This is a genomic window from Nocardia sp. PLKS1-43 (assembly GCF_059510335.1).
Genome location: NZ_JCAJZQ010000003.1, coordinates 517,254 through 574,924, shown reverse-complemented (window position 1 = coordinate 574,924; position 57,671 = coordinate 517,254). Strand labels below are relative to the sequence as shown.

Sequence of the window (57,671 nt, the reverse complement as noted above, 5' to 3'; positions counted from 1 at the left end):
GGCCGCGGTCGGCTCGAATCCGCCGACGCCCGCGTTCACGCCCGAGAACGTGCGTTACGACGTGGCCAAGGATTCCCGGACCGCGCGGCTGCAGGACGCGCTCGGCGCGATGACGTGGACCGCGCTCAACCCGCAGCCGAATCGGCCCCGCTCACAACTGCTCGTGCCGCCGCAGCAGTGGGGCGCCAACCGCGACGAGGCCACCGCGCTGCTCACCCAGTTGCGGACGCTGATCCACAGCGGCCTGGCGACGGCGCGGTCGTTCCAGGATCTGCTCGCAGTACCAGCGGATTCGCATCCGTACGAGGTGATCCGTTCGGCCGGATCGGCCGCCGACGGTGTGCCCGGCGCGTTCGTCGCGCCGGTCCAGCAGCAGGCCGGCCGGATCACCGACCTGATGAACACCCTGGTCGATGTGCCCCAGCAGGAGCCGACGCCGAACAACTTCCTGACCCCGCTGCGCGACGATCTGGTGCGGACGTTGTCGCTGTCCGACCGGACCAGCACCGGTGCACAGGCCGACACCGCCGCGCAACGCCGTCTCGATCAGACCACCACCGCGCTGAACGGACTGTTCCGGTCGGTCAGCGTGCTGCCCCCCGGCGGGGTGTACACGCTGGCCTCCGAACAGAGTCCGCTACTGCTCGTCGCCCGGAACGAACTGCCCGTCGCGGCACGGATCAGGTTCAGGATCGGGGTTCCCTCGGGCACCGATATCACCGATATCGGCGAGCAGACCCTGCCCGCGGAGGGCACGCGGTCGTTCCAGATTCCGACGAAGGTCAGTGACAGCCGAAGCCTGACGATCCCGATCTCCATTACCACACCCGACGGGATCGCGCTGGGCAACGCCACCTCGGTCAAGGTACGGTCCAACGCATACGGTTCAGCGTTGGCGATAATTACCGCATGTGCCGGTGCACTGCTGTTCCTGTTGGCCGGTCGTCGCTTGTGGCGCCGCTTCCGGGGACAGCCCGATCCGGCCGACGAGGGGTTGGACCCGGGGAAGCGACGCAGGCTGAACAGGTATCTGCGCGCGCGGAAGCGGGTTCTGCAGCGACAGGAGACACCATGATCCAGTTCAGTGATCGGGCGGAGCGGGCCGGATACGGCACGCCCGCTCGGGGTGTCCCGTCGTGCCCGCGGGGGTTCGCCGACGCGTCCGGGCCCGTCCGCCCGGCGCCGGGGGTCCGATGAGTGAATACGACGACCCTCGCCGCATGGATCCGGCCGGAGACGATTCGCTCCGGCGGCGACCGCCTGCCGCTCCGTGGGAGCGCGGGAGCGCCGCACCGGACCAGTTCGGCGAGCCGGAGGCACCGACCCCACCGCAACCGCCGACCCCGCCGCTGCGGGTGCCGCTGACCGGACCCATTCCCCAGGTGTCGCAGGCCGGCCCGCGCGGGCCGGAACAACTGCCGCCCGCCGGAACCGTGCGACGCGTCCCGCCGGACCGTCGCCCCCCGGACCGGATGCCGCCGAGCGGTGCCATGCGCCGGACCCCGCCGAACGGTGCGGACCGCGGCGACGCGCCGGACGGTATGCCGCCCGGTCCGGACCAGCGCCCACCCAGCGGCACCATGCGCCGGGTCCCCCCGCGCGATCCGGAACGAATGCCCCCGGACGGGACACCGCGTCGAGTGCCCCCCGGCACTCCCGACCAGCGGCCACCCAGCGGAACATTGCGCCGGATGCCGCCGGGCGAGCCCGATCGGCTGCCGCCCAGCGGCATCCCCCGGCGGGTGCCCCCGTCCGGCCCGGACCAGCTGCCCCCGGAAGAAACCGCCGGGCGACCCCGCCGCGGCGGACCGGAGCAGCGGCCGCCCAGCGGAACCATGCGGCGAGCACCCCGGGGCGAACCCGAGCAGCTGCCGCCGGACGAGGCGGCGCGGCCACGCCGGGGGACGCCCGAGCAGCGGCCGCCGAGCGGAACCATGCGCCGGGTGCCTCCGGGCGTATCCGACCCGGCGCCCGCCGAGGAGACCCCCCGGCGAACCCGCCGCGGCGGACCGGACCAACGCCCGCCGAGCGGAACCATGCGGCGGGTGCCTCCGGGCGGCCCCGACCAGCTGCCCCCGGACGAGCCCGCCCGCCGGACTCGCAAGGCCGGACCGGACCAACGCCCGGCCACCGGGTCCACCCGGCAGGTGCCGCCGGACCGCCGGACCGGCGACGCCAGGCCGCCGACCGGGGCCATGCGCCGCGGACGGGGCGGACCGGTCCGCCGGACAGCACAGGAGCCGCCCCCGTCCGGCCCGATCGGACCCGATCAGCAGCCGCCCGCCGGCGCGCGTCGGCGGGTCCCGCCGCAGGGCAGGCCGCCCGCACCGGCGAGCGGACCGATCCGGCAGACGCCGCCCGGCGGATCCGAGGGCAGGGGACCGCGCTCCCAATCCGGACCGCAGGGCCGCCGGACCGCCTCCGGTCCCGAGTCCGCGCCCGGACAGCGGCCCAGGCGCCGCCCGGCGGCGGACTCGCGGCCGGGACCGCAACGGGTGCCGGCCCGCGGCGAGCGGTCCGGGACCACCGCGACCGCACAGCAGACCGCGGCCAAACCCGCGAGCGCGAATTCGCGACTGCTCAGTGCCAGCGGTTCGATCGCCATCGCCACGCTGATGAGCCGCATCACCGGGTTCGGCAAGCAGGCCATGGTGCTGATGGCGCTCGGCCCGGCGGTCGCCAGCGCGTACACCGTCTCCAGCCAGATCCCGACGATGATCGAGCAGCTGGTCCTGGGCGCCGTGCTGACCGCGTTCGTGGTGCCGACCCTGGTGCGCGCGCAGAAAGAGGATCCCGATCAGGGCGCGGCGTTCATCCGGCGACTGTTCACCACGGCCGCGGTGCTGCTCGGCGGTGCGGCGGTGGTGTGCACCGCGCTGGCCCCGATGCTGACCAGATACCTGTTCCTCACCCATGACGGCAAGGTCAGTACCGGGCTGACCACCGCGCTGGCCTATCTGCTGATCCCGGCCGTGCTGTTCTACGGCATGTCCTCGCTGTTGATGGCGGTGCTCAACACCCACGAGATCTTCAAACCGGGCGCCTGGGCCCCGGTGCTGAACAACGTCACGACGTTGCTGGTGCTGGGCCTGTACGTGCTGTTGCCCGGCGAGATCTCGCTGGACCCGGTCCGGATGGGCCAGCCCAAGCTGCTGCTGCTCGGCTGCGGTATCACCTTCGGCGTCTTCGTCCAGGTCGCGAGCATGGTCCCGGCGATCCGCCGAACCGGTATCGATCTGCGGCCGCTGTGGGGGATGGACGCCCGGCTCAAGCAGTTCGGCGGCATGGCCGCCGCCGTCGTGCTGTACGTGTTGATCAGCCAGGCCGGATTCGTCTTCGCCACCCGCGTCTCCTCGCACTGGGATGTGGCCGGCCCGGCGATCGTCAACCAGGCGTGGTTGCTGTTGCAGCTGCCCTACGGCGTCTTGGGCGTCACCGTGCTGACCGCGATCATGCCCCGGCTCAGCCGCAATGCCGCCGACGACGACACGCCCGCGGTGGTCGACGACCTCGGCGCGGCGACCCGTTTGACCATGATCGCCCTGGTCCCGGTCGTGCTGTTCCTGACCGTGGCCGGTCCGCAGGTCGGCGAGGTGCTGTACGGCTACGGCCATTTCGGTCACGACAACGCGCATCGGCTCGGCGAGGCGGTCAGCTGGTCCGCGTTCACCCTGATCCCGTACGCGCTGGTGCTGATCCATCTGCGCGTCTTCTATGCCCGTGAGCAGGCGTGGACCCCGACGTGGATCATCCTGGGCATCACCGCGGTGAAGATCCTGGTGTGCGTGATCGCGCCGTTCGTCGTCTCCCCGGAGCACGTCGTGTTGGCGCTGAGCATGGCCACCGGGCTCGGCTTCCTCACGGGCGCGGTGATCGGCGGCTGGCTGCTGCATCAGAGCCTGGGCGATCTACGGATGTCGAACGTCGGGCGAACGGTGACCCGCGTGGTGCTCGCCTCGGTCGCCGGCGCGGCGGTCACCCTGATCATCGACCAACTTCTCGGCCTGCCGCGGCTGCATCACGGCATCGGCGCACTGATCCGGGTCGGGATCGATGGAATCGTTATGTTCGGCGTCGCCTTCGGGTTGATGCGTCTGGTCGGCATTCCGGAAATCGTCGCCATCACGGTGGCGATCTCTCGCAAGCTCGGCTTCACTCCGCCCGCGCCCGACCTCGATTTCGACGGTCCCGCGGGCGACGAGCACGAGACCACCCTGCTGCCGAGGCCCGAACTCGCACAGCCGTACTACTACCGGTACGACCCCTATACCGATGCGCAGACCATGGTCCTACCGGTCATCCGGCCAGATGCGGTTGACCGTACCGGCGGGGGTGAGTTCCCGTACCCTGTTCGGCAGAGAAACGCAAATGCCGGTCCCGGCGATCGCGGAGATGTGAATACCGCATCTCCCGCGCCCTCCGGGCTCGGCCGGGTCGACGATGGGCCGGGTGGGTCGTCGGCATATGGGACTTCGACACACCAGGGCGAAGGAGGAACGAGGGTGAGCGACGATGCGGCGGGCGGCGTCCCTGCCGCGCAAGCCGATGCCACCGCAGCGAGCGCGGTGCGCACCGAGGACGTCGTGCCCGGTGAGGTTCCCCCGGATGATCCGGGTGAGCGGGCGGAATCGGCCGAGGCGCAGAACTTCAGCGAGACTGCTGCCGGCTCCGCGGACGACGGGCATGCGCGAGACGAACCGCCACACGATCCGACCTACGACACCGGCATGCTGCCGGTGGGCTCCCCCGAGATGCCGCCGATGCGCGTCGAATCGCCGGCCAAGCGGTCGCAGCGCGGTCCGAAGCTGATCCCGGGCGCCTCGGTGGCCGGCGGCCGCTACCGGCTGCTGGCCGACTGCGGCGGTGCCCGCGGTCTGCGGTTCTGGCAGGCCTTGGACGTCAAACTGGACCGCGAGGTCGCGCTGACCTTCGTGGACGCCGATCAGAAGGCCGCCGACAACTCCGGGCACGACGGCCCGCAGGCCATCCTGTCCCGCACCTTGCGACTCGGCCGGATCAACTCTCCGGGCCTGGCCCGCGTCCTGGACGTGGTGCGCGGCAGCTCGGGCGGCATCGTGGTGGCCGAGTGGACTCCCGGTCGGTCGTTGCGCGAGATGGCCGAGACCACGCCCTCGCCGATCGGCGCGGCACGTGCGGTCCGCGCCCTGGCGGCGGCGGCGGAACTGGCCCATCGCGGCGGCGGTTCGCTGTCCATCGATCATCCGGATCGGGTGCGGATCAGCGCGTCCGGCGATGCGGTACTGGCCTTCCCCGGCACGCTCGCCGACTCCGACGCGCAGTCCGACGTCCGCGGTCTCGGCGCGATGCTGTACGCGCTGATCACCGCACGGTGGCCGATCCGCGCCGGTGGGGTGAGCGGTACGGCCGCCACCGTGGGCGGGCTGCGGCTGGCCGACTCCGGTCCGGACGGCTCGCCCGTAGAGCCGCGGCAGATCCGCCCGGAAACCCCGTTCGAGATTTCCGCGGTGGCGGTGCGCTCGCTGGAGTCGAACAAGGGGGTGCGTACCGCGGCGACGGTTCAGCACGTGCTCGAGCAGGCCTCGGTGGTGGATCAGAAGACCGATTTCATCCCGGTACTGCGGCTCGGTCAGCGGGCACAGGCGCTGCCCGACGAATCACTGGCCGATCCGGAACTGCTCGCCGCGGAGAAGGAACGCTCGCAGCGGATGATGTGGATCCTGGTCGGGCTGGGTGTGCTCGCCGCGCTGGTGGTCGGCGTGATCATCTGGTGGCTGCTGAGCGTCTTCGCACCGCCTACTTCCAACGCACCCCTGGACGACCAGCGCAAGCTGGGCCTGACCACGGCCGCGGTGGCACCGGCTCCCGCCAACGCGGCCACCTCGGCACCGGCGAGCAGCGCTCCCGCCGGTGCCGAGGTGCCGGTGCCGCTCACCGCGGCCACGGTGTTCTCGCCCGAGGGCACCCCAGACGACCCGAGCCACGTCTCGGCGGTGCTGGACGGCAATCCGACCACGACCTGGCGCACCGACCAATACTTCCAGCAGTTCCCCTCGCTCAAGAAGGGCGTCGGCATCCTGACCACCCTGGGCAGCCCCAGCAAGCTGACCAAGGTGAACATCAATTCGCCGAGCGCGGGCACGGTCGTCGAGGTCCGCACCTCGCCGACCGCCTCGCCCACGCTCGATCAGACCCAGCTGATCGGCCAGGTCACGCTCGGCAACGGCACGACCAGCATCCCCGTGCGCAGCGATCAACCGGTCGGCTACGTACTCATCTGGATCACCTCGCTGGCCCACTCGGGCAACCAGTACCAGTCCCAGATCGCCGATATCCGCTACGAAGCCGCTCGCTGATCGCTCTGGTTGCCTGCCCTTCGAACCTGCCGATATGATTCTCAGCGCGCTCTCAGCAGGGGAGCTTCCCGGGATCTGACGTGACGGTCCCGGACGAGCGGTATGGGCGGATGTCCGAGACAGGGCATCCTGCCGTCGAGAGCGCTGTACCGAGGGGTATGTGTTGCCGTTTGAAGCGATCGGGCGATCCAGCGGGGGGACGTCGGAGGCGTCCGCTGTAGGCAGGCGCCCGTTCGATCCCGACACGGCCACCGATGTCGAACTCTTGGACGCCCATGTCGCGGGCGATCGTGACGCCTTCGGCGTACTGTTCCGCCGCCACTACAACCACCTGTGGCAATTGGCCCTGCGCACCTGCCGGATCCAGGAGGATGCGGCCGATTCGCTGCAGGATGCCCTGTGGTCCGCGCACCGCAATGCCGCACGGTTCCGGGGTGATGCGGAAGTGCGCAGCTGGCTGCATCGGATCGTGGTCAACGCCTGCCTGGATCGGATGCGGCGCAACAAGTCCCGCTACAGCGTGTCGCTGTCGGACGAGAGCGTCGCCGAACCCGTCGTGGAACGCGACGACATCGCCCGGCTCGAGGTATCGATGCTGGTCGACAGCGCACTGATGCGACTGCCCGACGATCAGCGGGCGGCCCTGGTCGTGATCGATATGGAAGGGTATACCGTGGCGGAAGCGGCGCAGTTGCTGGGCGTCGCCGAGGGGACGATCAAGAGCCGGTGCGCACGCGGCCGCAAGCGACTCCAACAGGAGTTGGAATTCCTGCGGAATCCTGGGAACCGGATGTAGTCGAGATGCGTCATTACTAGTGACGGGCAAAATTCCGTCATACTGGCAGGCTCCGTCGGTGACGGCGCGGCGAGTACCACATATCACACGGCCCACCCCGGAGAGGCGATGGATGACAAGGGCGAAGCCGCCGAGCATCGGCGCCGAGCCGGGGTGAGCGGTTCGGATGATCCAGGAGGTTCGATGGCGGCCCGCTCAGCTCCGCGACCTCCCTTCTCCACCGATTTGCTGGCCGATCTGCACGCCGACAACGTCGCCCCCGATCTTTCCGACGAGCTCTGGCCTCAGGTCCGGCACGATCCGGAAGCCCTGCGATTCCTGCGCTCACTCGACGACGTCACCACCGAATTACGGAACCTGGGCCAGGACCCCGCGATTCTGCATCCGATGCCCACCCAGGTCACCGCGCGCCTGGACGCACTGCTCGATCAGCTGTCCTGCGGTTCGGCCGAGGCGCCCGGCCCGGATCCCGACCCGGCCGACCATGTCGCCACCGTGCACCGCCTACCCGTGTCCCACTCGTCGCAGGGGCCGCCGAGAACGCACCCCCTGCCCGTCCTGGACGCCGAGCATCCGGCAGCCGACGACACCGCCCCCTTCGGCCTCGAGCCCGTCGTCAGCGATCCGATTCCGCTCCGCGCCGACCGGCCGCGCCGGCGCTGGCTCGCCGCGGCGGCCGCCGCCGTCGTCATCGTGGCCGGATCCCTGATCACGGTGGATTCCCTGCGGAGTCAACAGAACCCACCGTCCGCACTGCCCACCCAGCAGTCCGGGGACAACGTCGATATCTCCGACGATCTCCCGGTCTCCCAACTGCTCGGCGCCATGGGCCGCCAGGATCTGAGCGGTCCGCTCGCCGATCACGCCGCCCTGGTCGGCTGCGTCACCGCGGCCGGTCTGAACCGGTCGATACTCGGCGCGACGAATGCCACCTATCACGGTCAGTCCGCGGTATTGATACTGCTCACCGGTCCGAATTCGCCGAAGATCACCGCGCTCATCGTCGGCAGGGACTGCGGCCCGGGCAACCCGCACGTGCTGGTGACTCAGGACATCGGCTGAGCGGTTTCGGCCGAAACCGCGCGGTGCGGTCCGGCTCACACTCCGTGCGCTGGCCGTTCGGGGGCGGGAACAACAGCGTTTACCCTGTTGTTGACCGACACGCCTGTTGAAACTTTCTTCTCGGAAGGGCCTCATGAGCACTCGAGTACGCGACCTGATCATCGTCGGCTCCGGCCCCGCCGGCTACACCGCCGCCGTCTACGCCGCACGCGCCGAACTCGAGCCGTTGCTGTTCGAGGGCACCCAGTTCGGCGGCGCGCTGATGACGACGACCGAGGTGGAGAACTTCCCCGGCTTCCGCGAGGGCATCATGGGTCCGGACCTGATGGATGAGATGCGCGAGCAGGCCAAGCGTTTCGGCGCCGACATCCGCACCGAGGACGTCGAGGCGCTTGATCTGGCCGGCCCGATCAAGAAGGTCACCGTGGGCGGCGAGATCCACGAGGCCTACGCGGTCATCCTGGCCATGGGCTCGGCGGCGCGCTACCTCGGCGTTCCGGGCGAGCAGCAGTTGCTCGGCCGCGGCGTGAGCGCCTGCGCCACCTGTGACGGATTTTTCTTCAAGGGTCAGGACATCGTCGTGGTCGGCGGCGGCGACTCGGCCATGGAAGAGGCGACATTCCTCACGAAATTCGCCTCCAGCGTCACGATCGTGCACCGTCGCGAGGAGTTCCGCGCCTCGCGCATCATGCTCGAACGCGCCCGCGCGAACGAGAAGATCCGCTTCGTACTGAACTCCGAGGTCACGCAGGTGCACGGCGAGAACAGCGTCACCAGCCTGACCCTGCGCGACACGCGCACCGGTGAGACGTCCGAGTTGCCCGCGACCGGTCTGTTCGTCGCGATCGGCCACGACCCGCGCAGCGAACTGGTCCGCGGCCAGGTCGATCTCGACCCCGAAGGCTATGTGCTGGTCAACGACCCGAACACCGCTACCTCGCTGCCCGGTGTGTTCGCCGCGGGCGACCTGGTCGACCACACCTACCGCCAGGCCATCACCGCGGCCGGCACCGGCTGCCGCGCGGCGATCGACGCCGAGCGCTGGCTCGCCGAACAGGGCGATATCACCAGCAACACGCTCGACAACGCCGACCAGCCGGTCGAAGTCTCCGCCAACTGATTCACCGCTCGAGGAGTTCATCACGATGTCCGATTCCACGAAGACCGTCGTCGACGCCACCTTCGCTCAGGACGTGCTCGGCAGCAGCAAGCCCGTTCTGGTCGATTTCTGGGCGGACTGGTGCGGCCCGTGCAAGATGGTCGCCCCGGTGCTGGAGGAGATCGCGGCGGCGCACGGCGACAAGCTGACCATCGCCAAGGTCGACGCCGACGCCAACCCGACCACTTCGCGGGACTACGGAATCATGTCGCTGCCCACGATGATCCTGTTCTCCGAGGGTAAGGAGATCAAGCGGATCGTCGGCGCCAAGGGTAAGGCCGCGCTGCTGCGCGAACTCGACGGCGTCATCTGACAATCATTCGCCTCACAGCGGCGGCGGCGCGGGTTAGGATTTCGTCGCCGTCCGCTGGTGGTGTGTATTGTTCGCACGGCCAGCGAGACTCCGTGGTTACGCAAAGACGCGCCACCTCCGGGGTAGGATCTCTGCACTCGCCAGAATTGTAGAAATTCGGTCCGGGTCTGAGACAATCGACCGACGTTCCGGACGTGTGCCCCGCGGGGATCGCGCCCTGGCACACCCTCGAAAGAGCTTCGGGAGTGGACGGTCCCAGAAATGGGTACCCGGGTTGGCGGAAGGAAAGGGCTCTCACGCATGCACCGACTTCGTCACGGCGATACAGGTCCAGCCGTAACAGAGGTTCGGAGCACCCTCGCAAGTCTCGGTTTCCTGCATATGCATCCGCACGGAGCGGACCGTTCCGACGGCCATGGCGAATTCTGGAAAGAGACGGACGGCGTCTTCGACCACGATCTCGATTCCGCTGTGCGCGCCTTCCAGCAGCATCGCGGTCTGCTGGTCGACGGAGTCGTGGGTCCGGCCACCTACCGCGCGCTCAAGGAGGCGTCCTACCGTCTCGGCGCACGCACCCTCATCTATCAACTCTCCGCCCCGCTGTACGGCGACGATGTGGCCACACTGCAGCGTCGCCTGCAGGATCTGGGCTTCTACGTGCATCGTGTCGACGGCTATTTCGGCCCGCAGACGCATGATGCGCTGACCGCGTTCCAACGCGAGATCGGCCTTGCGGCCGATGGTATCTGCGGTCCGGACACGCTGCGCTCGCTGGATCTGCTGGGCGCCCGCGTCACCGGCGGTAATCCGCACCGGATCGCGGAGGAGGAGGTCGTGCACCGCGCCGGCCCCCAGCTGACCGGTAAGCGGATCGTCATCGACCCGGGGATGGGCGGTCCCGACAAGGGTGTCACCGTGCCCACCGAATTCGGTGACGTCTACGAGTCGGAGATCCTCTGGGACCTCGCAAGTCGACTCGAGGGTCGGATGGCCGCGACCGGTATGGAGACGTTCCTGTCCCGGCCGTGGGGCGCGAATCCGACCGACGCCGAACGTGCCGAGATCTCCAACACTTTCGACGCGGATCTGATGATCTCGTTGCGTTGCGCGACCAATCCCAGCTCCCTGGCCAGCGGTGTGGCCAGCTTCCACTTCGGCAATTCGCACGGTTCGGTATCGATGATCGGCCAGGTGCTGGCCGGCTTCATCCAGCGCGAAATCGTCGCTCGCACATCGCTGCAGGACTGCCGCACCCACTCACGCACCTGGGATCTGCTGCGCCTCACCAAGATGCCGACCGTTCAGGTCGACATCGGCTACCTCACCAACGATTACGACGCGTCGGTCCTGACCAATCCGCGGATGCGCGACGTGATCGCCGAGGCCATCCTCATCTCCGTCAAGCGCCTGTACCTGCTCGGTCAGGACGATCAGCCCACCGGGACCTACACTTTCGCCGAACTTCTCGCCGAGGAGTTGGCCGCGGCTGATTCCACATAAAGACGGCCTGGCCCCTCTTCCTGGACAACAGCGTGTCGTCGGATGCGAAGCGGCACTTGTGTTGGGTCGGCGTTTCGGCAACGAAGTGTTTCTGAGCGTCGCCATGTAGTCACCGATGTCCTCACGAAATCGGGCGTCGCGCGGACGTCGGCTCAGTCGGTGCCACTGAACGTCGCGTGGCATCGGTTCGACACGTCTTCCCGTCGGGGCATGCGCGCAACTCGCCGGTGTGTTCGCCTGATCCATTGCTGCCTGAGGGGGAGGCCCTGGGAAAACCGATACTTCCGACCTTCCCTGATTCGCCAATGTCCTATGGATGGATTCATCGCGCGGCTGCAGGACCTACGTGGCTGGCGGTATGGGTATGCTCCCGCATGACTCCCCGGACACGTATGAGCTTGTGGCCGTAAGCGTCCGGGGCTTTACTATCGGCAGCCGACTCGGGTGGGGGCCGGGGTCGCCGCCGCCGCTGCGGCCAGAAGTTGATCGAGTGCGCGCTCGACATCCTCTTTCCAGAGGTGGTCGCTGTCGAGTTCGAGACGCAGGCGCGGGAAGCGCTGGTGCGGGGCGATGACCGAGAATCCGACATCCTCCAGGAATTCGGCGTCGATCATGCAGCCCTCGGGGGAGCAGGCGCCGTTGGCCCGGGAGGCCGAGGGCGTTCCTGCCGAGGGGATTCCGGTCGCGGGAGTGTCGATCCGTTCCATCAGCAGCATCGAACTGATCGAGCGACTGGGCAGTACCGTGGCGGCCGGATCCTTCCGAATACCGAACGCCTCGATCGCGCGCACGCCTCGGCGCATCAGATCGGCCACCACGGCCTGCATGAGCCGGTGGGCCACTCCGGTGTCCTGGTAAGGGAATTCGGCGCGCAGCGTGGTCAGCAGGACCGCATCCGGGCTCACCGGCGAAGTGGGGAACAGGCCCGCCCGCGGCACCACGCTCGGCGGTGAGTACAGCGCGCATCCGGCGGGCTGACCGTCGACGAGCGCGACCTGTCCGCACGAACCCCATTCGAGCATGACCGTGGACAGCCATGCTTCCTTCTCGAAGACCGGATCGCTGAATTCGCGAGAGTCTTCGGCCACGGCGGGGTCGATTTCCCAGAACACACATCGGCGTGCGTGTGCCGGGAGTTTGTCGAGTCCGCCGAGGGTCAGTGCGGTCACGCTGGTCGACACCGCTCTGCTCAGCCTCCAGCTATCGGATTCGTCCACACTCACGTGGCATCAATATCTACTCGCCAGCAAGAATAAGCGATCAACACGAACCGCCTCATTTCCGTCGCCGCGCTCGATGGCATACGCCGTCACAGTGACGTTTCGGCGCAATGGCAATAGTCATCGGGTGCTCATGGACTTTCGCCCGTACTTTTACGGTGCCAGGACTACTGCTGTTGCTTTTCCATCAATGTCACGATGCGTTCGAGATCGGCGAGGTCACCGAACTCGACGGTGATCTTGCCCTTCTTCTTACCCATGCTCACAGTGACACGGGTATCGAACGAATCGGCCAAGCGCTCGGCCAGACGATCCAGGCCGGGGGCGTAGACGGGCTTGCGTTCGGGGGCGGGCTTGCGCTCCTGTTCCGGATACCGGTTCGCCAGCGTCACCGCCTCTTCGGTGACACGAACCGAAAGCCCTTCCGCGACGATCCGTTCCGCCAACTTCTCCTGCGCCTCGGCGCCCGCGTCCAGACCCAGCAAGGCGCGGGCGTGCCCTGCCGACAGAACTCCGGCCGCAACCCGCCGCTGCACCGGGATCGGCAGCTTGAGCAGACGGATCATATTCGTGACGACCGGTCGGGATCGGCCGATCCGATTCGCCAATTCCTCGTGGGTGACGTCGAATTCCTCGAGCAGCTGCTGATAGGCTGCCGCTTCTTCCAGAGGATTGAGCTGTACGCGGTGGATGTTCTCCAACAACGCGTCACGCAGCATGGCATCGTCGGAGGTTTCCCGGACGATCGCCGGAATCGTTGCCAGCCCGGCGTCCTGGCAGGCTCGCCAACGACGCTCACCCATGACGATCTGATAGCGAGCGGGGGAGCCCGACTCGGTCTTGGCCGGCTCGCTCAGTGCGCGCACCACGATCGGCTGCATCAGGCCGAATTCGCGGATCGAGTGGATCAGCTCGTCGAGTGCATCCTGTTCGAAGACCTGACGCGGCTGCTTCGGATTGGGCTGAATCTCTTCGGCCGGAATCTCGCGATAGACGGCCCCGGCATCGGAGTCGGCAGCCGGATCGGGGACCCGGTGCAGATAAGCCTCCGCAGGATGTGGTCCGATCGGATCGAGACCGATGACGGCGTTCGCCGCGGCACTCCCGAGTCCCTGTACCTCGGCGGGACCGGTCGGGATGAGCGCAGCCAGCCCGCGCCCTAATCCACCCTTCTTCGCCTGACTCATCGGCTTATCGGCCCCTTTCCTCATTCACATCGCCATCCTCGGCAACCGGTGTGGCCGCCACCAGACCCGGCGCATAGGTCGCACCAACGGCGCGAGCCGCCATCTCCCGACCCGCATCCAGGTAGCTCATGGCACCACGAGAACCGGGGTCGTAATCGAGAACCGTCATACCGTAGCCCGGCGCCTCCGAGACCTTCACACTGCGTGGAATGACCGATCGCAGCACCACATCACCGAAGTGCCCGCGGACCTCCTCCGCGACCTGATCGGCCAATTTGGTACGGCCGTCATACATTGTGAGGACCACGGTCGAGACGTGCAGTTCGGGATTGAGATGGGACTGAACCAGGCCGATATTGCGCAGCAGCTGTCCCACCCCTTCCAGGGCGTAGTACTCGCACTGGATCGGGATCAGGACCTCTTTCGCGGCCACCAGGGCGTTGACCGTCAGCAGGCCGAGCGAGGGCGGGCAGTCGATCATCACGTAGTCGATCTCGTAACCGGCCAGATTCGCCTCCTGGATCGCCGTCTTGAGACGGCCCTCCCGGGCAACCATGGAAACGAGTTCGATCTCGGCGCCGGCCAGGTCGATCGTGGCCGGAATGCACAGCAGGCGCTCGTTGTGTGGACTCTGCTGGATCGCATCCTGGACCGGAATCTCTCCGATGAGGAGTTCGTAGCTGGACGGAATGCCGGAATGATGATCGACCCCGAGGGCGGTGCTGGCATTGCCCTGCGGATCGAGATCGATGACGAGAACCGTCATCCCCTGCACTGCGAGAGCGGCGGCGAGGTTGACCGCCGTGGTGGTTTTACCGACGCCGCCCTTCTGATTGGCGATGGTGATGATGCGTTGCTCGCGCGGCTTCGGAATGTTCATCGAACCAGGGTGCAGGACCTGACTCGCACGTTGTGCCTCCGCCGCGATCGGCGTGTCCGCGGTGGAGATACTTCCGAAGGGCGTGCGACTGAAGTCCTCCGTGTCGAAGGCATTGCCTTCCAGCATTCCGGGGACCCGCGAGGTTGTTTCCCGTGAAACTTTTGCCGGACCGTTCGACATACAGGCTCCTAACCCCGAGAACTTCAGACACGTGCCGGCGTGGCTTCGGCGCCACGCGGCTCGAGTAGGCGGAGCGCCGCCTTGTTGCGAGACCGATAGCCATCCGGCGAGCTGCCGGGCACCGAGAGAATGCGCTCACACTCAACGCCACTTAGCTTGCCAGTACCGGAGGCAATACGGAAGTTGAACCGCGGCAATCCTTCTCCGACACGCTGAAAATCGGACAATTCCTCTGCGCAACTCGACCCCCGGCGCACACGGTCCGCGATGTTTCACATGAAACCACGCCGCCCTGAGGCGCAGATTCCGACGCTCAACCGCACCCCACCGTTGGACCTCTGCGCGCTTCCGACGCCACCGGCGAGGGGAGTGGTTTCATCTGTCAGCCAACAACACTGATCCACCGGCCGGCGGACACGTGATCCGCCAGACCATCAGACGTGTCCGCCACAGCCCCTGTCCGGCAGAATCACCAGTCCGCTCACCGCGCGGACCGAATTCCGCGTCAGCGGCCAGCTGTCCGCCCCGACCTGTCCGCCCGCGGACTGTCCCAGGACCACCTGAACCACCTGTCCGTCAACCACACTCAGTCCGCCTGCCGACCCTGTCATCGCTATCGCAGTCCGGCCTTCTCGCGGACCAGCGGCCCTCTTGCGAGTCCGCGCTTCTCGAGGCGTCCGGTGTTTTCGTACGCCTGTGTGTCCCTGCAGGTCCGGTGTCTGGGAGACCGGCGTCCGAGTGGTCTGGTATCCGTGTGGGTCAGATTTGGATCGGCAGATGCGTTCCGCCCTGCGCAAACTACTTCCGCCGCAGTCCCGGGTCCCGTGGGTCTGGTGCCACTCTGGGTCTGGTGTCCCTGTCGGCCCGATGTCCTCGTAGGTCTGGTGTCCCCGTAGGCCCGCTCTCCCCGTGGGCCCGATATCCCCATAGGTCTGGTGTCCCATAGGTCTGGTGTCCCCGTAGGCCCGCTCTCCCCGTGGGCCCGATATCCCCATAGGTCTGGTGTCCCATAGGTCTGGTGTCCCCGTAGGCCGCTCTCCCCGTGGGCGCGGTGTCCCCGTGGGCCCGGTGTCCCTGTGGGCCCGGTGTCCCTGTGGGCCCGGTGTCCCTGTAGGCCCGGTGTCCCTGTAGGCCCGGTGTCCCTGTAGGCCCGGTGTCCCTGTAGGCCCGGCGTTCCCGTAGGCCCGGTGCCCCGTGGATCCGATACCGCGTAGGGCCGTCTGCCTGTAGGCCGGGTGTCGTAGGCCTGTGTCACATAGACCCTGTGCATTTGGGGTCCTGGTCGCTGCGCGGGCTAGCCTCCTCGCAGCCTGATTCCCTTTCGGCCTGGTCTCCTTTGGGCCTCCTCGCGAGCCGGACTCCCCAGCGCCGAACCTCTTCGCAGTCCCGGTCTCATCGCTGGCCTGCCGTCCCGCCCGGCTTCATCCCAGTGGCAACTTTCTCGCAGGCCCAATCTCTCCACCGTCCTTATCTCGCCGCAGGGTCGGCGTCCCATGGGCTCGGTCTTCCCGCGGGCACGGTTGCCCTCTATGCCTTGCCCCTCGTGAGCCTTGGGCTCGCGGGCTCGGTTTCGCTGTGGTTCCAGCCTTCTCGTACAACTCTGGTTCAGGGGATTCGGCCTTCATGTGCGCCCGGGCTGTCCGAGCGTTCCGACCTCTCGCAGGTGCCTTCCTGAGGCAATGCTCTCGCGGATGCCATTCCTGGGTCGACCTTCCGTTCTGCCAACGCTTTACACGGTCCGCGCGCTCTGACACCGCACGCCGCAATAGATCCCGCAAGTGAATAGTCTCCGGGCCTCCGCTCAGTCCGGCTACGTCACGCGATGGTCCATCGCGCGGCGGGCATGGTAGCTTCCACAGCCGACCGCGGCCCAAGTCGACAGGCGGACAAGCCCCTCGACCGATACCACACTCGGCGTCGCTTCGTTCAGACCGACTGATCCTTCAGCCGGCAGCACGTCTCGAGCCAACCCTCAGCTCGCATGCCTCCCATCTACGGCGCTCTTTGATCCCGGCACTTCTCCGGTCCGAGGGAACTCTCGGCCCCGACGCATCTCAGCCAGCACGAGCCGCACCTGACGCCCCGCGTCCCGGTATCCCTTGCCCGTGCGTCCGCCCAAAGCGCTCCAGCCCAACACGTCTCAGCCAGCGCAGGCATCGCCCGACACTCCTCGCGTTTCGTACCCCTTGATCCCCCGGGACATCTGACGACCGGAGGCAGCCTCAGCGCCAACACATCTCGGTCGGCCAATGACCCACACGGCATCTCTCACCACCCCAACGCCCGTGCCCTTCATTCAGCCCATGCTGCCGGACAGTTTCCTCTCGCGTGGGGACCACACAGCCTCGGGCCAGGACGTCTCGGGAAGCGCATCGCATAGGTCAGGAGGCCGGGCGACCTACCCCATGCGGTCTTATCTTGATGCCGCACAACTGTCGATCATTTTGTTGGAGTCGCCCAGCTGTCGGTGCCGACCCACGCCTCGGGCCAAGGCGTCCTCGAGCGACGCGATCATCGGCACACGTGAATCATTCAGTCCGACACGTCAGCTTCTGCGGCACGGTGTGCGACCCGGCCCGACGCATTTCCCGGCGCCCACTCAGTCGGCTTGTCCGCGGCTCGAGGGACGGCTCGGCTCGACGCGTCTTCGAAGCGCCAGATTCCATCGCCGCACAGGTCCCTCGAGCCGACATCAGCCCGTGGGATGTATCTATCGGACCTGCATCTCCTGGCCTGCAAGCAATTCAGCCCAGTGCGTCACATCGCAGTCCTCGATGCATCCTCTCGACCCGCCCACCATTCGACGTTGCGAACCTCTCTGCCCGACAAGCGCCTCGGTTGCGGATTGCTTTCAGCCGACTCGTAACTCGCTCCGGCGGACTCACATTCAACGTGCGTCAGGATCCGGAGTGCTACTCGGTTCCGAGGAATGCTCGGTTGAAGCGTGTCCGATGCGAGGCGCTCATTCGACCAGCACACCCCCGTATCGCCGACGAGCCGGAACACGCATCGCGCGATCACGCACCTTCGAGCGATCCTGGGCCGCGCCAGGTTTCATGTGAAACATCTCGAAACGTTGCCGTGGTATCCCGTCTGTCAATGCGCTGCGAAACCGCACCCTCCCAGATGAGACTCGCTGCGGATGGATCGACTCACAGCATGATGACGATTGCGTTCGTCGCACGGTCGGCCGCATGCCGAGTCGTTCTGACAGCCCCCGCTCCGCCCCCAGACGCTAGGCGCACGCCAAAGCAGCCAATCTGTTCGCAGCGGATGAGGGGACCGCAGCGGATGATGCACGCACCGACCCCGAGACCAACCTTCGTCACGGTGACGGGAGGCCGAGTATCGGCCCGAACATCACAGTCGGCTGCCGCGAGGCGCTATCCCAGCGACAAGCCCGCCTCGACGGCCGCCTCGCTGTTTCACATGAAACATAGGGGAGACCCAGATTGAATGCGGATCTCCGGTCCCAACCTCCGCCCGGCCGAGGCCGCACCACCTCCCGGCAGCAGCTCGCCGACAGGTCCAACCACCAGTCCGCGTCGGGGCCTCGCCCGCCTGGCCGCCCCGGACCAGGCCACCGCAGCGAAGAACCGGTCGGAGTTGACTGCCGCTGCGCACCCCGTTTTTCACGCCGACCGCAGCTCCCCGTAGATGTGAGTCTCGGATCAACCGAATCATCGAGATGCTGCCGCCAATAAAGCGACTGGGCGCGACCCGCGTTCGAAAGGCAGGCGAGCCCGCTACTCGGACAGCAGGCGAGCGCAGCCGATGGCGTCCCACCTTCGCCCGAGATCGGCGCGAAGGAGCAGGCATCCGGGCGCGAGCTTCCTCGAGGCATCGAATGATTCACGTGAAACTGCGGAATCGCTTACGGGATCTCAGGACAATCCCGTCCAACAGTCAGCCACCCGGCCCGGAACGGCACACGTCCTCGCCTAGTCCCCTCAGCACCAATCACACCGCGACGAGCAACCCCTGGCATCGCTACCGCTTACGCCTCCGGCATTGATTGCGGTCCGCCCAGGCCGCTGAACCACCGCCACCAACTCACCCGCACCGTACGACCGCGCCGGCCCACACCCATCGCAGGCGCTTGCCAGCGTCTGGTGGTCCCAAGGCAAACCTCCAACCGCCACTGGAGCCTACGTACGAAGCTCTACATACCCGAGCGTGGCACCGACGCTCTCCCACCCGCATGGACTACGAACAGCGCCAGAATGTTTCACATGAAACCGTGACTCGGATCACCGCGACCGTCGCGCTCGAACCCCGCGTCGTCCCGGACGTTCGGAGCGCGGCAATCGCTCTACGCTCAGAACGACCGTCGGGGGAGTGATGATCCCGACGCCGCATTCGAGAACCTGCGCATTGCCGCCTCCGGCGCGCGTCAACTCCTCGCGGTCGCGCTCCAGTTCCTCCGCGACGCTCGATCCCTTCAGGGCGAGCATGCGGCCGTGCTCGTGCACCAACGGCAGCGACCATTGCGCGAGTTTGGCGAGCGGTGCGACCGCGCGAGAAGTAACGACATCGGCGCCGCCGGCCTCTTTTCGGACGCCTGGTTGTTCCGCGCGGCCGCGGACCACTGTCACATCCAGTCCGGCCTCCTCGATGAATTCCGCGAGGAAGATGGTCCGTCGCAGCAGTGGCTCGACAAGCGTGACACGAAGGTCGGGACGGGCTATCGCGAGTGGGATACCGGGGAGCCCGGCACCGCTGCCGACGTCAACGACCGTCGCACCTTCGGCGATGAGTTCGCCGAGCACGGCGCAATTCAGGATGTGTCGATCCCACAGCCGCGGTAGCTCTCGCGGTCCGATCAATCCTCGTTCCACCCCGGCGCCCGCCAGAGCCGCATAGTACTGCCGGGCGAGCGGTAGCCGATCTCCGAATACTTGCGCCGCCTCAGCGGGCGGCTCCTCCGCACCGGAAGCGGGGGAGGGGTTCGGTTCAACGCTGTCCGTGCCTCGTTCCACGTGAAACTTCCTTCCCGACCGATAGGAATAGATATCGGGCGCCCATCGATCGGTCCGCCCGCACTGCGGCTGCGTCCATACAAGGGTAGGGCCCCCGGTTCACCGAACCGGGGGCCCTACCCTCACACGACACTGCTACGACGGCACGACCACCACATGCCGATTGGGCTCCACACCCTCGCTCTCGCTCTCGACACCGTCGACAGCGGCCACGGCGTCGTGCACGATCTTCCGCTCGAACGGAGTCATTGCCGCGAGGGACTCGGGCTTACCGGAATCGAGCACACGCTGCGCCGCAGCGGTTCCCAACGCGCTCAACTCCTCACGGCGCTTGGCCCGCCATCCGGCAACATCGAGCATCAAGCGGCTGCGCACTCCGGTCGCCTGCTGCACGGCCAGACGGGTCAGCTCCTGCAGCGCGTCGAGCACCTCACCGCGACGGCCCACCAGTTTCGACAGGTCTCGTCCACCGTCGATGCTCACGATCGCCCGGTCACCCTCGACGTCCAGATCGATATCGCCGTCGAAATCGAGCACATCGAGCAACTGCTCGAGGTAGTCACCGGCGATCTCGCCCTCCTCGATCAACTCCTCTTCGGCATCGCCGGCATCGTCTGCGGCGGAATCGGATTCGTCGGTGGCACCGGAATCGACCGGACGCTGCTGCACATCATCGGACTCATGGGAGGCGGAGGTGTCCGCGGTGGCCTGCTCGATCGAGTCGTTCGCGCTCAGCGCCACGGTGGCGTCCCCTCCATCGGTCTCAACAGTCATTGTTGTGGTTTCCTTCACTCCTGCTGCGAGTTATCAGCGACGTCGCTTCTGATTCGGGCGGCCACGATTACCGGATCGCTTGCGATTCCCCTGTCCGGTCGACTTCCCCGAGGACGCCGTCGACTTACCGGACTTCGACGGCGTGGTTCCGTTCTTCGACTGTCCGGTGCCGTTCTTCGATACCGTCGAATCGTCAGTGACAGGGATATCGGAAGCATCCGCGGTCGCCTCGACCGGAGTATCGGTCACCGCGGGTCCGCGTTTCCGACGGTTATCAGGCTTGGCGCCCGGCTTGGGAGCATTCTGCGCGCGGCGCTCGAGCGCCTCCTGCTTCTTGTGTTCGTCTTCCTTCTCGATCTGTTTGAACACGATGTGCTGCTGACCGAAGGTCCAGATGTTGTTGGACACCCAGTAGAGCAAGATCGCGATCGGCAGGAACGGACCACCGACGATCACACCGAGCGGGAAGACGTACAGCGCCAGCTTGTTCATCAGCTCGGCCTGGTTCGGCCCCATCGGGCTCGGCGAACCGCCGCCGCCCATACCCGTCGGATCCACCGAGACGCCAGTCGCCCGCTGACGGGCCACCGATGCGCGCGCGTTGAAGTGAGTCGCCAGACCCGCGATCACCATCAGCGGGACGGCAACGGCGATCATGTGCGAGATCTCGGGAATGCCGCCGTAATCGGCGAACGCCTGCATCTGCGATTTGGGAGTGGTGATCGCCGCGGAGATCGGCGCCCCGAAGATCCGCGCTCGCAGGAACGACTGCACATCGTCGACACCGAACGCGTAGTTCGGGGTGTGTGCATTCGCGTACGCGGTCATGCCGCCACCGTGTCCGAAGCCGGGTAGACCACTGGTCACCCCGACCCGGTTGAACGAGCGCAGCACGTGGTACAGGCCGATGAATACCGGCACCTGGGCAAGCACGGGCAGGCAGCCCATGAGCGGGTTGAAACCGTGTTCCTTCTGCAGCTTCTGCATCTCGAGCGCCATCTTCTGGCGATCGTTCTTGTACTTCTTCTGCAGTTCCTTGATCTTCGGCTGCAGTTGCTGCATCTGGCGGGTGGTGCGTACCTGCTTCACGAACGGCCAGTACAGGACCAGACGGAGTGTGAACACCAGGAACACCACGGACAGCGCCCAGGCGAACCCGTTGTCATTGCCCAGTGCGAGCCCGAAGGCTTTGTGCCAGAACCATAAGATCCAGGACACTGGGTAATAGATGAAATTGAGCACGGCTCTAAGTACTCCCGTCGGTCGTGTCGCCGGTCACCGCGCGCGGCGACCCCTTCAAAGGCTTGTGTTCGGCCGCCGCGTCGGTCGCCTGGCTCGGCTCGGTCGCAGAGTTCTCGGGCGTTCCCGGATCGGCAGCAGCCCCTTTCCGCTTGCGCTCCGGAACGGGGTCCCACCCTCCAGGGTGCCAGGGCGCACATTTGGCCAAACGCACGGCCGTCAGTCCGAGACCGATGAACAGCCCTCGGGTGCGCAATGCTGTCACCGCGTATTCACTACAGGTGGGGGTGAATCGGCATACCGGCATCCGGGTGGGGGAAACATAGGTTCTGTACAGCTCGATGAAAAAGATCAGAACTTTCGCCGGTAGTGCGGCCAACGCCCGCAGCCGGTTCATGAGGACCTGCCGTATTCCGCAACACCTGTATCCGCGCAAGACTGCGGCGGAAGTAGTTTGCGCAGGGCGGAACGCACCTGCCGATCCAAATCGGCACTGTCGGCGTCGGCCGCCCCCGGCAGGGCGCGGATCACGACATCCGCCGCATCGGGCAGGGTATCGACCACGCCGGCGCAGATATGACGCAGGCGGCGGGCCACACGGTGACGTACCACCGCGGGACCCACCGCCTTGCTGACGATCAGACCGAACCTCGGCCCGCCGCGCCGTACGGACGGTGTGCTGCCGTCCGCCTGCTGTGCGGGTGTGAGGAATACGTGCACGACAAGATCATGTCTCCCGATTCGTCGGCCGTGCCGCACCGTCCGGGAGAATTCGGCACGATGATGCAGCCGATACGGCTCAGGCAACACCTGAGTGTCCGAGCACGTAACGGGTGGAAATGAGCGGACCGAACGGCGAACAGGGCATGACGCCGATACCGGTGCCGATGAATCAGGCCGTGAGCTTGGCGCGGCCCTTGCCGCGCCGCGCCGACACGATGGCGCGGCCCGCGCGGGTCCGCATCCGGAGACGGAACCCGTGGACCCGCGCCCGACGACGGTTGTTCGGCTGGAACGTCCGCTTGCCCTTGGCCACGGTCGACACTCCTCGAGTAGGTGGGCGCCCAGTGACGCCCGAAGCTGGTGGGTGAAACTCTTTCGCGCTCGCGACGGCGGACGATGTCCGTATCGGAGCAACTCCCATCGGGGTACACCAGCCACGCTACCCTGGGCAGCAGGCACTCAGCACCACGTCAATGGGTGACTGTACGAGGGTACTGATCAGCTCCGACAGGGTCAAACCCGGGTCCCTCGATGCGATCCACACCACTTCCGCTGGTCCCGGGCGCCCGCCGAGACCGGATCGTGCGCAACGCCCGAAGTGCCCCTTGCCGGAGGGTCACTGCAGCATATAGGGTGCGTAGCTAGCAGATTGCTATAGAAGCGCTGGTCCGGGCGCCACAGGGGGAATGTGTACAGCGCAAGCCATCCGGATAGGGTTGTCCACATCTGTGGATAATTGTGTGGAAAGACCCGTGGAGTGGCATATTCTTATGGCCCCCAGCCATCCAGGACGGCCACGTCGACGCTCATGCCACCGGGGGTTGCGGGCGATGCCGACCGTCGGCTCCTAGCGACCTGTATCGGGGAGGAAGTATACGTGGACGACGAGCAGAACGTGTTGACCGCCGTGTGGCCGGAGGTGGTCGCCGAGCTCACCACAGGATCCGGTGATGGTGCCATACCCCCGGTTTCCAATGCCCAGAAGGCGTGGTTGGGCCTGGTCAAACCGCTGACGGTGGCACAGGGATTCGCGCTGCTCTCGGTGCCGTCCTCACTCGCACAGGAGGCGATCGAGCGCGATCTGCGCGAGCCCATCCTCCGATCGCTGGCGCGGCGGCTCGGCCCGCAGGTGGAGGGACTCGGCGTGCGCATCGCGGCGCCGGCGGCCCCGCCGGCCGATCGTGCGAGCGGCCCGCCCCGGCACGCTCGGCTCACCTCGCGTCCGGATCGGCTGCGCGAACATCCGCGCGCTCCCCGCGAGCCTGTGAACTATCCCGCGCCGACCGACTACCAAGCGGCCCCCGACTACGCCGCACAGCGCTATCACACACCGCCCGAATATCCGGGTCACGACGATTATCCCCAGCCCGAATACGTCACCGCGCCGATGGCCGGAGAATTGCCGAGCATCCCCAACCACGGTCACGCAACCCCCCAACGACGTGATATCGATCTACCTCCGGTGCGGAACGTCCCCGTTCCGCCGGGACAGGAGTCGTTGTTCGCGCCCGATTCCGAGCCCGCACCGCAGCATCGTCCGGTGCCGGGCGAGCACGAGGACGACGAGCCGGTCGTCAACGCGCACAACTCGTGGCCGACCTACTTCGCCAAATCACCCGAACCGGCGGCCCCGGCGCCGTCCGCATCGGCTCCCTCCTCGGCGAGCCTGAACGCCAAGTACACCTTCGAGACATTCGTCATCGGTGCGTCCAACCGGTTCGCGCATGCGGCCGCGGTGGCGATCGCCGAGGCGCCGGCCCGCGCCTACAACCCGTTATTCGTTTGGGGCGCTTCGGGTTTGGGCAAGACGCACTTGCTGCACGCGGCCGGCCACTACGCCCAGCGACTGTTTCCGGGCATGCGGGTGAAGTACGTCTCGACCGAGGAATTCACCAACGACTTCATCAACAGCCTCCGCGACGACCGCAAAGTGGCGTTCAAGCGGCGCTACCGCGAGACCGACATCCTGCTGGTCGACGACATCCAGTTCATCGAGGGCAAGGAAGGCATCCAGGAGGAGTTCTTCCACACCTTCAACACCCTGCACAACGCGAACAAGCAGATCGTGGTGTCCTCGGACCGCCCGCCCAAACAGCTGGCCACCCTGGAAGAGCGGCTACGCACCCGGTTCGAATGGGGACTGATCACCGATGTGCAGCCGCCCGAACTCGAGACCCGCATCGCGATTCTGCGCAAGAAGGCGCGAATGGACCGGCTCGACGTCCCGCACGACGTGCTCGAACTGATCGCCAGCCGGGTCGAACGCAATATCCGCGAACTCGAGGGTGCGCTGATCCGGGTGACGGCGTTCGCTTCGCTCAACGGCCAGCCGCTGGATCTGTCACTGGCCGAAGTGGTGCTGCGCGATCTGATGCCCGACACCACCACCCTGGAGATCACCGCCTCGACGATCATGGCCGTGACCGCGGAGTACTTCAACACCACCTTGGAAGAGCTGACCGGCCCGGGTAAGGCGCGGCCGCTCGCACAGGCCCGGCAGATCGCGATGTATCTGTGCCGCGAACTCACCGATCTGTCGCTGCCCAAGATCGGCCAGGCATTCGGCCGCGATCACACCACGGTGATGTACGCGGAGAAGAAGGTCCGCAAGGAGATGACCGAGCGCCGCCGGGTGTACGACCAGGTGCAAGAACTAACAGCCCGAATCAAACAGCGCTCCCGCTGAACGGATCCACATCCCCTTCACCCGGTTGACCTGGGTGAAGGGGTTTTTTCGTATGTGGAGTCCTCGAGGAATTCTTGTGGAGTCCTCGAGGATTCCACCGGCTGTCCACGGAGTTGCGCACAGCTCTGGGGAGGAATCTGTGCATCGGCTACTCACAGCGGTTAGTACACAGAGTGCACACCCTGATTCATCCTCGAGGCCTGACCAGGCTCGATGGCCGATTCGGCTTGTGGATTCCTCGAGGACTCCTTGTCAGGTCCTCGAGGAATCCACCCGTTCTGCACGGGATGGTGCACATGTGTGCACAACAGGCGGATCGGCATGGAAGAACTCGAGGATGGCTCGAGGATGGACTTGGGACAGATCCGCGGAGTCCACAACGACTCGATGTTCATCCTCGAGTCACCCGCTCGACATCCCCATGCCGCCGCGCCCTCCCAACAGGGGATTCGCCGGGAGTCCACAGAATCCACAGCGCCTACTACTACTTCAGTTCTTCTTCTAGAGATCTCTCTTTTAAAACAGGCGGTGTGGAAAGTCGGATCGGCACGGATCGGCACGACGGAGCTTCGTCCCCAACCCGTATCGATTGGCAGGGAGCAAGACGGACACCCCTCGGGCGAACCCGATGCGGACCGGAACCGCGCCCGGTCGCGCATCCCGTATCCGACGCACCGGGAGGGGTGACGTAGTCGGTAGGCTCATCCGCGGGTACGGTTTGGTGTCGGTCGCCTGTGTCACACTCCGGTGGGACGAATGCTGGAGACCGATCGAGCACCTCCTGCAGCAACCCGCACTGCCGGGCCGAAAAGATCACGACCGATCGAGACTGGGAGAGGAAATACCGGGCGATGGAGCTTGCAAGCATGAAGTTTCGGGTCGCTCGCGAGGATTTCGCCGAATCCGTCGCCTGGGTGGCTCGGAGTCTGCCCTCGCGGCCGCCGGTTCCCGTGCTCGGTGGCGTCCTGCTCGTCGCGGGCGAGGACGGGCTCACGGTGTCGGGTTTCGACTACGAGGTCTCCGCGCAGATGCGAGTGGCCGCCGAGGTCGCCGGTCCGGGACAGGTCCTGGTCTCCGGCCGCCTGCTCGCCGACATCACCAAGGCCCTGTCCAACAAGCCCGTCGACGTCTCGGTCGACGGCACCCGCGTGCTGATCGCCTGCGGCAGCGCCAAGTTCTCCCTGCCGACCATGCCGGTCGAGGATTATCCACAGCTTCCCGAACTTCCTCCGCAGACCGGTCAACTCGGTGTGGATGTCTTCGGTTCGGCCGTCGGCCAGGTCGCCGTCGCCGCCGGCCGTGACGACACCCTCCCCATGCTCACCGGCATCCGGGTCGAGATCGAGGGCGACAAGATCGTCCTCGCGGCCACCGACCGGTTCCGGCTCGCGGTCCGCCACCTGGAATGGCAGCCCGGTCGGCCCGATGTGGAGACCGCGGTGCTGGTTCCGGCGCGCACCCTGTCCGAATCGGCCAAGACGCTCGGCGCTTCCGACGCACCGGTGCAACTCGCCTTCGGCACCGGCACCGACGGCCTGCTCGGCATCGTCAACGGCGGCCGCCGCACCACCACTCGGCTGCTGGATGCGGAATTCCCCAAGTTCCGCCAATTGCTCCCCAAGGAGCACACCTCCATCGCCACCCTCGAGGTCGCGGCACTGATCGAGGCCATCAAACGCGTCGCGCTGGTTGCCGAACGCGGTGCCCAGGTCCGGCTGGAATTCTCCGATCAGGGCCTGCAGCTCTCGGCCGGCGGCGACGACGCGGGCCGAGCCGAGGAGTGGCTCGAGGCCGAGTTCCGCGGTGAGCCGCTGACCATCGCCTTCAATCCCGGCTACCTCAACGACGGCCTGTCCGCACTGCATTCGGACCGGGTGACCTTCGGATTCACCACGCCGAGTCGTCCGGCGGTCCTCACCCCGACCGGCGAGGAGGAGCCGGAGGTGCTCGACTCGGGTTCGTTCGCCGCGTTGTCCACCGACTACATCTACTTGTTGATGCCGGTGCGTCTGCCGGGCTGAGTCCGCACCGGCGTTGTCCGGACAACTGTGGACAAATGTTGACGACCGGAGTGGTGGACTGAGCGATGTACGTGCGGACATTGACGCTGCGTGATTTTCGCTCCTGGGCCGAGGTCGATCTCGAATTATCCCCAGGCCGAACGCTTTTCCTGGGTGCCAATGGCAACGGCAAGACCAATCTGGTCGAGGCGGTCGGTTATCTGTCCACACTCGGCTCACATCGGGTGGCTTCGGACGCACCGCTGATTCGCCTGGGCGCGCAGCGATCTCGGCTCGGGGCGACGGTGGTGAACGCCGGCCGCGAGTTGCGCGTCGATGTGGAGTTGAATCAGGGTTCGGCCAATCGCGCACAGATCAACCGTTCTCCGGTCCGGCGCACCCGCGAGATCCTCGGCATTCTGCAGACGGTGTTGTTCGCTCCGGAGGATCTGGCCCTGGTCCGGGGCGACCCCTCCGAACGACGGCGCTTCCTCGACGAGTTGTGCACAGCCCGTCTGCCCAGGCTGGCCGGTGTGCGTTCGGACTACGACCGAGTACTGCGCCAGCGCTCGGCGCTATTGAAAACCGCTGGCAGACAGGCGCGTTCACGTTCGGGACCGGCTACGGAACTGAGCACCCTGGACGTCTGGGACGGACATCTGGCCACCCACGGCGCCGAACTACTGGCTCAGCGGCTGCGGCTGGTACACGACCTGTACCCCCATTTGGAACAGGCGTATCGCTCGATCGCCCCGGAATCGCGCACCGCGTCGATCCGCTATCGCAGCGGATATCTGCCCCCGGAATTGCTGGACCCGGCCCGCGATCCACAGCCCGAGGACGTCGAGGCTTTGGCGGCGCTCATGCTGAGTGAGCTGGCGCAGGCCCGGCCGAAAGAACTCGAGCGCGGGGTGTGCCTGGTCGGGCCGCACCGTGACGATCTGGAACTCATGCTGGGCTCGGCGCCTGCGAAAGGCTTTGCCAGCCATGGGGAATCGTGGTCGTTCGCGCTGGCGCTGCGGTTGTCGGCCTTCGAATTGCTGCGTGGAATGGGCACCGATCCGATCCTCATGCTCGACGATGTCTTCGCCGAACTGGACCGTCGTCGGCGCGCCGCCCTGGCCGCCGTCGCCGCGACCGCCGAACAGGTGCTGATCACCGCGGCAGTGCCCGAGGACGTCCCGGCCGAACTCGAGGCGACCCCGTTGCGAGTGGAAACCACCGGTGCGGCCGACGAGCGGACCTCGCATATCGCGAATCAGGTGTCGCCCACCACATCTTGACGTTCGCGGCTGTCACAACACGGTGGTGTGACACTCCCCGGTGTCGGGGCGTGTCTGCGCGCAGACCGACTAGCCTTCTTATCCACAGATCGACGACCGAGGATGGCGCCATGGATTCCGGACCCGACGAGGCCGCCGCATCGTCGTCCGGCGACTCCGGGCCGGAGTTGCGCGGAATAGATCTGGCCCGCCGCGCGCTCGAGGAGGCCCGCGCCGCGGCCAAGGCCAGCGGCAAGGCGGTAGGACAGGGGAGGGCCTCGCCGCGGAAGGGCGGGGTGCGGGCGCTGCGGCGCCGCGGCTGGTCGGGCGCTCGCCCCGATGAACGTGATCCGCAATTGCTCTCCACGGTCGCCGGTGCGTTGGCCAAGAGCCGTGGCTGGTCCGGGAAAGTCGCCGAGGGCATGGTTTTCGGCCGCTGGCCGAATGTGGTCGGTGAGGACATCGCGACCCACGCGACGCCCATCTCGCTCACCGACGGTGTGCTGAGTATTCAGGCCGAATCGACCGCCTGGGCCACCCAGTTGCGGATGTTGCAGGCTCAACTGCTGGCCAAGATCAACGCGGCCGTCGGGCAGGGCGTGGTCAAGACGCTCAAGATCAGCGGCCCCGCCGCGCCCAGCTGGCGCAAGGGCGCTCGCCACGTGAAGGGGCTGGGCCCGCGCGATACCTACGGCTGATCCGTTTCACGTGGAACCGGAAGGTCCGCGGGTAACGGCGAGTGCCGCAACCGATCCCGCGCCGGGATCGGGTATGCCGGGTCGGCGCAGTGGTCGCACAGCAGCCGATCGGCCACGGAGGCTTACGGGACATTCGGACCTACAACCGGACCCGATGCGGTTCGATTTATCTCACTCACGACGCTGTCAGGGGTGTCATAGGTGCATCCTGTGCCGGGCGTACCAGTAGGATGGTGAGGTAACTAGCGGCGATACCCTCGGCACGTTCCGTGCTGCCGCCCGCTGGGCCCATAATTCTCGAGCGGTTCGACATCTCGAGCAGAAACCATCTGGGGTCCGACGTGTGCGCCTCTGGCGTCGTGCCGAGGGATCAGCAAGTAAGGAGAGCTACCGAGCAGTGGCTGCCAACGACTCCAATGCAAGCGGCTCGACCAACCCCAAGTCAGGTAAGCAGACCTACGGTGCCGAATCCATCACCGTTCTCGAGGGACTCGAGGCGGTACGCAAGCGCCCCGGTATGTACATCGGTTCCACCGGCGAGCGCGGTCTGCACCACCTGATCTGGGAAGTTGTCGACAACTCCGTCGACGAGGCGATGGCAGGTTACGCCACCCGCGTCGATGTCACCCTGCTCGCCGATGGCGGTGTCGAGGTCGTCGACGACGGCCGCGGTATTCCGACCAGCATGCACGCCCAGGGCATCCCCACCATCGAGGTGGTCATGACCCAGCTGCACGCGGGCGGCAAGTTCGACTCCGAGTCCTATGCGGTGTCCGGCGGTCTGCACGGCGTCGGCATCTCGGTGGTGAACGCGCTGTCCACTCGCCTGCAGGCCGAGATCGACTACGACGGTCACCACTGGAGCCAGGAGTACAAGGATGCCAAGCCCGGCAAGCTGATCCAGGGCGAGTCGACCAAGCGCACCGGCACCACCATCCGGTTCTGGCCGGACCCGAACATCTTCGAGACCACGTTCTTCAACTTCGAGACCGTGTCCCGGCGTCTGCAGGAGATGGCCTTCCTCAACAAGGGCCTGACCATCACCCTGACCGATGAGCGGGTGGCCGAGTCGGAGGTCACCGAAGAGGTGGTGAGCGAGACCGCCGAGGCGCCCAAGCACGCCGATGAAGCCGCGGCGGCCGAGCACAAGGTCAAGACCCGCACGTATCACTACCCGGGTGGCCTCGAGGACTTCGTCAAGCACATCAACCGGACCAAGCAGCCGATCCACAACACCGTGGTGGCCTTCACCGGCAAGGGCCCGGGCCACGAGCTCGAGGTCGCGATGCAGTGGAATTCGGGTTATTCCGAGTCCGTGCACACCTTCGCGAACACCATCAACACCCATGAGGGCGGTACGCACGAGGAAGGTTTCCGTGCGGCCCTGACCACGGTGGTGAACAAGTACGCCAAGGACAAGAAACTTCTCAAGGAGAAGGACGGCAACCTCACCGGCGACGATATCCGCGAGGGCCTAGCCGCGATCGTCAGCGTGAAGGTCGGCGAGCCGCAGTTCGAGGGCCAGACCAAGACCAAACTCGGTAATACCGAGGTCAAATCCTTCGTGCAGCGCACCTGCAACGAGCATCTGGCGCACTGGTTCGAGGCCAATCCGGCCGATGCGAAAACCATTGTGAACAAGGCGGTTTCCTCCGCGCAGGCCCGCGTCGCCGCGCGTAAGGCTCGTGAGCTGGTGCGCCGCAAGAGCGCGACGGATCTGGGCGGGCTGCCCGGTAAGCTGGCCGACTGCCGCTCGAAGGATCCGACGAAGTCGGAGATCTACATCGTCGAGGGTGACTCCGCCGGCGGTTCGGCGAAGTCCGGCCGCGATTCGATGTACCAGGCGATCCTGCCGCTGCGCGGAAAGATCATCAACGTCGAGAAGGCCCGCATCGACCGCGTGCTGAAGAACAACGAGGTGCAGTCGATCATCACCGCCTTCGGCACCGGCATCCACGACGAGTTCGACATCGCCAAGCTGCGGTATCACAAGATCGTGCTGATGGCCGACGCCGACGTCGACGGTCAGCACATCTCGACCCTGCTGCTGACGCTGCTGTTCCGCTTCATGCGCCCGCTGGTCGAACACGGTCACGTATTCCTGGCCCAGCCGCCGCTGTACAAGCTCAAGTGGCAGCGTTCGGATCCGGAGTTCGCCTACTCCGACCGCGAGCGCGACGGTCTGCTCGAGGCGGGCCTGGCCGCGGGCAAGAAGATCAACAAGGACGACGGTGTCCAGCGCTACAAGGGTCTGGGCGAGATGAACGCCAAGGAGCTGTGGGAGACCACGATGGACCCGGCGGTGCGCGTGCTGCGCCTGGTCACCCTGGACGACGCCGCCGCTGCCGACGAGCTGTTCTCCGTTCTGATGGGCGAGGACGTCGAGGCCCGTCGCAGCTTCATCACCCGCAATGCCAAGGACGTTCGCTTCCTCGACGTGTAGTCCGGCGCGAATCACCGTGCCGCAGAACAGGACTACAAAGGAGACTTCATGACTGAGACGACACTGCCGCCCGGCGGTGGTGGCGACCGGATCGAACCGGTCGACATCCAGAACGAAATGCAGAGCAGCTACATCGATTACGCGATGAGCGTGATCGTCGGGCGCGCTCTGCCCGAGGTTCGCGACGGCCTCAAGCCGGTGCACCGCCGCGTGCTGTACGCGATGTACGACAACGGGTATCGCCCCGATCGCGGCTATGTGAAATCCGCGCGCCCGGTCGCCGAAACGATGGGTAACTACCACCCGCACGGCGACGCCTCGATCTACGACACCCTCGTCCGCATGGCGCAGCCCTGGTCGCTGCGGTATCCGCTGGTGGACGGCCAGGGCAACTTCGGTTCCCGCGGTAACGACGGCGCGGCCGCCATGCGTTACACCGAATGCCGCCTCACGCCGCTGGCCATGGAGCTGCTGCGCGAAATCGACCATGAGACAGTCGATTTCACGCCGAACTACGACGGTCGTTCGCAGGAACCGGTGGTTCTCCCCAGCCGGGTGCCGAACCTGTTGATGAACGGCAGCAACGGCATCGCGGTCGGAATGGCGACCAACATCCCGCCGCACAACCTGAACGAACTCGCCGAGGCGATCTACTGGGCGCTGGAGAATTACGACGCCGACGAGGAGGCCACCCTCGCCGCGTGCATGGAGCGGGTCAAGGGCCCGGACTTCCCGACGCACGGCCTGATCGTCGGCACGCAGGGCATCCACGACGCCTACACCACCGGGCGCGGTTCGATCCGCATGCGCGGTGTGGTGGAGATCGAGGAGGACAACCGCGGCCGCACCACGATCGTCATCACCGAGCTGCCGTACCAGGTCAACACGGACAACTTCATCAACGCGATCGCCGAGCAGGTCAAGGACGGCAAGATCGCGGGCATCTCCGATATCCACGACGAGTCCTCGGATCGCGCGGGTATGCGGATCGTGGTCACGGTCAAGCGCGACGCCGTGGCCAAGGTGGTGCTGAACAACCTCTACAAGCACACCCAGCTGCAGACCAGTTTCGGCGCGAACATGCTGTCCATCGTCGACGGCGTACCGCGCACGCTGCGCTTGGATCAGATGATCCGGCTCTACGTCGAGCACCAGTTGGACGTCATCGTCCGGCGCACCCGCTACCTGCTGCGCAAGGCCGAGGAACGCGCCCACATCCTGCGTGGACTGGTCAAGGCCCTGGACGCGCTGGACGAGGTCATCGCCCTGATCCGGCGTTCGGCCAATACCGACACCGCGCGCACCGGCCTGATGGAACTGCTGGACATCGATGAGATCCAGGCCACGGCCATCCTCGATATGCAGCTGCGCCGCCTGTCGGCCCTGGAACGGCAGAAGATCGTCGACGAGTTGGCCAAGATCGAGGCCGAGATCGCCGATTTGAAGGACATTCTGGACAAGCCGGAGCGGCAGCGCGCGATCGTGCGCGACGAGCTGAAGGAAATCGTCGACAAATACGGCGACGACCGGCGCACCCGGATCATCTCCGCCGACGGCGATGTCGCCGACGAGGATCTGATCGCCCGCGAGGACGTGGTCGTCACGATCACCGAAACCGGATATGCCAAGCGCACCAAGACCGATCTGTACCGCAGCCAGAAGCGCGGCGGTAAGGGTGTGCAGGGCGCCGGCCTCAAGCAGGACGACCTGGTCAAGCATTTCTTCGTCACGTCGACCCACGATTGGCTGCTGTTCTTCACGAACCTGGGCCGGGTGTACCGGACCAAGGCGTACGAGCTGCCCGAGGCGGCCCGCACCGCCCGCGGTCAGCACGTGGCGAATCTGCTGGCCTTCCAGCCGGAGGAGAAGATCGCCCAGGTCATCCAGATCAAGACCTACGAGGACGCGCCGTATCTGGTGCTGGCCACGCGCAATGGTCTGGTGAAGAAGTCCAAGCTGACCGATTTCGATTCCAACCGCACCGGCGGCATCGTCGCGGTGAATCTGCGCGACACCGACGAACTGGTCGGCGCGGCGCTGTGCTCGGCGGACGACGATCTGCTGCTGGTCTCCGCGCACGGGCAGTCGATCCGCTTCCCCGCGAACGACGAGGTGCTGCGTCCGATGGGCCGGGCCACCTCCGGCGTACAGGGCATGCGGTTCAACACCGATGACGAACTGTTGTCGCTCAACGTGGTTCGTGACGATACGTATCTGCTGGTCGCCACATCCGGCGGCTATTCCAAGCGGACCGCGATCGAGGAGTACACCGCACAGGGCCGAGGCGGAAAAGGCGTCCTGACTATTCAGTACGACCAGCGTCGTGGCAGTCTGGTGGGTGCGCTCATCGTCGACGATGAGGACGAGCTCTACGCGATCACTTCCGGTGGTGGTGTCATCCGGACCGCGGCGAAACAGGTTCGCAAGGCCGGGCGTCAGACCAAGGGCGTGCGATTGATGAATCTCGGTGAGGGAGATACGTTGCTTGCGATCGCTCGTAACGCGGACGAGCCCGACGAGGTTCCCGGCGAAGACGACACCAGTGGTTCCGAGAAGAAGTAGTTTTACCCGAGCAGCGGCGGCACAACGGATCTAAGGAATCCCCATTGACCACTCCGAACCAGCCGAACGACGAGCGGCCCCACGCCAACGGTGTGACCGAGCGGATAGCATCATCGCCGATTCCGCCGCGCCCCATTTCGCGGGCGACGTCCACGGATGACGGCGGGTCGGGCAGTACGCCCGAAAAGACCGATAAGTCAGCCGATTCCGCGAAGCCGGAGGAATCGGGCGAGTCGGCCAAGGCCGAGAGCGGCTCCCGGTTCGAGGAGGGGTGGTCACAGCTGCCGCAGCGCGAGCCGCAGTCGAACCTGAACCGTCCGGGCCAGGCGCCGGTGAAGGGTCGGCCGCAGTCGGTGGGTCTGGGTGGTTCGGGTAATGCCCGCACCACCGCGGACCTGGCCGCCAAGGCCGCGCGCAAGGAGGCGGCGATGGTGAAGTCCGTCGGCATCGACGGACCCACCCGCAGCATCGCGCGTCCGGAGCTGGTCAAGGACATGCCGGACCTGTCCGAGCTGCGTCATCCGCTGCCGCCCTCGGAGCATCACACGGCCACGCAGCAGCCCGTCTCGCCCGCGGTCCCGCAGGCCGTGGTCCAGGCCGCGTCCACCGGTCAGCCGCTGCGCGCGACCGTCCAGCTGCGGCACATCGATCCGTGGTCGACGCTGAAGATCTCGCTGGTGATCAGCGTGGCGATGTTCTTCGTCTGGATGCTGGCGGTCGGCTTCCTGTACATCGTGCTGTCCGGCATGGGTGTCTGGGACCGTCTGAACAGCACGTTCACCGATATGGTGTCCGACAACAACTCGAACTCCTCCGCGCTGATCGACGCGGGCACCGTTTTCGGCTACGCCGCGGTCATCGGCCTGATCAACGTCGTACTGATGACGGCCCTGTCCACGGTCGGTGTCTTCATCTACAACCAGTGCACCGACCTCGTCGGCGGTATCCAGGTAACCCTGGCCGACCCCGACTGACCCTGCTCCACCACGGCCGGACCTGCCCGCCGCAGGTCCGGCCGTTCTCGTCCGCACACCTCTCTACCAGCGGTTTTGGTTGTACCCCGGGTGGTCGGGTAATCTTTGCTCTCGGTTCGGGACAACAAAACCCCAGCCCACACGGGCCTATAGCTCAGGCGGTTAGAGCGCTTCGCTGATAACGAAGAGGTCGGAGGTTCAAGTCCTCCTAGGCCCACACTTCATGAAATGCCCTCGGTCGATGGTTTCGGTCGGGGGCATTCGTCATTTCGGTGCGTCGATGTGGTGATCAGGCCGCGCGGACCATGCGGTTGGCGAAGGTGGACATCGTGTAGGCGCCGATGCCCAGGACGATTTCCAGGGCGTTGCGGTGGGTGTAGCCGTGTGCGAGCAGGGCTGCGAGGGTGTCGTCGTCGATGGCGCCGGTGGTGGCCAGGACTGTCAGGGTGAAGACTCTGATGGCGTCGAGTCGCTTGTCGGACAACGGTTCTTGCGCCCGCAGGGCGGTGATCAGGCCGGTGTCACCGCCTGCCGCGCGGAGTCTGGCGGTGTGGATGCGGACGCAGACGTGACAGCCGTTGCGGACCGCGATGATCATGATGACCACCTCCCGGGCCAGCGGGTCGAGGGTGCAGTTGTCGAAGCTGCGGCTGAGGGCCAGGAATCCGTTCAGCAGCTCGGGCGCGCCGGCCAGCTTGGCCACGGCATCGGGCAGGTTGCCGCCCCATTCGGCGGTGACCATCCGCATCGCCTCCCGGGACGCTTCCGGGGCGGTGTCGACGGTGTGTGCGGTGAACATCGGGTCCTCCTAAGATGGACAACATGGTTGACGATCAAACGGTAAACCAGGTTGTCGATTTCGGCAAGAGCGCACCTCCGGGCTATGAGCTGCCGCTGCTGCTCTTCGCGGGATTCCGGACGGTGATCGACGAGCTGCACGCCGAGCTCGCCGAGCAGGGGCACCCGGATATGCGCCCGGCGCACGGGTTCGCCATGCAGGCGATCGGCCCGGAAGGCTCGACCGCCACCGAGGTCGCCCGCCGTCTCGGGGTCACCAAACAGGCCGCGGGCAAGACCGTCGACCGCCTCGTTGTCGTGGGGTATGCCGAACGGGCCACGGATCCCGCCGACGCCCGCCGCCGGATCGTGCGGCTGACCCCGCGAGGGTTCGACGCACTGGCCCGCTCGGCCGCGATCTTCGATCGGATTCGCGCCACCTGGAGTGAAGCGTTGGGGGACAGTCGCCTGCGAGCGATGGAGGACGCTCTGCGCACGGTCGTGGCGCCTACCGCGTTCCGGCTGGACGCGGCCGGGTGGCTGGGCACGAACTGATCGCGCTGACCGATCGGCACGGTTCGTTCGCATCCGCCGGGAAATGGCCTTGATCGCGAGATTCCAGAGTCTGCTCGACGAGTCACGGCCGAGAGCGAAGTGCTCTGCGCCGCAGTCGAATACGCCGGAAATGTGGCTCATGCTCGCGGGCCGGTGCTGGGTGATATCGAGTACCGGCGCTACGCGGCGGCGGTGACGCGATTGCGCACCGCGGTGGCCGGTTACCACAATGCGAGCGTCGCCCGCGAATGAATCTGTCGCACCGGACAATTCGCGCGGGTGTCAGCGGTCGTCGGGCTCGGCCGCGCGCTGACGGATCATGCCGACCAGCACGCGCTGTACGGTCTCCAGATCGCCGTTGACGACACCGGCGATATCCTCCGCGGAACAGGGGCGCCGACGCGGCGGCAGGCCCAGCAGCGAGCGCAGAACGGCCACATCGTCGGTACCCTCGGCGAGTTGTTCCAGGTCGGGCAGCATCTGCTCGAACGCGGCCGTCGTCGCGTTTCCCGGCTCGCGCACCGCGACCTCCAATCTCACCGTCTCGGCGAGATCGGCGGAGATCCCGGTCAGCCGCTCGAGCAACCGATGCCAGTCGTCGGGGTCCACGGGCTAAAGCTTCGCCCCGCGTGCGGGCTTTGTCCAGCGTCCTTCGAGCGCCATCGCGTGTCGCTACTTGCGGCGAAGGCGTGTCGGGTTCAGCGTTTGACGCCGACGCCGCCGAGCCAGTCCAGGTACCGGGTCTCCTGCGGCTCGTCCGAATCGGGCCGCCACAGCGGGACCTGGACGATACCGGGCTCGACGAGTTCGAATCCGTCGAACAGCGCGGCGATCTCGGCCGCCGAGCGCGGCCGGCCCGGTGTGGTCGTCGAGCGGGTCAGTTCGAGCAGTTCCTCGAGCCGCTCCTGGGACCAGCCCTCATTGGTGAAGTGCGAGATCGCCAGGTGACTGCCGGGGCGCAAAACATCGCGCAGCCGACCGAGCACACCGTGCGGATCCATCTCGTCGCCGACCACGTGCAGAATCGAAAGCACCAGTACGGCAACGGGTTTCGTGAAGTCGATATGTTGTTCGACCTCCGGCGAACGCACCAGCGTGTCCAGGTCGCGGAAGTCGCCGCGAATCGCCGTCGCCCACGGGATGCCGGCCAGGATCCGACGGCCCATCAGGAAGGCGACCGGATCGTTGTCCACGTACACGACCTGCCCGTTCACGCCCAGCTCGGTCAGGATCTCGTGGATATTGCCCGCGGTCGGGATGCCCGAGCCGATATCGAGGAACTGAGTGATACCCGCCTCGGCGCAATAGGTGATCACCCGGCGCAGGAAAGCGCGATTCGCCCACGTCGCCCGCGTGATGCCCGGCCACCGGCGTTCCAGATCGTCCGCCCACTCCCGGTCCACCGCGAAATTGTGCGATCCGCCGAGCAGATGATCGTAGATGCGCGCGATGCTCGGCACCCGTGGATCGATGTCGTCCTCTGCCCAATCGGGAAGCTTTGGCACAGTGGACATTTCAGCCTCGCTCCCTAACTCGCCGATCCGGAACCGAACGTTCCAGCGGACCCGTGACGCCCCTCGACGGTACCCCACCGCCGTCGCAGGGGGAGCACAATCCCGGCTGCCTGCGATGCGGCGAGCGCACGCTTTCGCGTGCGCGGGAATCCAGCTCCAGGGTCGGCGACAGCATCCCGTTCCGGAGATTACGCGCCGCCGCCGCGACCATTCGGTGGAGCCTGGGGGAGTCGAACCGCTAACCCCTGCCGTACGGCTGAAAGCCATTACTACGGCCAACTATTGACAGTCAAACCTAGTCGGAAATGGGTGTTGAGCAGTTGATATTGCAACGGTCGACAACTATTGGAAACCGAATATACGTTCGGCAGGTTCGAACGTGGAGTGATTTCGTTGTCGAATCTGGACGCGCCGAACGGAAAAGCGTGGTGGTGACCGGTCAGTTATCGGGTCGTGCGGCGGTCGTAGGCGTGATCGCGAGAGAGATTGTCACTTCTACCGGGTTGTGTATCGATGGACAAGTGTCTAGTCTTTTGTCTGGAATGCTGACTGTAAGCGCATCTGATCTGCGTGTCGTTGAAAGCGAGGCTCAATCATGACGAAGGTGCCCACTCGGGAGGCTCGACTGGCGCACGCCGCCCGGCATGCCGAATTATGGAACGCCGGCCGGAAGGAAGATTGGATCGCGTCCTGGCGCAGCATCGTTCCTGTCGGTGTGCGCATGTTCGACCCCGTTGGGACCGAGGAGAAGACCGGATTCGACACTGCCACGACGCACGCGTGGGACCTGTTCCAGAACTTGTTGCGGATCACGATGCTGACCGTTCAGGTCAACGGCGATGAGATGGCTTGGGTATGTGAGAACCGGTTCGGAACCGGCGATGACACGGTCATGGTCCACAGCATCGAGACCTTCGCGTGGGACAGCGCGGGCGATCTCTTGATCAAAACCTACTACCCCATGCCCGAGCAGGTCGGCGCCACCGACGACCCTTATGCACATATCCTCGAAGGGCGGGGCGGTCGCTGACTGGCGAACTGCACGACTTCGGCGCCGGAACCGGAATCATTGTCCTTGTGCTCCTGCGCCAACCACCGGTACAGGGCGTGACAGACTCTCATGGGACTGTGAGGTGGCCAGGCCCGGAGGGCGCGGCAGTACCTCTCGGTGGTGAAGCAGTGTAGGTGCGGCCGTTGCGGTTCGGTCCCGCCCACGTGGTGAGGGCGGAGAATCGCTCAGAAGCGAAGCTCGCGAACGGTGTCGAGGTTGGAAGATCGGCCGCTCTCCTCGCTCGTATCGGATGAGAAAAGCGGCTCTGACCTGCCGTTGGAGTGGAGCCTAGGGGAATCGAACCCCTAACCCCTGCCTTGCAAAGGCAGTGCTCTGCCAATTGAGCTAAGGCCCCAGAGGGTGGTGTCCGTGCGGACAACCTTGAAAACGGTACCCCTCGGTGGGTGGCGGGGTCAAAACGGGACCGTGGCGGCGGGGGCCGGCACGGTCCGCGTGACCACCTCGCGGATCGCGGCCGGGCTTACCGCGCTCGCCGGTGCAGCCCGAAACCTCGGGCGCCGGGGTGCTCCAGGCCGGGGCGCAGGCGCAGGGACGGCAGCTCGTAATCGCCGCCGTTCTGCGTGCGGTAGGGGATCGGGTCGGTGTCGGCGAGCGTGCGCAGACGTTGTTCCCAGGCCTTGGTGGCATCCGAGAAGTCTTCCGCGGAAACATGATTCGTGCTGTGCATGAGGAACGGGGGCAGGATGTCCATCCCCGTGTAGTACAGGATGCCGTGCTGGATCGGGAAGAGCAGATCCTCGATCGGTCCGTTGATCCCGCGCTCGCTGTAGTGCGATTCCTTGCCGCCGATCGTCACCGACAGCAGGGCCCGCTTGCCCGCGAGCGTTCCCTCCCCGTAGCGGTCGCCGTACCTGTGCTCGGTGTGTTCGCCTACGCCGTAACCGAATCCGGCGGTGAACACGCGGTCCACCCAGCCCTTCATGATCGCGGGCATCGAATACCACCAGAGCGGGAACTGCAGGATCACCGTATCGGCCCAGCGGAGTTTGTCCTGCTCGGCTCGGATGTCGGCGGACAGCGTCCCGGTTCGGTACGCGCTGCGGGAATCGCGCACCACCGCGAGCGGATGTGTTGCGGCGGAACCGAAGTCGTCCGCGTCGACGGTTGCCTTCCAGCCCATCGCGTACAGATCGCTGACGCGCACCTGATGTCCCGCACCGGTCAGCGTGGACACCGCGACCTCGGTCAACGCGCCGTTCAACGAGCCGGGTTCGGGATGTGCGTGAACGATGAACACCTTCATGACTGCCTCCTGGAAATTCGGTCGCTCTCGATGGTGGCGGCCCGGGTGTGCGGTGTTCAGGGCCGCTCGAACCGTCGGACCGGAGTTCCTGGTATCGGCAGGACCACCCGGGGACGTCCGCGGCGTGGTGATACTGGAGGTATGGACGATCTCGCCGACTTCCTGCGCACCCGCAGATCACGGATCGATCCGGCGTCGGTGGGAATCACACCCGATGCCCGTCGGCGGGTCACGGGGTTGCGCCGGGAGGAGATCGCGCATCTGTCCGGGGTGAGCGTGGATTATTACGTCCGGCTGGAGCAGGGACGCGCCCGGCAGCCGTCGGAGCAGATCCTCGACGCACTGGCCCGGGTCCTCGGTTTGAACCAGGTGGAACGCGCGCACCTGCATCGCCTGGCGCACCGTCCGCGGCGCGTGCCCGGCCGCGAGGCGGCCGTCGGCCCGGTTCGGCAGCGTCCGGAACTGTTGCGAGTGGTCGAGCTCATTCCGGACAGTCCCGCGTTCATCGCCGATCAGCACCTGGACGTGATGGCCGCCAACCGGCTCGCCGAACTGCTCTACGGCCGACGCCCGATGCGCGGGATGAATATCGCCCGGCACATCTTCCTGGAAGCCGATGCCCGCGAGCTCTACGCCGACTGGGAGACCTGTACCCGCGACACCGTGGGGCAGTTGCGCCTGGCCGCCGGCAAGGATCCGGACGACCCGCAGCTCACCGCCCTGATCGGTGAACTCGCCGTGCACAGCGAACGGTTTCGCAGACTGTGGGCCCAGGCGGATGTGCGCTGTCGCTCGCACGGCCGCAAACCCTTCGCGCACCCGCAGGTCGGCGACCTGGAGCTGCATCAGGAGAATTTCATGGTTCCCGGCGACAACGGCATCGAACTGGTCATCCTGTCGGCCCAGCCCGGCAGTAAGGCCCACGACGGTCTGCGACTACTTGCCAGCATCGGCGCCACCGACGATCGGGACGAGCCGATTCCACAGCCGCGGCCTACTGCCTAGGTGGTTCGTCCCCGCCGGGAAGGCTTGCGCCAGAGGAACTTCGGACCCTCCTGGGCGCGGTCCGGCGATGACAGTAGGGTGGTCTGCATGAAACTTCTTCTCACCCTGGGTGTCGTCGTCGGTGTCATCTTCGCCATCAACAAGTTCCGCCAGCGCGGCGATGCGGATCTGTGGCACGAGGTGACCACTCGCTGAGCGAATCCGCACAGCGTGCCGGTCGGGCGTGCGGTCTCGCGGGAGACCGCACCAACCCCCGACCGGCTGGAATGAGCCGGATTATTTGCGTTTGTCGGCGGTCAGTTCGCCGCTGACCGCCCAGCTGTCGGCCGGGACCTCGTGAATCCACACCTGTACCGCGTCGGCGGGAATCTGCAGGGCATCGACGAATGCGTCGGTGATCCGGCGCACCAGATCACGCTTGAGTTCGGTGGTGCGCGGGCCCTGCTGCACGGTCACGATGGGCATGATTGTCTCCTCGGGTGAAAATGTTTGCGTTACAAGCCTTTTCGACGTCCAGAGGCGTCTGTTCCGGGGTTCCGGCGGCCTGGGACAAGTTCACCGCGGCCGGCGCGGCGGACCAAGGGCCAGTCCGTGCGCACAGCGATAAGGGTTCGTTATCGATCCTGTTCGATGGTTGATTCGCCCTGTTCGAGCAGGCGTCGCAGGAGCGTCAGCTGGGGTGGCGCGGCGTCCGGGCGTACGGCCAGTCCGACGGGCAGGGTCAGCTCGTGCGCGAACGGCCGGAACGCCACCCGCGAATTGCGCACCTGACGGGCGTTGACCGCGTACACCACGGTCCACATCGGCGAACCGCTCCCGATCGCGGCCAGCGTGTCCTGCAGGGTGCTGGACGCCGGGGCCGGGACCGGGTCGAATCCGGCGTCTCGGCACGCGGCCAGAACCAGATCGACCAGGGCCGGATGATTGCGCCGCTCGGTCAGCCGCAGTGGCAGTTCGGCCAGGTCGGTCAGCGCGATGGTCTCCTGTTCGGCGAGCCGATGGCGGGCGGGGAGCGCGACCATCAGCGGGTCGTGCCAGGCCGGCAGGAATTCCAGGTCGGGACTCTCCCGGGGCACGGGTGCGCGTAGGAAGGCGGCGTCGAGCCGGCCGTCGGACACCTGGGCCAGCCGTTCTCGCACCGGCAGCGACACGAGTTCCACGCGCAGACCCGGCAACCGGTCGGCGAAACCGTCCAGGATGACGTCCAGGCGCTCCCCGAGACCGGTGATCGTGCCCAGCCGCAGCACCTCGGACCGGCCTCCGGCCAGATCGGCCACCACCGCGCGGGCCTGATCGGCGGCCGCGAGGACGTTGCGCGCGGCGGGCAGGAAACGCAGCCCGGCCTCGGTCAGCCGGACCCGGCGCGGCGTGCGGTCCAGCAGGTCCACCTTCAGCTCACGTTCCAGTCGCCGCACCTGCTGGCTGACCGCGGGTTGGGCGATGTGCAGCCGTTCGGCCGCGCGCCCGAAGTGCAACTCCTCGGCCACGGTCACGAAATAGCGCAGCTGGCGCAGTTCCACGCGCGACCTCCTCGATCCTGCGGTGACGACGGCATCATCCAACCACTTCCGGCGGGCGCGACCTGCTGAGACGTTGTGACACAGCACTATCGGGTGGGGCTCGGCGAGGTATCGCCGTATGGTCGTTGACCATGGACCGCGCGGAGTTGTCGACATTGGTGCAGTCGGTCGTGGAGCCGTATCTGCTGGACGGCCCGCGCCGCTACGACCGGGCCGAGGTGGTGCGCCGCTCCGGGGTCCCGCAGGAGCTGAGCGCGCGACTGTGGCTCGCGCTGGGGTTCGCCGCCGATCCGGACGGCACCGCGCTCGAGTACACCGACGCGGATGTGGCTGCGGCACGGGACTTTCGGAGTCTGGACGCGCTCAGCGCCGCCGATGTCCGGCGGCAGTCGGCGGCCGTGCGGACCATGGGGCAGTCGATGGCGCGATTGGCCGAATGGCAGGTCGATCTGGTCGTCGAGGAGATCATCAACCGGATCGCCTCGATCACCGCGCAGGATCCGGACCTTGACCCGCAGGCGGTCGCGAAGGAGGCGACCGAGGAGGTCGTCGGCACACTGCAGCGGTTGCAGGCGTACGCGTGGCGGCGGCATCTGGCCGCTGCCCTGGCCCGGTCGCTGGACGGCCACGGTGCCGGCGAGACCGTGCGCGACCTCGCGGTGGGATTCGCCGATATGGTCGGATACACCCGGTTGACGCGGCATCTGGATCACGACGAGCTGTCGGATCTGCTGGAGACGTTCGAGACCGTCACCACCGAGGCGATCACCGCCAACGGCGGATGGGTGATCAAGAACGTCGGCGACGAGGTGATGTTCGCCGCCGAGACGACCGCTGTCGGCGCGCGCATCGCACTGGATATCCAGGCCGCCGCGGCGGCCCGGACCCAGCGCGGGGAATCCGATGCCACCACCATGCCCGAACTGCGCGTCGGCCTGGCGTACGGGCAGGTGCTGCAGCGGTTCGGTGATCTGTACGGATCGACGGTGAACGTCGCCGCGCGGCTGACGGGCGTGGCCCGGCCGGGCACCGTGCTGATCGACGACGGTGCCGCCACCCAGTTGGCCGGAAGCCCCGAATTCGCGATGCGGCATCTGCGCAGCGTGCGGGTCCGGGGAATCAACCGGCTGCGCTCACATGTGTTGCGCCGCAACGGGCGTGGGTGAAACTCGCGCACTTCTTCGAGGCTGTGCACCGGGTGCGTCCCCGGGCTGCGGCGCTCCGCGCAACCACCTGGAAAATTAGGAGCGGGCCTCGGCGAAGGGGGGGAGTTTGCCGAGGCCCGCGTAGGGTCGGCCCGGGGGGGAGGGGCCGACGTGATTGATCCTACGCGACGATCGGCGATTGTGTGAGTATGAGGGCTGCCACTTTTCCAAAGTTTTTCCAGTGGGCGTGTCGATAGGTCTGCTGGACTGTCGCCGAAGAACCCTCCGTCCATCTCGGACGAATTGGAACCTGTTGCCGGGGAGATGTTTTCGGCTAAAACGGCAGGCGCCTGCCGGTTCGCTGGATAGTCGCTATCGACCGGTCGGTATGCGGATTCGCGACACGGTCGCAATTGAGAAGTACACATTCCGGGCGTGTCCGCGAGGAGCGGGCCGGGCGGTCGAGTAGCGGATTTCGCGGAGTCGGGTAGCCCGGTACTCGCGCATATCGGAAGGCCGGACGAGACGATGGCATCGGCCGCATCCCGCCGGCACCCCCGAGCACCCGCCGGACCCCCGGGATGCGGCCCCTGACTTTCGCCCGCATCGACCGGTCCGTCGAAGCATTCTCCCTGGCAGCGGCGATATCCGAAGAACTTGTCGGTGGTCTGGGCAATACTGGCCGCGAGATCCGCCGATATCCGGTCCCGGCCGGTGGGAACGTCAGGAGAGGTCATGGCCGATGCCATCATCGCCGAGGGCCTGGTCAAGAAGTACGGCCGCCTCGTCGCCCTGGACGGGCTGGACCTGCGCGTTCCCGAGGGCACGGTGACGGCGCTGCTCGGCCCCAACGGCGCCGGCAAGACCACCGCGGTCCGGGTGTTCACCACCCTGCTGACGCCCGATTCCGGTCGCGTCACGGTTGCCGGAATCGACGTCCTGCGCGAGCCGCGGCGACTGCGCTCCCGCATCGGGGCTTCGGGCCAGTACGCGGCCGTGGACGAATATCTCACCGGTTTCGAGAACCTCGAAATGGTCGGCCGGCTGTACCACCTCGGCGTGTCGCGCAGCCGGCAGCGGGCCCGCGAACTGCTGGAGCGGTTCGATCTCGCGGATGCGGCCGATCGCCCGGTCAAGGGCTACTCCGGCGGTATGCGGCGGCGTCTGGACCTGGCCGGGGCATTGGTCGCCAATCCGCCGGTGCTGTTCCTGGACGAGCCGACCACCGGCCTGGATCCGCGCGCCCGGCTGGATCTGTGGGATGTCATCGAGGAGCTGGTCGCCGCCGGTACCACCCTGCTGCTCACCACCCAGTACATGGAGGAGGCGGATCGGCTGGCCGATGCGATCGCGGTCATCGATCGCGGTTCGGTGATCGCCCGCGGTACCGCCGACGAGCTCAAGACCATGGTCGGCGGCGACCGCATCGAGCTGACCGTCGACCACGTCGACAGTCTGGCCGTCGCGCGGGAGGCGCTGGCCGGACTGGCGGTCGGGGAGATCCATGTCGAGCCGGGGCTGCGCCGGATCGCGGTGCCGGTCAGCGATGGTTCCCAGGCCCTGGTAGACGCGATCGGGCGGCTCACCGCTCGCGAGGTCAAGATTCACGACGTCGGGCTGCGCCGCCCCTCGCTGGACGACGTATTCCTCAGTCTCACCGGGCACGAGGCGCGGGAATCCGATGTGGGACAAGATATTTCGGCATCCCGGTCGGCCGGGGACAGTACGGAAGGATCCGCACGATGACCGCTGCGACAGCCGTTTCCGGGGATCCCTCGTCGTTCGAACGCGCGCGCATGCTGGTCAGCGACAGCCTGACGGTCACCAAGCGCAACGTCATCAAGATTCGGCGAGTGCCCGACGTGCTGATCTTCTCGACGCTCTCGCCGATCATGTTCGTCCTGCTGTTCGCGTACATCTTCGGCTCGGCGATCAAGGTCACCGGCACGTCGTACCGGGAGTTCCTGATCGCGGGCATCTTCGCGCAGACGGCCGTGTTCGGTGCGACGTTCACCGGGTCGAGCCTCGCCGAGGATATGCAGAAGGGCATCATCGACCGGTTCCGCTCCTTGCCGATGGCTCCGGCGGCGGTATTGATCGGGCGCACCGTCGCCGATGTGGTGATCAACGTGGTCAGCCTCGTGGTGATGTCGATCACCGGACTGCTGATCGGCTGGCGAATCCGTGGGTCCTTCCTGGACGGTGTGCTCGGCTATCTGCTGCTCCTGCTGTTCGCCTACGCGGTGTCGTGGATGATGGCCGTGGTCGGTTTGCTGGTCCGGGCGCCCGAGGTGTTCAACAACGCGAGTTTCATGGTGATCTTCCCGCTCACATTCATCGCGAACACCTTCGTCCCCAGCGGGCAATTGCCAACGCCGCTAAGGGTTTTCGCGAATTGGAATCCGGTGTCGGCGGTGACGCAGGCGACCCGCGACCTGTTCGGCAACACCGGTTCGCTCACCCCGCCGCCGGACGTGTGGTCCATGCGGCATCCGGTCGTGACCACGCTGATCTGGGTGGTCGTCCTGCTCGCGGTATTCGTGCCGTTATCGCTGCGGCAGTTCGAGCGGACCGTCAGCCGGTGATGCCACACCGAAGCTGAGCAGCGCATACTGCGCGAACTGCGCGGCTGTGACACAGTGGTCGTATGCAGTTGGGCAGTTCCCGCAGGAGCCGGTTGCGCAACCGGTTGATCGTCGCAGTCCTGGCCGCCGTCGCAGGCGGTGCCGCATGGCGGGTCGTCACCCGCCGCCCGCAACTCCCGGCACCCGCCCCCGAGCCGCCCCGTCTCGGCTACAGCACCAACGGCACGCGCCCCCAGCACGCCATCCAGCACTGACCGGGCCGCTTCCCGCGCGGCGGGGCGAATAACACTGCGGGACAAAGAGTTCCGCGAGGAAACCGCACCCACGCATAGTATCCATCGGCAGTTGCGCGTGTCGGCGAGGAAATACCGCCGCATCCGCTGCGGTGCACCGGTGTACGGCAGATCGGCAGCTTCGACGTCCACCGAATCGGTTCGTGCATATCGCGTACGGCGGTGCGGCCCAGTTGGCTGCCATCTTCCGGCAGTGTCCACCGATCCGATTCGGGTGTGCATCCATCTCGCGTCATCGGCGACAGCCGGGCACCTGTACATGGAGAGCTGTCCACGCCACTCGGCGACGAAACTCGCGTGGTACCGACCCGACGCCTGAGCCTTCCCTCGCTCCAGACGACACGCTGAAATTCCGGATAGGCGGAGGAGAGAGGCGCAGGAGCCAGGTGTGCCAACATGTTCGGCGTGACTTCACCGAATCAGACCTCCGTGGCAACGCTGCATACGAACCACGGTGATATCAAGATCTCGCTTTTCGGTAACCATGCTCCGAAGACGGTGCGCAACTTCATCGCTCTGGCCGACGGCAGCGCGGCTTACTCGACGCAGAACGCCGGCGGGACCACTAGCGGGCCGTTCTACGACGGCAGCACCTTTCACCGGGTCATCGAGGGGTTCATGATTCAGGGTGGCGATCCGACCGGAACCGGCCGCGGGGGTCCGGGGTACGAGTTCGGTGACGAATTCCACCCGGAACTGCGTTTCGACCGCGGTTATCTGCTGGCGATGGCGAACGCCGGGCCGGGAACCAATGGTTCGCAATTCTTCATCACCGTCGGCCCGCAGCCGCACTTGAACCGCAAGCACACCATCTTCGGTGAGGTGCAGGGGCCCGATTCCCGCAAGGTCGTGGACTCCATCGCGACCACCGCCGTGGATCGCAACGATCGGCCGAAGGAGCCGGTGGTCATCTCCGGCATCACCCTCGACTGATTTCCTTCGCCCGGGATGAGCGGTCCGATTTGCGAGGGTAGCGTGCAGTTACCGCCCTCGCGCCGCTCGAAGTCGATGAACACGGAGTTTCGTGAATCCCCAACCGCCCGCACCGACCTGTTTCCGCCATCACGACCGGGCCACCGGTCTGGCATGCACCCGGTGCGGGCGGCCCGCCTGTCCGGAATGTCTGCGCGAGGCCGCCGTCGGACAGCAGTGCGTGGAATGTGTGGCCCAGGGACAACGTGACGTGCGGCAGGCGCGCACTCCCGCGGGCGCACCCGCCCCGGCACGGCCCACACCGTATGTGACCTATGCGCTGATCGCGCTGAACGTCGCGGTGTTCGTGATCACCGCCGTGCAGGCGCACAGCGTGGCCGCCAACAGTTCGTCGAATCTGTTCTACGACTGGGTGCTCGCGCCGCGCGCGGTGGCCCGGGGCCAGTGGATTCGCGTGGTCGGGGGCGCCTTCCTGCACTACGGCCCGCTGCATCTGGTCGTGAACATGTTCGCGCTGTATCTGCTCGGGCGCGATGCGGAGACGGTGCTGGGCCGGTGGCGTTATCTGGCGATCTACCTGACCGCACTGCTCGGCGGGGCGGCCGCGGTGATGTGGCTGGCCCCGAACGATGAGACCGCGGGTGCGTCGGGAGCAATCTTCGGGCTGTTCGGCGCGCTGACCGTGGTACTGCTGCGGCTTCGGCGCAGTCCCACCCAGATGCTGGTCGTGATCGGGATCAATCTGATCATCAGCGTTTCGGTGCCCGGCATCTCGCTGTGGGGGCATCTGGGCGGCCTGGCCGCGGGCACGCTGGCCACGGTCGGGCTGTTGTACGGGCCGCAGTGGTTGCGGGTTCGCACACCGGAGACCGGACTGCGGGCCGGGTGGGCCGCGGTGGTGCTGGTCGCGGTGCTCGCGCTCGTGCTGATCGGCGCGGCGGCGGCCTCAATCGGTTCCTGACCCGGCGGATCAGTGCGCGGCGAGGCCGTGCGCCACGAGCGCGTCCATGACGTCCTGGGGATGAACGCCCAGATCCCAGCGGCCGAAGATGAGCAGCCGGTCCTCGCCGTTGTGCTCGACGTCGATTTCCAGATTGGGTGATTTGCGCCCGAGCCGCCGGAAACTCACCACCCGCGCACGCAGGATCCGCTCCGGCGGATACTCCACCGCGCCCAGCAGCCCGCGCACGACCAGCACAGGGCGTTGACCGGGCACGATGGTAATTCGCGGGCGTTGCCGCAGGCCGAGTGCGGCCAGCCCGAGCAGCAGTATCGCCGCGAGGCCGACCAGCAGCCGGCTCGGCGCGTCGCCGGTGAATATCGCGGCCCCGGCCAGCACGATTCCGCCCACCGCGGCCGTGACGAGGGCCATGGGCGGAGTGGACCATTGCAGCCGGGACACCGGTTCGGATGCCGTCACGATCCCCACTCGCTCCTCGAGTTGTCCACAGGCTCATCCACAGGTGTGCATGAATAACACAGGTGTAAGCACGTTTCGTGCGAGGTCAGCGCCACCGCATCGTCATGACGAGGCCGACGACCATGAGTCCGAAGCCGATCAGGAAGTTCCAGGCGTCGAGGTGGGCCATCCAGGTCAGCTTGTCGCTGGCCAGGTAGTACACGATCAGCCAGGCCAGACCGGCCAGCATGAAGCCGAGCATGACGCTGACATACCAGACCGAGGAGGGGCCGCCCTTGATCTTGACCGGGGTGCGACTGGCAGGGTTGATCGTATGATCGGTCTTCTTGCGGACCTTCGACTTGGGCATGACGTCCTCGTATTCGGGTGCGGGTCGTACCGGCGGGGGCATGCGCGCGCGACGCCCGGCTTCGCCGGTCTGCCCTCAGGCTATCCCAGCTGGGTGTACGCGCGCGGCTCGCGGTGCTCACCCGAGCGTCGGGTAGAGCGGTGCGCAGGGTATTCGCGCGACGCCGGATCCGGCACCCCGTAGGCTTGCGCCATGCGTGTACTGGTCGTCGACAACTACGACAGCTTCGTGTTCAACCTGGTGCAGTACCTGGGCCAGCTGGGCGTCGAGGCCACGGTGTGGCGCAACGACGATCCCCATGTGGCGGACCCGGATCGGGTCGTCACCGAATTCGACGGCCTGCTGATCAGTCCCGGGCCGGGAACCCCGGATCGCGCCGGCGCGAGTATCGAGCTGGTGCGCGCCTGCGCTCGCCATCAGGTTCCGCTGCTCGGAGTCTGCCTCGGGCATCAGGCGATCGGTGCGGCGTTCGGCGCGACGGTCACCCGCGCCGCGGAGCTGCTGCACGGTAAGACCAGTTCGGTATTCCACGTCGGCGCCGGTGTGCTGGCCGGTCTGCCGGATCCGTTCACCGCGACCCGCTACCACTCGCTCACCGTTCTCGAGGACACCCTCCCGCAGGAGATCGAGGTGCTCGGCCGGACCGAGAGCGGCATCGTCATGGCCATGCGGCACCGCACCCTGCCCATCCACGGCGTGCAGTTCCATCCCGAATCGGTGCTCACCCAGGGCGGGCACCGAATGCTCGCCAATTGGCTCGAGATCTGCGGTGAGCGTCCGGCCGAACCGCTGATCGAGACGTTGGAGGCGGAGGTCGCGGCGCTGGTGTGAGCGAAGCATCGACACACCGCGTGCCGCACCGGACGGGCTCGGGTGCGAGCGAGACGAAATCATGAGTGACAACGGCGACCGGCGGCCGTACGTGTTGCTGTCCGCGGCGGTCAGTCTCGACGGTTATCTCGACGACGCGAGCCCGGACCGGCTGCTGCTGTCCAATCCCGCGGATTTCGACCGGGTCGACGCGGTGCGCGCGGATTCGGACGCGATCCTGGTCGGCGCGCAGACCCTGCGCAGCGACAACCCCCGGCTGCTGGTCACCGATGCGGATCGTCGCGCCCGGCGGATAGCCGCGGGAAAGCCGGAGTACCCGGTGAAGGTCACCGTCAGCGCGAGCGGCGATCTGGACTCGGGCCTGCGCGTCTGGCATCACGGCGGAGACAAGCTCGTCTACACCACCGACGTCGGCGCGGCCCGGCTCACCGACCGCCTCGCGGGCCTCGCCGAGGTTGTATCGCTCGGTGCCGCAATCGATTTCGGCGAGCTGCTGGACGACCTCGGCCGCCGCGGCATCACCCGCCTCATGGTCGAGGGCGGCGGGCAGATCCACACCGCCTTCCTGGCCGCCGACCTCGCCGACGAACTCCTGCTGGCCGTGGCTCCCATCCTGGTGGGAGATCCCCGGGCCCCGCGCTTCCTGCACCCGGCCCCCTACCCGGGCGGTTCCGGCCGCAGAATGGACCTGGCCGATGTGACCCGCGTCGGGGATATCGCTGTATTGCGTTATCTGCCCAGGGGACAGCGCACCGGTACTTGAACCAGTCCGCTGTTCGCGGAGCAGAATGGAGGTGGCCGATGGCCGGCCGGCGGTATCGCGCCGGTCGCTCATCTGCCGAGGACATCTGAAGCAGTTCGCTGCTCGAAGGGAAATGCCGGCGTGACAACCGATTTCGGGGTACGGGTACGCAATACCGGGAGGTGCCGACTTGTCCGGTGACGAACAGGCGCGGCGGGCCCGGATGCGGCATGCCATCGAACTTGCCCGGCTGTGCCCGAAGAGTCCGGGAGCGTTCTCGGTGGGGGCGGTGATCGTCGACGAGGACGATGTCGAACTCGCACACGGGTATTCGCGCGAGACCGACGAGAAGGTGCATGCCGAGGAATCCGCGTTGAACAAGCTCGGCGACGATCCCCGCCTCGCGCACGCGACGCTCTACAGCACGCTGGAGCCGTGTTCGCAGCGGGCGTCCAAGGATCGGGTGCCGTGTACCGATCGGATCCTGGCCGCCGGAATCCGGCGGGTGGTCATCGCCTGGCGGGAGCCGTCGACCTTCGTCGCGGACTGCGTGGGGGTGGAGAAACTGCGGGAACACGGCGTCGAGGTGATCGAGCTGGCCGATATGGCCGAGGAGGCCATGTCGATGAACCGCCACCTCGAACTCGACTGAGGCCACCTCGTCGCGGCCGAATCGGATTGTGCGCGAACCGCTTTCACCGGCCCGCCGTCACGGCGGGCCCAGCACCCCCATGACGATCGTTATCGTCGCATCCTTGGAGATCGTCGAATTCGCCTTCGGCTGCTGATCGATGATCCGGCCGACGCTGCCGGCGTCGAAGGTGCCCTGGGTGGTCTGGCTGATCTGGCCGACGCCGCCGGTCCACCCGGCCGCACGCAATTTGTCCACGGCCTGTGCGGAGGTCAGTCCGGCCAGATTCGGCATGGTGATCTGATCGCTGGACACCTGCACGGTCACGGTCGAGCCCTTGTCCGCCATCGACCCGCCCGGCGGATCGGTCGCGATCACCTCGCCGCTCGGCCGCGAGGAGGGCACCCGCTGCACGACCACCTTGAAACCGCTGCTGGCGGTCAGATTCGGCTCGGCCACGGTGAGCTGCTGACCCACCACCTGCGGCACCCGCACCTGATCCGGGCCCTTGCCCAGGGAGATGGCGACCTTACTGCCCGCGTCGATCTTCGATCCCTCGGGCGGATTCTGGTTCACCACCTTGTCCTTGTCCTCGACACTGGACGCGTCGTGACCGATGTTCGGATCCAGCTGCAACCCGAGCGCGGTGAGTTGCTGTTCGGCCTGCTGCTGGCTCAGCCGGGCCAGCCGGGGCACCGGGATCTGCGCCGGACCGGTCGACACCTGCACGGTGACGGTGCTGCCCTTCGGCGCGCGCGAACCGCCCAGCGGCTGCGTCTCGATGACGTTGCCGCTCGCGGTCTTCGCGTCGGACTTCTGCTGAATCGCGACCGAGAAGCCGTCCTTCTGCAATTCGTCCTGTGCCTGGGCGACCGGCTTGTTCGCCAGATCGGGGATGCCGACCTGGTTGAAACTGCTTCCGGGGCCGAGGAAAACCCAGTACAGCGCGGCCAGCACCACCACGACACCGGCGGCGATCCCGCCGATCAGCATGTTGCGGCGCGGATCGCGCGGGCGGGCGGCAGCGGAGTCCTCGGCATCCTCCTCCGGACGCGGTGCGTCGACCGCGCCGAGGAATGTCGTGCGATCCTCCTCGGTCATCACCGTCGGCGCCTGCGGTTTCTGCCCGCCCAGCACGCGGATCAGGTCCGAGCGCATCTCCGCGGCGGTCTGATAGCGGTTCGCCGGGTTCTTGCTCATCGCCTTGAGCACGACCGAATCCAGCTCGCGCGGCACGCCCGCGTGGACGTTGGAGGGCAGTTGCGGATCCTCCCGAACGTGCTGATACGCCACCGCGACCGGTGAGTCGCCGGTGAAAGGCGGCTCGCCGGTGAGGATTTCGTACAGCACACAGCCGACCGAATAGACGTCCGAGCGCGCGTCGACCTGTTCGCCGCGGGCCTGTTCGGGCGAAAGATATTGCGCCGTACCGATGACCGCCGCGGTCTGGGTCATCGGATTGGAGCTGTCGGCAATCGCGCGGGCGATGCCGAAGTCCATCACCTTCACCGCGCCCTGCCGGTTGATCATGATGTTGGCGGGCTTCATATCGCGGTGCACGATGCCGTTCTTATGGCTGAAGTCCAGTGCCGCGCAGACGTCCGCGATGATCTCCATCGCACGTCGCGGGGCCAGCGGACCGCCGCCGCGCACCATATCGCGCAACGTCTCGCCGTCCACGTACTCCATCACGATGTACGGCAGCGGACCGCCGTCCACCTCCGCCTCGCCGGTGTCGTAGACCGCGACGATGGCCGGATGGTTCAGCGCGGCGGCATTCTGCGCCTCGCGTTTGAATCGCAGATAGAAGGTGGGGTCGCGGGCGAGATCCGCGCGCAGCACCTTGATGGCGACATCGCGGCCCAGTCGCTCGTCCCGGGCCTTGTGGACTTCGGACATTCCGCCGAATCCGATGATCTCGCCGAGCTCATAGCGAGAAGACAGATTCTTCGGGGTGGTCATGGCAGTCCTTGCGAGGAGGTGTCCGGCGGGCTGACGTCGGTGTACTGGTTGTGCGAGTGGTGATTGGAGTAGCTGTTCTGGCTGTACCCGTTCTGGCTGTACCCGTTGCCTCCCGGAACACCCGGCAACGATGGTATGTCCACCGAGGGATATGTCGAGTCATCCGTGGCCCATGGCGGCAGGTTCGAATGATGCCGCCCGTTGGTCGTCGTGGTGGCCCCGTCGGTGGTCGTGGTGGCGCCGGTGGTCGTGGATGGCGCGGTGGTCGTGGTGGTGGGCGGGGCCGTCGTGGTGGTCGCGGCCGGCGGGACCACACGCCTGGTCGTGGTCGGTTCGTCGGTGGTCGTGGTCGGTTCGGCCGTGGTGGTCGTCACCGGGGCGGTGGTGGAATGGGTGACCGCCGGTGTGACCGACGGCTGCGGTGGGCTGCCGCTGAGCAGGACCCACGCCGCCGCACCGCCCAGCAGCAGCGCGCCGATGCCGAGGCCGAGCAGCCACTTGGTGGTGCGGCTCATGCCGGGTTCGTCCTCGTACGGCAGATCGTCGTCCGGATGGCCGGGCATCGCGCTGGTCGCGCCCGCCGGACGCGCCGCCGGCCGGGGCGGATTCGAGTAGCGATCCTCGTAGTCGCGGGGCAGGACCGTGGTCGCGCCGGTCGGCGGCGGCAATACCCGCGCCGCGCCGCCCTGCGGCGTCGAACCCATGGCGCGTGGCATCGGGGGACGTCGCCCGGACCGCACCGCCGCCACGGCGTCGGCGAACTCCCCGCCGCTGCTGTAGCGCCGCGTCGGATCCTTGGCCATGGTGATCTCGATCAGCTCGCGCACGTTCGGCGGCAGATCCGAGGGCATCGGCGGCGGAGTGTCGCGGACGTGTTTCATCGCCACGGTCAGCGCGCCGTCACCGCTGAACGGGCGATGCCCGGCCAGCGCCTCGTACCCCACCACGCCCAGGGAGTACACGTCACTGGACGAGGTGGCGTCCTCGCCGGTGGCCTGTTCGGGCGCGATGTACTGGGCGGTGCCCATCACCATGCCGGTCTTGGTGACCGGTGACGCGTCCACTGCCTTGGCGATGCCGAAGTCGGTGATCTTCACCTGACCGGTCGGCGTGACCAGGATGTTGCCGGGTTTCACGTCGCGATGCACGACGCCCGCGGCGTGGGCCACCTCGAGTGCGCGGCTGGTCTGCTCGAGCATGTCCAGGCCCTGCACCACCGAGAGGCGGCCGAGCCGGTTGAGCACCGCGTTGAGCGGTTCGCCCTGCACGAGTTCCATGACCAGATAGGCGGTTTCGCCGCCCTGCGGGTCCAGGGTTTCGCCGTAGTCGTAGATTCCGGCGATACCCGGATGGTTGAGTTGTGCGGTCGTCTTCGCCTCGGTCCGGAACCGATGCCGGAACGTGGGGTCGGCGGAGAATTCGGCCTTGAGCACCTTGACCGCCACCCGGCGGTCGAGCCGGGTGTCCAGCGCCTCCCACACCTGGCCCATACCGCCGGTGGCGATCAGGCGTTGCAATCTGTATCGGTCCGCGATCATCGCACCGTTGGTCAGCATGGGAGCCCCCGTAGGCCGTACTTCGTCATCGTCGTTCAGCTCCCCTGCAGACCGGCCTCGAGCACGGCTCGTCCGACGGGGGAAGCCACGAAACCTCCGGTGCCCTTCAGGCCCATGTTGCCGCCGTTCTCCACGACGACCGCGATGGCGATCTTCGGGTTCTGCGCGGGTGCGAATCCGATGTACCAGCAGTGCGCCGGTGTGGTGCCGGGATTGGCGCCGTGCTCGGCGGTGCCGGTCTTGGAGGCGATCTGGAAGGGAGTGGTGTTGCCCTGGTACGTGTTCTTCTCCGAGTCGATCATCATGCTGGTCAGCGTCGAGGCCACCTGGGGGCTGATCGCCTGCCCGACCGACACCGGTTTGGTCTTGGAGAGTTCGGACAGGTCCGGGCCCTGGGTCTGGTCCACCAGATGCGGTTCCATTCGTACGCCGCCGTTGGCCACGGTGGCCGCGACGACCGCGTCGTCCAGCGGGGTGATGGCCACGTCGCGCTGGCCGATGCTGGTCTGCGCGAGGGAAGCCTCGTCCGGGATGGTGCCGACGGTGCTGTCGGCCACCGGCATCGGGACGCCCGAATGGGTGCCGATGCCGAACGCCGCCGCGGTGTCCTTGAGTTTGGCCGCGCCCACCTTCATGCCGATCTGCGCGTACGCGGTGTTGCAGGACAGGGCGAAGGCCTCCTCCATCGTCACGGTGGCGCCGTTGCCGCAATGTTCGCCGTCGAAGTTCTCCAGCGTCGTATTCGTGTCGGGCAACGTGATTCGCGGGTCCGCGGTGAACTGGTCGGTGGTCTGGACGCCCGAGGCCAGGGCCGCGGCCGAGGTGATCACCTTGAAGGACGAGCCCGGCGGATAGGTCTGCGAAATGGCGCGGTTCAGCAGCGGCTGCTTCTGATCCGAGCTGAGCTGCTCCCAAGCCTTGGTGCTGCTCGCGCCGTCGTGGGTGGACAGCTGGTTCGGGTCGTAGCTCGGCGTGGAGACCATGGCCAGGATGCGGCCCGTACTCGGTTCTATGGCGACCACCGAACCGGTGTACCCGTTCTTGGTGAGCTGATCGTAGGCGACCTTCTGCATCACCGGGTTGATGGTGGTGACAACGTTGCCGCCGCGGGGGTCGCGGCCGGAGATGAGGTCGATCAGGCGGCGGCCGAACAGTTTGCTGTCCGATCCGTTGAGCACCGAATCCTCGGCGAGTTCGAGTTCGGTGCGGCCGTACTGCATCGAGTAGAAGCCGGTCACCGGCGCGTATGCCATCGGATCGGTCGGGTAGGTGCGCAGGTACTTGTACCGGTCGTCGGTCGACACCGAACTGGCCAGCACCGTGCCCGAGGCCGAGATCTGCCCGCGCTGACGGGAGTATTCGTCCAGCAGCACACGGGAATTGCGCGGATCGCTGCGCAGGCTGTCGGCCTTGATCACCTGGACGTAGGTGGCGTTGAGCAGCAGAGCGACGGTCATCAGCATGACGGCCATGGCGACGCGGCGCAGTGGTGTGTTCATGCCGGTTCCCCCTTCGCCTGGTGGCTCGAGTCGGTACGCAATATCGCGGTCGGCGGATTGCCGATCGCCGCGGTTTCCTTCCTCCGGCCCGGCGCCGGTGCGCGAGCCGCGTCGGAGATCCTTATCAACAATGCCAGCATTGCGTACTCGGCCAGCAGCGCGGATCCGCCGTATGACAGAAAAGGCGTGGTCAGGCCGCTGCGCGGAATCATTTTGGTGACGCCGCCCACAACTACGAACACCTGCACGGCGATCGTGCAGGCGAGTCCGGCGGCCAGCAGCTTGCCGAAGCTGTCCCGTACCGCGAGTGCCGTGCGCAGACCGCGCACCACCAACATGGTGAACAACACCAGCACCGCGGCCAGCCCGATCAGCCCGAGTTCCTCACCGGCCGTGGCGATGACGAAATCGGTCTCGGCGAAGGGCACTTGATCGGGACGCCCGTTACCCAGCCCGGTACCGGCGAGCCCGCCGGTGGCCAGTCCGAACAACGACTGCGCGATCTGGTAACCGGTGTTGTTGTAGTCCGAGAAGGGGTGCAGCCAGGTGTGCAACTGCGCTCGCATCGGTCCGAATGTGTTGTAGGCGAAGATCAATCCGATGATCAGAAGTACCCCGCCGACGACGAGCCAACCCACTCGTTCGGTCGCGATGTACAGCAGCGCCAGTACGGTGCCGAAGACCAGCAAGCAGACGCCCAGATCCCGTTCGAATGCCAGCACCGCGACGCTGACCGCCCAGACCAGTACGAGCGGGCCGAGATCGCGCAGCCGCGGCAGCTCGACGCCGAACGCGTGCCGGCCGGCGGCGGTGAACCAGTCGCGTTTGGACACCAGCAGCGCCGCGGCGAACACGATCAGCAGGATCTTCGCGAATTCGACCGGCTGGACGGTGAAGCCGGGTAAGCGCAGCCAGATCCTCGCGTGGTTGGTCGTGGCGAACCGTTCCGGCAGCACCGCGGGCAGCAGGAGCAGCACCAGGCCGAACGCCCCGAGTGAGTAGTTGTAGCGGGCCAGCGCGCGGTAGTCGCGCAGCATGACCAGCACGGTGGCCAGCAGCAGAATTCC

At 66.6% G+C, this 57,671-nt stretch carries 49 protein-coding genes and 2 tRNA genes (2 of these 51 cut by a window edge); 28 read left to right on the top strand and 23 right to left on the bottom strand.

Annotated elements, in window-relative coordinates:
• The 7 genes from AC5WS7_RS14410 to AC5WS7_RS14380 form a co-directional block, all read left to right on the top strand.
• A protein-coding gene (locus AC5WS7_RS14410; protein ID WP_495954964.1) for a DUF6049 family protein crosses the window boundary here: on the top strand, positions 1-1,075 show its 3' end. Its footprint begins 1,484 nt before the window's first position; the window shows 1,075 of its 2,559 coding nt (coding positions 1,485-2,559); its start codon lies beyond the left edge, outside the window; it ends in the stop codon at positions 1,073-1,075.
• Between the two features lie 1,540 nt (positions 1,076-2,615).
• Complete coding sequence (locus AC5WS7_RS14405; RefSeq protein ID WP_495955182.1) at positions 2,616-6,335, top strand: murein biosynthesis integral membrane protein MurJ; 3,720 nt, start codon at positions 2,616-2,618, stop codon at positions 6,333-6,335.
• 265 nt (positions 6,336-6,600) lie between these two features.
• Complete coding sequence (sigM, locus tag AC5WS7_RS14400) at positions 6,601-7,131, top strand: RNA polymerase sigma factor SigM (protein ID WP_495955181.1); 531 nt, start codon at positions 6,601-6,603, stop codon at positions 7,129-7,131.
• Positions 7,132-7,239: 108 nt separating this feature from the next.
• Positions 7,240-8,193, top strand: coding sequence for an RsmA family anti-sigma factor (locus tag AC5WS7_RS14395; protein WP_495954963.1), 954 nt, complete (start codon positions 7,240-7,242; stop codon positions 8,191-8,193).
• A gap of 133 nt (positions 8,194-8,326) precedes the next feature.
• On the top strand, positions 8,327-9,313 hold the full coding sequence (trxB, locus tag AC5WS7_RS14390) for a thioredoxin-disulfide reductase (RefSeq protein WP_495954962.1): 987 nt from the start codon (positions 8,327-8,329) through the stop codon (positions 9,311-9,313).
• Positions 9,314-9,338: 25 nt separating this feature from the next.
• The gene (trxA, locus tag AC5WS7_RS14385; RefSeq protein ID WP_495954961.1) at positions 9,339-9,665 is read left to right on the top strand and encodes a thioredoxin; all 327 of its coding nucleotides are present in this window, start codon (positions 9,339-9,341) and stop codon (positions 9,663-9,665) included.
• 300 nt (positions 9,666-9,965) lie between these two features.
• The gene (locus AC5WS7_RS14380; protein ID WP_495954960.1) at positions 9,966-11,165 is read left to right on the top strand and encodes an N-acetylmuramoyl-L-alanine amidase; all 1,200 of its coding nucleotides are present in this window, start codon (positions 9,966-9,968) and stop codon (positions 11,163-11,165) included.
• A 425-nt stretch (positions 11,166-11,590) separates the two neighbouring features.
• On the opposite strand, the gene AC5WS7_RS14375 is transcribed toward AC5WS7_RS14380, so the two are convergent.
• From AC5WS7_RS14375 to rpmH, 10 genes are all read right to left on the bottom strand, one after another.
• The gene (locus AC5WS7_RS14375; protein WP_495955180.1) at positions 11,591-12,346 is read right to left on the bottom strand and encodes a GNAT family N-acetyltransferase; all 756 of its coding nucleotides are present in this window, start codon (positions 12,344-12,346) and stop codon (positions 11,591-11,593) included.
• A 206-nt stretch (positions 12,347-12,552) separates the two neighbouring features.
• On the bottom strand, positions 12,553-13,572 hold the full coding sequence (locus AC5WS7_RS14370) for a ParB/RepB/Spo0J family partition protein (RefSeq protein ID WP_495954959.1): 1,020 nt from the start codon (positions 13,570-13,572) through the stop codon (positions 12,553-12,555).
• 4 nt (positions 13,573-13,576) lie between these two features.
• Complete coding sequence (locus tag AC5WS7_RS14365; RefSeq protein WP_495954958.1) at positions 13,577-14,578, bottom strand: ParA family protein; 1,002 nt, start codon at positions 14,576-14,578, stop codon at positions 13,577-13,579.
• 488 nt (positions 14,579-15,066) lie between these two features.
• Entirely contained in the window at positions 15,067-15,216 is a 150-nt protein-coding gene (locus AC5WS7_RS14360) for a hypothetical protein (RefSeq protein WP_495954957.1), read from the bottom strand.
• Between the two features lie 3,666 nt (positions 15,217-18,882).
• Positions 18,883-19,611, bottom strand: a complete 729-nt coding sequence (gene rsmG, locus AC5WS7_RS14355) for a 16S rRNA (guanine(527)-N(7))-methyltransferase RsmG (protein ID WP_495954956.1) — start codon at positions 19,609-19,611, stop codon at positions 18,883-18,885.
• A 135-nt stretch (positions 19,612-19,746) separates the two neighbouring features.
• The gene (locus tag AC5WS7_RS14350) at positions 19,747-20,385 is read right to left on the bottom strand and encodes a Jag family protein (protein ID WP_495954955.1); all 639 of its coding nucleotides are present in this window, start codon (positions 20,383-20,385) and stop codon (positions 19,747-19,749) included.
• A gap of 33 nt (positions 20,386-20,418) precedes the next feature.
• Complete coding sequence (gene yidC, locus AC5WS7_RS14345; RefSeq protein WP_495954954.1) at positions 20,419-21,627, bottom strand: membrane protein insertase YidC; 1,209 nt, start codon at positions 21,625-21,627, stop codon at positions 20,419-20,421.
• A gap of 4 nt (positions 21,628-21,631) precedes the next feature.
• Positions 21,632-22,021: a membrane protein insertion efficiency factor YidD gene (gene yidD, locus AC5WS7_RS14340; protein ID WP_495954953.1), complete on the bottom strand. Its 390-nt coding sequence runs from the start codon at positions 22,019-22,021 to the stop codon at positions 21,632-21,634.
• Entirely contained in the window at positions 22,018-22,434 is a 417-nt protein-coding gene (gene rnpA / locus AC5WS7_RS14335; RefSeq protein ID WP_495954952.1) for a ribonuclease P protein component, read from the bottom strand. Before rnpA ends, yidD begins: the two co-directional genes overlap by 4 nt.
• Before the next feature lie 82 nt (positions 22,435-22,516).
• Positions 22,517-22,660 carry a 50S ribosomal protein L34 gene (gene rpmH / locus AC5WS7_RS14330; RefSeq protein WP_033085250.1) on the bottom strand — a complete coding sequence of 48 codons (144 nt, stop codon included), beginning with the start codon at positions 22,658-22,660 and terminating at the stop codon, positions 22,517-22,519.
• Positions 22,661-23,224: 564 nt separating this feature from the next.
• Here rpmH and dnaA point away from each other — a divergent pair.
• The 8 genes from dnaA (at position 23,225) to AC5WS7_RS14290 (ending at position 35,189) form a co-directional block, all read left to right on the top strand.
• The gene (gene dnaA, locus AC5WS7_RS14325; protein WP_495954951.1) at positions 23,225-25,033 is read left to right on the top strand and encodes a chromosomal replication initiator protein DnaA; all 1,809 of its coding nucleotides are present in this window, start codon (positions 23,225-23,227) and stop codon (positions 25,031-25,033) included.
• Positions 25,034-25,884: 851 nt separating this feature from the next.
• Complete coding sequence (gene dnaN / locus AC5WS7_RS14320) at positions 25,885-27,054, top strand: DNA polymerase III subunit beta (protein ID WP_495954950.1); 1,170 nt, start codon at positions 25,885-25,887, stop codon at positions 27,052-27,054.
• Positions 27,055-27,119: 65 nt separating this feature from the next.
• The gene (recF, locus tag AC5WS7_RS14315) at positions 27,120-28,316 is read left to right on the top strand and encodes a DNA replication/repair protein RecF (RefSeq protein ID WP_495954949.1); all 1,197 of its coding nucleotides are present in this window, start codon (positions 27,120-27,122) and stop codon (positions 28,314-28,316) included.
• A 110-nt stretch (positions 28,317-28,426) separates the two neighbouring features.
• Positions 28,427-28,993 carry a DUF721 family protein gene (locus AC5WS7_RS14310; RefSeq protein WP_495954948.1) on the top strand — a complete coding sequence of 189 codons (567 nt, stop codon included), beginning with the start codon at positions 28,427-28,429 and terminating at the stop codon, positions 28,991-28,993.
• A 397-nt stretch (positions 28,994-29,390) separates the two neighbouring features.
• Positions 29,391-31,436: a DNA topoisomerase (ATP-hydrolyzing) subunit B gene (gyrB, locus tag AC5WS7_RS14305; RefSeq protein ID WP_495954947.1), complete on the top strand. Its 2,046-nt coding sequence runs from the start codon at positions 29,391-29,393 to the stop codon at positions 31,434-31,436.
• Between the two features lie 48 nt (positions 31,437-31,484).
• Positions 31,485-33,998, top strand: a complete 2,514-nt coding sequence (gyrA, locus tag AC5WS7_RS14300) for a DNA gyrase subunit A (RefSeq protein ID WP_495954946.1) — start codon at positions 31,485-31,487, stop codon at positions 33,996-33,998.
• A gap of 44 nt (positions 33,999-34,042) precedes the next feature.
• The gene (locus AC5WS7_RS14295; protein ID WP_495954945.1) at positions 34,043-34,972 is read left to right on the top strand and encodes a DUF3566 domain-containing protein; all 930 of its coding nucleotides are present in this window, start codon (positions 34,043-34,045) and stop codon (positions 34,970-34,972) included.
• Positions 34,973-35,115: 143 nt separating this feature from the next.
• Positions 35,116-35,189, top strand: a tRNA-Ile gene (locus AC5WS7_RS14290).
• Between the two features lie 72 nt (positions 35,190-35,261).
• On the opposite strand, the gene AC5WS7_RS14285 is transcribed toward AC5WS7_RS14290, so the two are convergent.
• A complete protein-coding gene (locus AC5WS7_RS14285; RefSeq protein ID WP_495954944.1) occupies positions 35,262-35,771 on the bottom strand; it encodes a carboxymuconolactone decarboxylase family protein in 510 nt (169 codons plus the stop codon).
• A 23-nt stretch (positions 35,772-35,794) separates the two neighbouring features.
• Here AC5WS7_RS14285 and AC5WS7_RS14280 point away from each other — a divergent pair, with 23 nt between their 5' ends.
• Positions 35,795-36,304 (top strand): MarR family winged helix-turn-helix transcriptional regulator, encoded by a 510-nt coding sequence (locus tag AC5WS7_RS14280; RefSeq protein WP_495954943.1) that lies wholly within the window; start codon positions 35,795-35,797, stop codon positions 36,302-36,304.
• 282 nt (positions 36,305-36,586) lie between these two features.
• On the opposite strand, the gene AC5WS7_RS14275 is transcribed toward AC5WS7_RS14280, so the two are convergent.
• On the bottom strand, positions 36,587-36,913 hold the full coding sequence (locus AC5WS7_RS14275; RefSeq protein ID WP_495954942.1) for a hypothetical protein: 327 nt from the start codon (positions 36,911-36,913) through the stop codon (positions 36,587-36,589).
• 89 nt (positions 36,914-37,002) lie between these two features.
• Positions 37,003-37,818: an SAM-dependent methyltransferase gene (locus AC5WS7_RS14270; RefSeq protein ID WP_495954941.1), complete on the bottom strand. Its 816-nt coding sequence runs from the start codon at positions 37,816-37,818 to the stop codon at positions 37,003-37,005.
• Between the two features lie 595 nt (positions 37,819-38,413).
• Between AC5WS7_RS14270 and AC5WS7_RS14265 the strand changes: the two genes are divergently transcribed.
• A complete protein-coding gene (locus AC5WS7_RS14265) occupies positions 38,414-38,848 on the top strand; it encodes a hypothetical protein (protein WP_495954940.1) in 435 nt (144 codons plus the stop codon).
• A gap of 303 nt (positions 38,849-39,151) precedes the next feature.
• Here the strand turns inward: AC5WS7_RS14265 and AC5WS7_RS14260 are convergent.
• Together AC5WS7_RS14260 and AC5WS7_RS14255 are read right to left on the bottom strand one after the other, a co-directional pair.
• A tRNA-Ala gene (locus tag AC5WS7_RS14260) sits at positions 39,152-39,224 on the bottom strand.
• A 126-nt stretch (positions 39,225-39,350) separates the two neighbouring features.
• Positions 39,351-40,133, bottom strand: a complete 783-nt coding sequence (locus AC5WS7_RS14255) for an NAD(P)H-dependent oxidoreductase (protein ID WP_495954939.1) — start codon at positions 40,131-40,133, stop codon at positions 39,351-39,353.
• Between the two features lie 141 nt (positions 40,134-40,274).
• Between AC5WS7_RS14255 and AC5WS7_RS14250 the strand changes: the two genes are divergently transcribed.
• Both AC5WS7_RS14250 and AC5WS7_RS14245 read left to right on the top strand, forming a co-directional pair.
• Positions 40,275-41,138 carry a helix-turn-helix transcriptional regulator gene (locus AC5WS7_RS14250; protein WP_495954938.1) on the top strand — a complete coding sequence of 288 codons (864 nt, stop codon included), beginning with the start codon at positions 40,275-40,277 and terminating at the stop codon, positions 41,136-41,138.
• Positions 41,139-41,225: 87 nt separating this feature from the next.
• Positions 41,226-41,333, top strand: coding sequence for a DLW-39 family protein (locus AC5WS7_RS14245; RefSeq protein ID WP_218008718.1), 108 nt, complete (start codon positions 41,226-41,228; stop codon positions 41,331-41,333).
• Between the two features lie 81 nt (positions 41,334-41,414).
• Here the strand turns inward: AC5WS7_RS14245 and dmpI are convergent, their stop codons facing one another.
• On the bottom strand, positions 41,415-41,603 hold the full coding sequence (dmpI, locus tag AC5WS7_RS14240) for a 4-oxalocrotonate tautomerase DmpI (protein WP_495954937.1): 189 nt from the start codon (positions 41,601-41,603) through the stop codon (positions 41,415-41,417).
• A 149-nt stretch (positions 41,604-41,752) separates the two neighbouring features.
• On the bottom strand, positions 41,753-42,658 hold the full coding sequence (locus AC5WS7_RS14235) for a LysR family transcriptional regulator (RefSeq protein ID WP_495954936.1): 906 nt from the start codon (positions 42,656-42,658) through the stop codon (positions 41,753-41,755).
• Positions 42,659-42,789: 131 nt separating this feature from the next.
• Here AC5WS7_RS14235 and AC5WS7_RS14230 point away from each other — a divergent pair, with 131 nt between their 5' ends.
• The 6 genes from AC5WS7_RS14230 to AC5WS7_RS14205 all read left to right on the top strand — a co-directional run bounded on the left by AC5WS7_RS14230 (position 42,790) and on the right by AC5WS7_RS14205 (position 48,575).
• Complete coding sequence (locus AC5WS7_RS14230; RefSeq protein WP_495954935.1) at positions 42,790-43,824, top strand: adenylate/guanylate cyclase domain-containing protein; 1,035 nt, start codon at positions 42,790-42,792, stop codon at positions 43,822-43,824.
• Between the two features lie 714 nt (positions 43,825-44,538).
• The gene (locus tag AC5WS7_RS14225; protein WP_495954934.1) at positions 44,539-45,549 is read left to right on the top strand and encodes an ATP-binding cassette domain-containing protein; all 1,011 of its coding nucleotides are present in this window, start codon (positions 44,539-44,541) and stop codon (positions 45,547-45,549) included.
• Entirely contained in the window at positions 45,546-46,388 is an 843-nt protein-coding gene (locus AC5WS7_RS14220; RefSeq protein ID WP_495954933.1) for an ABC transporter permease, read from the top strand. Before AC5WS7_RS14225 ends, AC5WS7_RS14220 begins: the two co-directional genes overlap by 4 nt.
• A 62-nt stretch (positions 46,389-46,450) precedes the next feature.
• Positions 46,451-46,642 carry a hypothetical protein gene (locus AC5WS7_RS14215; RefSeq protein ID WP_495954932.1) on the top strand — a complete coding sequence of 64 codons (192 nt, stop codon included), beginning with the start codon at positions 46,451-46,453 and terminating at the stop codon, positions 46,640-46,642.
• A 444-nt stretch (positions 46,643-47,086) separates the two neighbouring features.
• Positions 47,087-47,614: a peptidylprolyl isomerase gene (locus AC5WS7_RS14210; protein WP_495954931.1), complete on the top strand. Its 528-nt coding sequence runs from the start codon at positions 47,087-47,089 to the stop codon at positions 47,612-47,614.
• Between the two features lie 91 nt (positions 47,615-47,705).
• The gene (locus AC5WS7_RS14205; protein ID WP_495954930.1) at positions 47,706-48,575 is read left to right on the top strand and encodes a rhomboid family intramembrane serine protease; all 870 of its coding nucleotides are present in this window, start codon (positions 47,706-47,708) and stop codon (positions 48,573-48,575) included.
• 9 nt (positions 48,576-48,584) lie between these two features.
• On the opposite strand, the gene AC5WS7_RS14200 is transcribed toward AC5WS7_RS14205, so the two are convergent.
• Together AC5WS7_RS14200 and crgA are read right to left on the bottom strand one after the other, a co-directional pair.
• Positions 48,585-48,986 carry a PH domain-containing protein gene (locus tag AC5WS7_RS14200; RefSeq protein ID WP_495955179.1) on the bottom strand — a complete coding sequence of 134 codons (402 nt, stop codon included), beginning with the start codon at positions 48,984-48,986 and terminating at the stop codon, positions 48,585-48,587.
• 133 nt (positions 48,987-49,119) lie between these two features.
• Positions 49,120-49,383 (bottom strand): cell division protein CrgA, encoded by a 264-nt coding sequence (crgA, locus tag AC5WS7_RS14195; protein ID WP_495954929.1) that lies wholly within the window; start codon positions 49,381-49,383, stop codon positions 49,120-49,122.
• 192 nt (positions 49,384-49,575) lie between these two features.
• Between crgA and AC5WS7_RS14190 the strand changes: the two genes are divergently transcribed.
• The 3 genes from AC5WS7_RS14190 (at position 49,576) to AC5WS7_RS14180 (ending at position 51,608) form a co-directional block, all read left to right on the top strand.
• Complete coding sequence (locus AC5WS7_RS14190; protein ID WP_495954928.1) at positions 49,576-50,214, top strand: aminodeoxychorismate/anthranilate synthase component II; 639 nt, start codon at positions 49,576-49,578, stop codon at positions 50,212-50,214.
• A 61-nt stretch (positions 50,215-50,275) separates the two neighbouring features.
• Positions 50,276-50,977 carry a RibD family protein gene (locus tag AC5WS7_RS14185; RefSeq protein WP_495954927.1) on the top strand — a complete coding sequence of 234 codons (702 nt, stop codon included), beginning with the start codon at positions 50,276-50,278 and terminating at the stop codon, positions 50,975-50,977.
• 169 nt (positions 50,978-51,146) lie between these two features.
• Positions 51,147-51,608 carry a dCMP deaminase gene (locus tag AC5WS7_RS14180; protein ID WP_495954926.1) on the top strand — a complete coding sequence of 154 codons (462 nt, stop codon included), beginning with the start codon at positions 51,147-51,149 and terminating at the stop codon, positions 51,606-51,608.
• A 57-nt stretch (positions 51,609-51,665) separates the two neighbouring features.
• Here the strand turns inward: AC5WS7_RS14180 and pknB are convergent, their stop codons facing one another.
• The 4 genes in view from pknB to AC5WS7_RS14160 are tightly spaced (at most 35 nt apart) and all read right to left on the bottom strand, a layout consistent with a single transcriptional unit that may run on beyond the window.
• Positions 51,666-53,549, bottom strand: coding sequence for a Stk1 family PASTA domain-containing Ser/Thr kinase (pknB, locus tag AC5WS7_RS14175; protein WP_495954925.1), 1,884 nt, complete (start codon positions 53,547-53,549; stop codon positions 51,666-51,668).
• Positions 53,546-55,105 (bottom strand): protein kinase domain-containing protein, encoded by a 1,560-nt coding sequence (locus tag AC5WS7_RS14170; RefSeq protein ID WP_495954924.1) that lies wholly within the window; start codon positions 55,103-55,105, stop codon positions 53,546-53,548. The genes pknB and AC5WS7_RS14170 overlap by 4 nt, the downstream gene beginning before the upstream one ends.
• Positions 55,106-55,140: 35 nt before the next feature.
• On the bottom strand, positions 55,141-56,604 hold the full coding sequence (locus AC5WS7_RS14165; RefSeq protein ID WP_495954923.1) for a peptidoglycan D,D-transpeptidase FtsI family protein: 1,464 nt from the start codon (positions 56,602-56,604) through the stop codon (positions 55,141-55,143).
• Positions 56,601-57,671, bottom strand: partial view of an FtsW/RodA/SpoVE family cell cycle protein gene (locus AC5WS7_RS14160; RefSeq protein WP_495954922.1) — the 3' portion only. Its footprint extends 414 nt past the window's final position; only the last 1,071 of its 1,485 coding nucleotides appear in the window; its start codon lies beyond the right edge, outside the window; the stop codon is at positions 56,601-56,603. Before AC5WS7_RS14160 ends, AC5WS7_RS14165 begins: the two co-directional genes overlap by 4 nt.

What these genes read in the sequence shown, in the direction of transcription:
- AC5WS7_RS14405 (WP_495955182.1), top strand. Translation starts at nt 2,616, where the DNA reads ATGAGCCGCATCACCGGGTTCGGCAAGCAGGCCATGGTGCTGATGGCG.
- AC5WS7_RS14395 (WP_495954963.1), top strand. Translation starts at nt 7,240, where the DNA reads ATGGATGACAAGGGCGAAGCCGCCGAGCATCGGCGCCGAGCCGGGGTG.
- trxB (WP_495954962.1), top strand. Translation starts at nt 8,327, where the DNA reads ATGAGCACTCGAGTACGCGACCTGATCATCGTCGGCTCCGGCCCCGCC.
- trxA (WP_495954961.1), top strand. Translation starts at nt 9,339, where the DNA reads ATGTCCGATTCCACGAAGACCGTCGTCGACGCCACCTTCGCTCAGGAC.
- AC5WS7_RS14380 (WP_495954960.1), top strand. Translation starts at nt 9,966, where the DNA reads ATGCACCGACTTCGTCACGGCGATACAGGTCCAGCCGTAACAGAGGTT.
- AC5WS7_RS14370 (WP_495954959.1), bottom strand. Translation starts at nt 13,572, where the DNA reads ATGAGTCAGGCGAAGAAGGGTGGATTAGGGCGCGGGCTGGCTGCGCTC.
- AC5WS7_RS14365 (WP_495954958.1), bottom strand. Translation starts at nt 14,578, where the DNA reads ATGCTGGAAGGCAATGCCTTCGACACGGAGGACTTCAGTCGCACGCCC.
- AC5WS7_RS14350 (WP_495954955.1), bottom strand. Translation starts at nt 20,385, where the DNA reads ATGACTGTTGAGACCGATGGAGGGGACGCCACCGTGGCGCTGAGCGCG.
- yidD (WP_495954953.1), bottom strand. Translation starts at nt 22,021, where the DNA reads ATGAACCGGCTGCGGGCGTTGGCCGCACTACCGGCGAAAGTTCTGATC.
- dnaN (WP_495954950.1), top strand. Translation starts at nt 25,885, where the DNA reads ATGGAGCTTGCAAGCATGAAGTTTCGGGTCGCTCGCGAGGATTTCGCC.
- recF (WP_495954949.1), top strand. Translation starts at nt 27,120, where the DNA reads ATGTACGTGCGGACATTGACGCTGCGTGATTTTCGCTCCTGGGCCGAG.
- AC5WS7_RS14310 (WP_495954948.1), top strand. Translation starts at nt 28,427, where the DNA reads ATGGATTCCGGACCCGACGAGGCCGCCGCATCGTCGTCCGGCGACTCC.
- gyrA (WP_495954946.1), top strand. Translation starts at nt 31,485, where the DNA reads ATGACTGAGACGACACTGCCGCCCGGCGGTGGTGGCGACCGGATCGAA.
- AC5WS7_RS14285 (WP_495954944.1), bottom strand. Translation starts at nt 35,771, where the DNA reads ATGTTCACCGCACACACCGTCGACACCGCCCCGGAAGCGTCCCGGGAG.
- AC5WS7_RS14280 (WP_495954943.1), top strand. Translation starts at nt 35,795, where the DNA reads ATGGTTGACGATCAAACGGTAAACCAGGTTGTCGATTTCGGCAAGAGC.
- AC5WS7_RS14270 (WP_495954941.1), bottom strand. Translation starts at nt 37,818, where the DNA reads ATGTCCACTGTGCCAAAGCTTCCCGATTGGGCAGAGGACGACATCGAT.
- AC5WS7_RS14265 (WP_495954940.1), top strand. Translation starts at nt 38,414, where the DNA reads ATGACGAAGGTGCCCACTCGGGAGGCTCGACTGGCGCACGCCGCCCGG.
- AC5WS7_RS14255 (WP_495954939.1), bottom strand. Translation starts at nt 40,133, where the DNA reads ATGAAGGTGTTCATCGTTCACGCACATCCCGAACCCGGCTCGTTGAAC.
- AC5WS7_RS14250 (WP_495954938.1), top strand. Translation starts at nt 40,275, where the DNA reads ATGGACGATCTCGCCGACTTCCTGCGCACCCGCAGATCACGGATCGAT.
- AC5WS7_RS14245 (WP_218008718.1), top strand. Translation starts at nt 41,226, where the DNA reads ATGAAACTTCTTCTCACCCTGGGTGTCGTCGTCGGTGTCATCTTCGCC.
- dmpI (WP_495954937.1), bottom strand. Translation starts at nt 41,603, where the DNA reads ATGCCCATCGTGACCGTGCAGCAGGGCCCGCGCACCACCGAACTCAAG.
- AC5WS7_RS14230 (WP_495954935.1), top strand. Translation starts at nt 42,790, where the DNA reads ATGGACCGCGCGGAGTTGTCGACATTGGTGCAGTCGGTCGTGGAGCCG.
- AC5WS7_RS14225 (WP_495954934.1), top strand. Translation starts at nt 44,539, where the DNA reads ATGGCCGATGCCATCATCGCCGAGGGCCTGGTCAAGAAGTACGGCCGC.
- AC5WS7_RS14220 (WP_495954933.1), top strand. Translation starts at nt 45,546, where the DNA reads ATGACCGCTGCGACAGCCGTTTCCGGGGATCCCTCGTCGTTCGAACGC.
- AC5WS7_RS14215 (WP_495954932.1), top strand. Translation starts at nt 46,451, where the DNA reads ATGCAGTTGGGCAGTTCCCGCAGGAGCCGGTTGCGCAACCGGTTGATC.
- AC5WS7_RS14200 (WP_495955179.1), bottom strand. Translation starts at nt 48,986, where the DNA reads ATGGCCCTCGTCACGGCCGCGGTGGGCGGAATCGTGCTGGCCGGGGCC.
- crgA (WP_495954929.1), bottom strand. Translation starts at nt 49,383, where the DNA reads ATGCCCAAGTCGAAGGTCCGCAAGAAGACCGATCATACGATCAACCCT.
- AC5WS7_RS14190 (WP_495954928.1), top strand. Translation starts at nt 49,576, where the DNA reads ATGCGTGTACTGGTCGTCGACAACTACGACAGCTTCGTGTTCAACCTG.
- AC5WS7_RS14185 (WP_495954927.1), top strand. Translation starts at nt 50,276, where the DNA reads ATGAGTGACAACGGCGACCGGCGGCCGTACGTGTTGCTGTCCGCGGCG.
- pknB (WP_495954925.1), bottom strand. Translation starts at nt 53,549, where the DNA reads ATGACCACCCCGAAGAATCTGTCTTCTCGCTATGAGCTCGGCGAGATC.
- AC5WS7_RS14170 (WP_495954924.1), bottom strand. Translation starts at nt 55,105, where the DNA reads ATGCTGACCAACGGTGCGATGATCGCGGACCGATACAGATTGCAACGC.
- AC5WS7_RS14165 (WP_495954923.1), bottom strand. Translation starts at nt 56,604, where the DNA reads ATGAACACACCACTGCGCCGCGTCGCCATGGCCGTCATGCTGATGACC.